We start from the raw sequence: 49,559 nt of genomic DNA on the forward strand, positions 1-49,559 counted from the left end.
GTCGCCGGTCCCGACAACTGGGTCGTCTTCGACAACGGCGACCGGCGGGCCAAGGCCGCGGCCGCCTTCCTGACCTGGCTCACCCGGCCCGAGCAGGACGCCCGCTGGAGCCTCGGGCTCGGCAACCTGCCGCTCCGCAAGGCCACCATGGCGCTGCCCGCCTACAAGAGGTTCACCGAGGAGTTCCCCGAGGTGAACGTCTTCACCGACAACCTGGACAACGCCAAGCAGGCACGTCCCGCCGTACAGGCCTATCCGGAGCTGTCGGAGAAGGTCGGCGACGCGGTCGCGAGCGTGCTCGTCGGCGGGACCCCGGCGGCCGAGGCGCTGGCGACGGCGGCCGGGGAGAGCGACCGGATCCTGGAGAAGTCCCGGTGAGCCCGGCCGGGGCGGGGCTCACGGTTCCAAGGGCGCGGGGTTCGAGGTGGTCGTGCCGGTCCTCCGCCGCGACGGGGCGGGCCGATGCGTGACGCCCGCGCCGGGACGGTGGCGATGGCCCGGGTGGGCGCGCGGGCGCGGGGCGGCCGTCGCCTACGGCCTGTTCGTGGTCACGCTGGCCGCGTCCGCCGTGGCCCTCTGGTACACCCGCCGCGCGGAGGCCTGATGAAACGCCCCTGGCTCGCCCACCTGATCCTCGCGCCCACCGCGCTCGTCTTCGTGGCGCCCCTGCTGTGGATGACGCTGACCGCGTTCATGCCGGACGCCGAGATCAACCGGTATCCCCCCACGCTGTGGCCCTCGGAGTTCAGCCTCGACGGGTTCGCCCGGATCTTCACCGAGGACGACTATCCGCGCTGGCTGCTCAACACCGTCGTCGTCTCGGCGGTCGCGGTCGCCGGGCACGTGGTCCTGTGCTCCCTGGCCGGGTACGGCTTCGCCCGGCTCAAGTTCCCCGGGCGCGCGATCGGCTTCACCGCGATCATGGCGACGATCATGATCCCGGCGCAGGTGCTGATGATCCCGACGTTCATGATGTTCCGCAGCCTAGGCCTGATCGACACCCTGGGCGCGGCCTTCGTGCCCTGGCTCGCCTCGGCGTTCGGCGTCTTCCTGATGCGCCAGTTCTTCCTGTCGCTGCCGCGCGAGCTGGAGGAGGCGGCCAGGATCGACGGCTGCTCGCAGCTGGGGGTGTTCTTCAGGATCGTGCTCCCGCTGGCCAGGCCCGCCCTGGCCGCGCTGGTCGTCTTCACCCTGCTCGGCGCGTGGAACGACCTGATCTGGCCGCTCATCTCGATCAGCTCGGAGGAGACGTACACGCTGCAGATGGGCCTGTCCACGTTCGCGGGCGCCCGGCACACCGAGTGGTCGGCGCTGATGGCGGGCAACGTCGTCGCGGTCTTCCCGCTCATCGCCGCCTTCGTCCTGGCCCAGCGGCACTTCATCGCCACCATGTCGTTCAGCGGCCTCAAGGGGTGAGTTTTTGGAGTACCCGGAGCCCCGAAGCCCTCCGGGTGTTCCGGAGCACCTGGAGGTCCTCCGGCGGCATCACGGGGTGACCCCGGAGGCCTCGGCCGGGCCGGAAGACCTCGGCGAAAGACCCCTCTGGCCCGGACGACCCCGGCACCCGGCGAGGGCCGGCCGCCACGGGAGCCTCAGGCCTGGACGACCTCGACCCCGGCGTCCGTGAAGCGCCGGACCGTCACGGCGGGGGCGTCGCCGTCGGTGACGAGGACGTCGATGTCGTCGCAGGGGCAGATCCTGGCGAACGCCCGCATGCCGAGCTTGGAGGAGTCGGCCACGACGACCACCCGGCCGGCGCGGGAGGCCATCAGCCGGTTGATCCCGGCCTCGCCCTCGTGGTGGGCGAAGGCGCCCCGCTCCGGGTCGAGCGCGTCCACGCCGAGGATCGCGATGTCGAGCGAGACCTCCCGCAGCACGCCGTCCGCGAGCGGCCCGATCAGCTCGTACGACGCGGGCATGGCGACGCCGCCGACGACCACCAGCTTGACGTGCCTGCGCACGACGAGCTCGTTGGCGATGTTGAGCGCGTTGGTGACCAGGGTGAGGCTCGGCTCGCCGCCCTGCCGGTGCAGGTCGGCGCTCGTCGCCAGAGAGCGGGCGACCTCGGTGGTCGTGGTGCCGCCGTTCAGCCCGACGACCGCGCCCGCCGACACCAGCGCCGCCGCGGCCGTGGCGATCCGGTGCTTCTCCGGCGCGTGCCGCGCGGCCTTGTACTGCAGCGGCAGGTCGTAGGAGATCGCGTTGACGACCGCGCCGCCACGGGTCCTGGTCAGCATCTGCTGGCGGTCGAGGTGGTCGAGGTCGCGGCGGATGGTGGCCGCCGACACCCCCAGCTCACCGGCCACGGCGTCCACCTCGACCTTGCCGTCCCTCGCCAGGATCGCGAGCAGCGCGTTCCACCGGTCGTGGCTCGTCATGAGAGCTTCCTCCTCGCCGTCCCCGTGCGTTCCCGCCTGGTCCCGCCTGGTCCCGCCTGTCCTGCCCGTGTCGCTCCGCGAAGCGTATCGAGCATTGAAACAATTGCTATTGCTCATACATGCTCAAATATGGCATGTTGCAAGCATAAATAAGCATTCACGAGGAGGCGCACGTGACGTACGTCCTGCGGGAGATCGCCGGCCAGCCCGCGTGCTGGCGGCAGGCGCTGGATCTCGGCGCGGCGAACCCGGCGGGCCTGCCGGAGGCGGGGGAGCGCGTCGCGGTGATCGGCTGTGGCACCTCGCTCTACATGGCGCAGGCCTACGCGGTCCTGCGCGAGCGGTCGGGGCAGGGGGAGACCGACGCGTTCCCCGCCTCCGAGCTGCCCGCGCGCCGCTACGACCGGCTGGTGGCGATCACCAGGTCCGGGACCACGACGGAGGTGCTGCACGCCCTCGAAGCGGCCGGAGACGTCCCGACGGTCGCCGTCACCGCCGACCCCGCGACCCCGGTGACCGGCCTGGCCGGGACGGTGATCGCGCTGGAGTTCGCCGAAGAGCGCTCCGTGGTGCAGACCCGGTTCGCCACCAGCGGGCTCGCCCTGCTCCGCGCGCACCTCGGGGAGGCCCCGGCCGACCTCGCGGCCCAGGCCGAGGCCGCGCTCAGCGCGCCGCTCCCCGAGGGGGCGCTCTCGCGGAGGCAGTTCACCTTCCTGGGCAGCGGCTGGACCAACGGCCTGGCCCAGGAGGCGGCCCTGAAGCTCAGGGAGGCCGCGCTGGCCTGGTCGGAGGCGTACCCCGCGATGGAGTACCGGCACGGGCCGATCAGTATCGCCGACGAGAACAGCCTGGTGTGGTTCTTCGGCGGCGAGGAGGAGCTGCTCGACGACGTCGCCCGCACCGGGGCCCTGACCACGGCCACCGCCCTCGACCCGCTCGCCGACCTGATCCGGGCCCAGCGGCTCGCGGTGGAGCTGGCCCGCTCGCGCGGCCTCGACCCGGACAGCCCGCGCAACCTGACCCGCTCGGTGATCCTCCAGTAGTCATGGGCGAGATCGTCACCGTCACCCTCAACGCCGCGCTGGACGTCACCTACGAGGTGGAGGCGCTGGTGCCGAACGCCACGCACCGCGTCACCGCCGTCCACCGCCGCGCCGGGGGCAAGGGCGTCAACGTCGCCCGCGTTCTCACGACCCTTGGCACGCTTGGCGATCTCGGAGCCGGGATCGTCGCCACCGGGTTCGCGGGCGGGAGCACCGGTGCGGAGATCACCGCGGACCTCGCGGCGGCGGGCGTCCCGGCCCGCTTCGCGCCGGTGGCGGGCGACTCCCGCCGGACCGTGACCGTGGTCGCGGACGGCGACGCCACGATCTTCAACGAGCCGGGACCGGCCGTCACTTCGGGGGAGTGGCGGGAGTTCCGCGCCCTGTTCCTGGAGCTGTGCCGGGACGCCCGGGTCGCCGTGCTGTCGGGGAGCCTGCCGCCCGGCCTCGCCCCCGGCGCGTACGCCGAGCTGGTGACGGACGCCCGCGCGCTCGGCGTACGCGTGCTGCTGGACGCCGACGGCGAGGCCCTCGGGCTCGGGGTGGCGGCGGGGCCCGACATCGTCAAGCCGAACGCCGCCGAACTCGAACGGGCCGCGGGCCCCGGCCCGGAGGAGGAGGCGGCGTCGCGGCTGCTCGGCGCGGGCGCGGGCGCGGTGGTCGTCTCCCGGGGAGCGGACGGCCTGCTGGCCGTCACCCCGGGCGGCAGCTGGTCCGCCCGCCCGTCCCGGCGGCTGCCGGGCAACCCCACCGGCGCCGGGGACGCCGCCGCGGCCGCGCTGGCCAGGGCGCTGCTCCGTCCCGGCCCGACCGACTGGCCCGCCGTCCTCGCGGACGCGGTCGCGCTGTCGGCCGCCGCCGTGCTCTCCCCCGTCGCCGGAACCGTCGACCCCGCCGCCTACCTCGCCCTGTCCCAGGAGACGTAATGCCGCTCGCCACGACAGCCTCGATCGTCGCCTCCGCCCACGGCGGGGCGTGCGCCTTCAACATCGTCACCCTGGAGCACGCCGAGGCCGTCGTGGTCGCCGCCGGGCGGGAGGGGCTTCCGGTGATCCTCCAGATCAGCGAGAACGCCGTGCGGTTCCGCCTCGGCCGCCCGCACCCCCTCGCCGCCGCCGCGCGCGCCCTCGCGGAGGCCGCCCCGGTGCCGGTCGCCCTCCACCTCGACCACGTCACCGGCGACGCGCTCCTGTACGAGGCCGCCGAGGCGGGGTTCGGCTCGGTCATGTACGACGCGTCGCGGGACCCGTACGAGACCAACCTCGCCAGGACGGAGGCCGCGGCGCGCTGGGCGCACGAGAACGGGCTGTGGCTGGAGGCCGAGCTGGGCGAGGTGGGCGGGAAGGACGGGGCGCACGCGCCCGGCGCGCGCACCGATCCCGCCGAGGCCGCCGCGTTCGTCGCCGCGACCGGCGTCGACGCCCTCGCGGTGGCGGTGGGCAGCTCCCACGCGATGACCTCGCGCAGCGCCAGGCTCGACCACGGCCTGATCGCGGCGCTGCGCGCGGCGCTTCCGGCCTCCGTCCCGCTGGTCCTGCACGGCTCCTCCGGCGTGCCCGACGACGAGCTTCGCCGGGCCGTCGCCGCCGGGATCAAGAAGATCAACATCGGGACCGCGCTGAACGTCGCGTTCAGCGGGACGCTCCGCGACTCCTTCGCCGCCGAACCCTCCGGCGCCGATCCCCGGGCTCGCCTGGAGGCCGCGAGGGAGGCCATGGCCGCCGAGGCCGCCCACCTGCTCCGCGTCGTCTCCGGCCGGGACTGACCTCCCGGCACCGCCGGACGCGGTCGGACGCCCCGCTGTCCAGCTGCCCCGCTCCGTGCCCGCTCTGTGCCGGCCGGGTGGCGTGGCCGATTCGCCGGGGGCGTGGTCAGTGTCGCCGGACGGTGTTCAGGAGCCAGCGGCGGAGCACGGCGAGGGCCAGTGGCGCAGGCACCGTGCCCGCGCCGAGTCCCACGTCGACCAGCAGGTCGAACACCTCCTTGCGGCGGGCGGCGGTGTCGATCGCGGCGTCGATGAAGCCGGGTGACTGGGAGGCGAGGGCGAGCACGTCGGTGGTGCGCAGGTGCCGCCCGAGGGCCTTTCCCAGCCCGCGCCGGTACGCGGGCAGCGGGTCGCCCGCCGCCTGGACGGCGGCCTCCCCGGCGAGCCGGCCGGAGACCAGCGCGTAGAAGATGCCCTCGCCCGTGAGCGGGTTGATGAGACCGGCGGCGTCACCGGCGAGCATCACCCGCCCGGAGCCCGGCCTCGGACGGCCGGGGGACAGCGGCAGGTGGTGGGCGCGCAGGTCGCGGGCGCTCACGTGGGGCAGCAGCTCGGCGAGCCGTCCGTGCAGCACCTCCTTCCCCGGCAGGCCGGTGGCGTGCAGCCGGGGCAGGAGCATGCCGTAGCCGACGTTGGCGGTGCCGTCACCGATCGGGAACGACCACGCGTACGCGGGCCACCCGTCCCGCTGCATGAAGATCGACTGGACGTCGTCGTCGGCGTCCACGTCGGCGTAGCCGCGCACGGCGATCGCGGTGTGCCTCTCGGGGGAGGGGGAGATGCCGATGAGGCGCCGTACGGTCGAGTTGGCCCCGTCCGCGGCGACGACGGCGCGGGCGGTGACGGTGCCGTCGAGAACCACGCGATCGCCGAGGACGGCGAGCGCGCGGACCTGGTGGCGCCGGACCTCGACGCCCCGGGCGCGGGCGGCGTCGACTAGGCGGGCGTCGAAGACCTTGCGGGGGACGACGTGGTTGGGCCGGGCGGAGGTGGCCGAGACGCGCGCGCCACCGGGGGAGACCACCGCCAGGCGCTGTGTCGGCCGGTAGTCGGCGATGAGGTCGGGGACGCCGAGCAGGGCGAGCTCGTCGCGCCCGTGGGCGGCGATGCCGTCGCCACAGGCCTTGTCACGGGGGAAGTCGGCCCTGTCGAGCAGCAGGACCCGCGCCTCGGGCCTGAGCTGTCTCGCGCGCAGGGCCGCCGCCGCCCCCGCGGGCCCGCCGCCGACGACCACCAGATCCCACACGTCATCCACCCCGGTGAGCCTTCCCCCGTGAGTCCGGGGGAACCGCCGCCGCGGTGGATCTCGTGGGCGGCGGGTGAGGTCCGCCGTCCCGGGTGTGTGTCGTGTTCCCGGTCCTCCCGTGACTCGTCCCGGACGTGCCTGTGACTTGTCCCGGACGGGCATGTGACTCACCTCGGGCGCGTGACCCGCGCCGGGCGGTGGCTAGAGGTTGCTCAGGGCGGGGAGCAGTTCCTTCTCCGACCAGTCGAAGAAGGAGTCCTGGTGCTCGTGGCCGATCTGGACCAGGGCGACGTGGGTGAAACCGGCGTCGGTGTAGGCGCGTACCGCCTCCACCACGGCGTCCACGTCGGGGCCGCACGGCACCTTGGCCGCGACGTCCTCGGGCCGCACGGTCTGGGCGGAGGCGGCGAAGTTGACGGGTCCGGGAAGCTCGGCCATCACCTTCCACCCGGCCAGCGACCAGCGCCACAGCCGGTGTGCCCGCTCCCTGGCGGCCTCCACGTCGGTGTCGTAGCAGATGGCGAGCTGGCCGTAGACGGGCTTGCCCGTGCCGCCCTCCCCGGCGAACAGGCGTACCAGGTCCGAGTCGGGGTCGACCGCGACCAGCGCGTCGCCGTGCTCGGCGGCGATCCTCCCCGACTGGCCGCCCGAGGCGGCGATCGCCAGCGGGACGGGCTCGTCGGGCAGGTCGAACAGCTTGGCCGAGTCGACGTCGAAGAACTCGCCGCGATAGGTGACGTACCCGCCCTCGAACAGTTCCCTGATGATCTGCACGGCCTCGCGGAACATCCCGTGCCGGGTGTCGGCCGAGGGCCAGCCCTGGCCTGTCACGTGCTCGTTGAGGTTCTCCCCGGCGCCCAGCCCCAGCGTGAAGCGGCCCTCGCTCAGCACGCCCATGGTCGCCGCCTTCTGCGCCACCACGGCCGGGTGGTATCGCATGATCGGGCACGTCACGTACGTCATCAGGGGGAGTCGCCGGGTGGCCTGCGCCGCCGCGCCGAGCACCGACCAGGCGTACGGGGAGTGGCCCATCTCCTCCAGCCAGGGGAAGTAGTGGTCGGAGATGACCGCGTAGTCGAAACCGACCCGCTCGGCGGTGGTGACGTCCTTGACCAGCTGCCTGGCGGGCGTCTGCTCGCACATCATCGTGTAACCGATCTTTGCTGCCATACCCCGCCCCCTACCCGGCTCCCCGGAAGCATCGCCGGAAGAGCCGAAAATATCGCCGTACTTTACGATTCACGGTCTTTTTGCGAATCGTCCGCCTTTGACGAGTTGCCCGCCTTCGACGAGGCCCCAGCTCTCGACGAGGCTCCCGCCTTCGACGCCACGCCCGCCTTCCGCGAGGCGTTCTTCTTCGGCGGATCCTCTCCCGGGCCGTGGGGGTGCTCGGGGGTGGCGTGGGTGAGCGGGACCGCAGGGCCGCGGACCAGGTTCAGCTGGACGGTCTGGCGGGGCACGACGAGGTCCAGCAACCAGCTTCCCGCGATGCGTGCCCGGTTACGGGGGATGGCCAGCAGGTGGTAGCCCCGGGTGACCGCCTTGGCGAGCATGCCCGACAGCGGCACGCCCAGCGGGTTCGCGGCGGCGCCGGTCCCGCCCAGGTCGACGACGAACCCCAGGTCGTGGTGCTTGTACGGCTGGAGCTCCCCGTGACCGTAGGAGGCGGCGATGTTGCGGGCTGCGCGCTTGCCCTGGCGGCTGGCGTGCTGGGCGGTCATCGCCGTGTACTCACCCGGCCGGGTGAGGTCGGGAACGGCGGCCGCGTCGCCGCAGGCGAAGATCTCCGGATGGCCGGGCACCCTCAGGTACTCGTCGACGAGCAGGCGCCCCTTCTCGGTCGGCAGCCCCAGGGACTCCACCATCGGGTCGGGACGCACCCCGACGCACCAGATCAGGGACCTGGTCGCCACGAACTCCCCGTCGGAGAGCTTGACCCCCTCCGCCGTCGCCTCGGCCACGCTCGTACCGGTGCGGATCTCCACACCGCGCTCGGACAGCGTCCGGTGCGCGGTCCGGGACAGGCGCTCGTCCAGCTCGGGGAGGATGCGCGGCGCGACGTCGGCGAGGATCCAGCGCACCGGCTGGCCGCGCAGCCCCGGCCGCCGTCCGCGGATGTCGCGGGTGAACAGCTGGCCCTGCGCCGCCACCTCGGTCCCGGTGTACCCGGCGCCCACGACCACGAACGTGCACCGGGCCCTGCGCTCCTCGGGGTCGTCGGACGCGTCGGCGAGCTCGACCTGGCGGATCAGGTGGTCGCGCAGGTAGAGGGCCTCGGCGATGCTGCGGAAGCCGTGGGCGTACTCGGCGACGCCCGGGACGGGGAGCAGCTTGTTGACGCTGCCGACCGCGACCACCAGGCGGTCGTAGCCCAGCTCGCGGTGGTTGCCCTCGGTGTCGGTGCACTTCACGCGGCGCGCCTCGGTGTCGACGGTGTCCACCGTGGCGAGCAGGTGCCGTACGCCGGGATGGTCGCCCGCCAGCGAGACCGCCACCTTGCGCGGGTCGAGGATGCCCGACGCGACCTCCGGCAGCAGCGGCAGGTAGAGGAAGTAGTCGGTCGGATTGATCAGGACGATCTCGATCGCGCCCTTCGCGATCCGGGAGAGGGTGCGGACCACGGTGAAGCCCGCGAACCCTCCTCCGATCACGACGACCCGTTGTCGCTGGACCATGACGTCGCTCCTTTCCGTACTCTCCGTACTCCGTTTCCCTACTCCGTTTCCAGCGGCGTGCCCTGTCTGCCCCCGGGTCAAGCACGACGGGCCGTCCGATGTTGCCCATATGACGCGTACGGTCCGGACCGGACCCGTGCTGCCGGCCGGTGGGGCGAGGATCGCCAGAAGGCGGACAAGAGGGATTAATCGCCAGGTCATCGAGCGGGCAAGATGACGGCGCGGGCGAGTGGGAGCCCCTTTTGGCGGGGATGGCCGGGGGAAGGCGGTGGGAATCGGATGCCGCGCCGGTTCGGGAACGGTCCGGTTCGTGGACGGCCCGGATTCACGGACGGGCCGGTTCGTGGATGGTCCGGTTCGAGAACGGCCCGGATTCGTGGACGGTCTGGATTCGTGGACGGGCCGGGTGCGGGAACGGGCCGGTTCGCGGGAACGGGCCGGTTCGGGGGCGAGCCGGTTCGAAGGGGGTGGGTCGTGACGACCTTCGAGAAGTCGCGCGAGGAGCCGCTGACCTCACCGCTGGCACCGCGCGGGAAGGCGCCGGGCTCGATCGTCGTACGCTGGCTCACGAGCACGGACCACAAGGTCATCGGCTACATGTACCTGATCACCTCGTTCGTCTTCTTCATGGTCGCCGGGCTGATGGCCATGGTCATCCGGGCGGAGCTCGCCCACCCCCAGCTGCAGGTGGTGACCCAGGAGCAGTACAACCAGCTGTTCACCATGCACGGCACCCTCATGCTGCTGCTGTTCGCGACGCCGCTGTTCGCCGGGTTCGCCAACGTGGTCATGCCGCTGCAGATCGGGTCGCCCGACGTGGCGTTCCCCCGGCTCAACATGGTGAGCTTCTGGCTCTTCCTGTTCGGCGGCGTCATGGTGACCTTCGGCCTCTTCACCGAGGGGGGCGCCGCGGACTTCGGCTGGACGGGATACCCGCCGCTCTCCAGCGCGACCTACTCCCCGCAACTCGGCGGCGACCTGTGGATCGTGGGCCTGACGATGTCCGGGCTCGGCACGATCCTGGGGTCGGTGAACTTCATCACCACGATCATCTGCATGCGGGCCCCCGGGATGACGATGTTCCGCATGCCGATCTTCACCTGGAACACGCTGCTCACCGCCGTCCTGGTGCTGATGGCCTTCCCGGTGCTGGCCGCCGCGCTGCTCGTCCTGCTGGCCGACCGCCGGTTCGACGCCCGCGTCTTCGACGCGCAGACCGGGGGAGCGCTGCTCTGGCAGCACCTGTTCTGGTTCTTCGGCCATCCGGAGGTCTACATCATCGCGCTGCCGTTCTTCGGCATCATCACCGAGGTGATCCCCGTCTTCAGCCGCAAGCCGATCTTCGGCTACATCGGCCTGGTCGGCGCGACGATCGCCATCGCGGGCCTGTCGATGACGGTGTGGGCGCACCACATGTTCGCCACCGGCCAGGTGCTGCTGCCGTTCTTCTCCTTCATGTCCTTCCTGATCGCGATACCGACAGGGGTGAAGTTCTTCAACTGGGTCGGCACCATGTGGCGCGGGCACCTGTCGTTCCACACGCCGATGCTGTTCGCGCTCGGGTTCCTGGTGACGTTCCTGTTCGGCGGGCTGACCGGGGTGATCATGGCCTCCCCGCCGCTGGACTTCCACGTGACCGACTCGTACTTCGTGGTCGCGCACTTCCACTACGTGGTCTTCGGCACCGTGGTGTTCGCGATGTTCGCGGGCTTCTACTTCTGGTGGCCGAAGATGACCGGCAAGATGCTGAACGAGAAGCTGGGCAAGTGGCACTTCTGGACGCTGTTCATCGGCTTCCACACCACCTTCTTCGTCCAGCACCTGCTGGGCGCGCACGGCATGCCGCGCCGCTACGCCGACTACAGCGCGTACGACGGGTTCACCGGCCTCAACCTGATCTCCTCGGTCGGGGCCTTCCTGCTGGGCGCCTCCACGCTGCCGTTCATCTACAACCTCTGGTACACGGCGCGCCACGCTCCGCGCGTGACGGTGGACGACCCGTGGGGGTTCGGCAACTCGCTGGAGTGGGCCACCTCCTGCCCGCCGCCCCGGCACAACTTCACCTCGATCCCGAACATCCGCTCGGAGCGGCCGGCCTTCGACCTGCACCACCCGAGGGCGGCGATGCAGCCACGCCAGCTCGACCCGGCGGCCGGGCTCAAGGAGGAGATCTGACGGCCGGCTCCCTGCGGCGGGCCGCCACCTCCGGATGCGGGCGCGGGTGGGGGTGTGGGGGCGAGTGCGGGTGCGGGCGGTGGCGGGGGTCAGCGGGGTGGCAGGTCAGCGGGGTAGCGAGGTAGCGGGGTAGCGGGTCAGCTGGTCAGTTGGTCAGCCGAAGAGGCCGGTCTCGCGGCCGTCCTCGCCGGGCGGGCCCGGCTCCCCCGCCAGCAGGGTGTAGTACTCCATGCCCAGCGCGGGCTGCCCCACGTTGTCGGAGAGCGCGAAGAACGAGCCGTCCACGCTCAGCTGGGTGCGGTGCGCGCGCAGTGCGGTGATCTTGGCACCCAGGTGCGCCCTCGCGTCGACCCGCGTCGTCACCCGTTCGCCGGGGACGCCGAAGCCGAACTCCTCGACGGAACCGACCCGCTTGAACGGCCCGGTGCCCACCGCGCGCTCCAGCTCGTCCAGCGGCATGGCGGTGACGTAGAACCGGGAGGGCCGCCACGGCTCGCCCTCGCCGAAGGACGGGTCGGAGGCCTTCTCGAACGCCCGCCAGGCCACCCGGTGGGCCTGGATGTGGTCGGGATGGCCGTAGTAGCCGTTGTCGTCGTAGGTGACGATGACATGGGGCCTGATCTCCCTGACGACGCGGACCAGCTCCGCGGCGGCCTCGTCGAGGTCGGCGCGGTGGAAGCAGTCCGGGTGGTCGTTGGACGGCGAGCCCATCATGCCGGAGTCGCGCCAGCGTCCGGGCCCGCCGAGGAAGCGGTGGTCGGCGACGCCGAGGGCCGCGCACGCCACCGCCAGCTCGCCCTCGCGGTACGGGCCCAGCCGGTTCTCCCGCCCGGCGGCGAGGTGGCCCAGCTCGGGAGGGACCACGTCGCCCTCCTCACCCAGGGTGCACGTCACCAGGCAGACGTGCGCGCCCTCGGCGACGTACCTCGCCATCGTGGCGCCCGTCCCGATGGACTCGTCGTCGGGATGGGCGTGGACGAGGAGAATGCGACGGTCGTACGGCATGGCTCCGCTCGGCCCTCTCTGTTTCCGTGGTGATGGCCCGCTGGGGTTTCCGTGGTGATGGCCTCGCCGGGTTTCCGCGGTGGGGCCTCGCCCGGTTCTCGTAGTGGTCGCCTTGCCGGGTTTCGGTGGTGAGGCCCCGCTGGGTTCGGTGGCGGTGGCCCCGCCGGGTTTTGTGGGGGGTCGCCCCGCCGGGGCCCGTGACCGGGCCTCCGGCGGGGGTCACCGCGCGTCGACGTACCCGCTCGCGGCGGCCCGGATCCCGGCCTGGAACCGGCTCACCGCGCTCAGGTTCTGCAGCAGCGCGCCGATGTGGCGGCGGCAGGTGCGCACGGACATCCCCAGCCTGCGGGCGACGGCCTCGTCGGTGAAGCCCTGGGCCAGCAAGGTGACGATGGCGTGCTGTATCTCGTCCGTCGCGCCCTGGTAGCCCAGGTCGGAGGCGGAGTAGGGGGTCGCGGAGTTCCACAGGTGCTCGAAGACCTCCGACAGGAACCCGACGACGGACAGGTCGCGTGCGGCGACCGCCCCCGGCGCCGCACCCTCCTCGCCCGGCCGGGACATGAAGGCGATCTCCCCATCGAAGATCACGAGATGGTTCGGCAGCTGGGGCGTGGTGCGTACGCTGGCACCGGCCGCGATGAGCTTCTTGATGTGCCCCCTGGTGGGCAGGTCGGCGCGGGCGCTGTGCTGGTAGAGCATCCGCAGCCGCACCCCCCGCTCCAGCATGGCGAGGTTGCGCGTCAGCGTGTCGTCGAGGTCGGCCCAGGAGGGCGCGTTCGGCTCGACGCTCAGCATCTCGCGCTCGCACGCCGCCGCCGCCATGTGCAGCGATCCGCGTACGGCCGCGCCGTCGGGCAGCGACTCCACCGGGTTCGCCGGTTTCCTGGTGCGCTGCACCTCGTCGTATCCGTGCATCAGGGAGTGCATCTGCGTACGGATACCGGTGATCAGGTCGCGCCGGTGGTGGATCTCCGTCTCCATCGGAGATATCAGCGAGGCGGCGGCGATCTCCGGGTTCACCGGTACGAGGTTGGTCAGATGTCCCGGCTCCGGGCGGAGCAGGTGCAGGCGGGTCAGCCGTTCTATCGCGTCCTCGACGGTGCGGGGGTCGAGGCCGAGTTCTTCGGCGACGTCGCGGGCCGTACCGATATGGCCCCTGTGAAGCGCCCTGAAGTAGACGGAGGCGGTGTCCTCGTCCAGGGCACGTAGTTGGTCAGATAGTCCACCCACAAGCCTTATCCCCCTTGCGGCTATTCTTGCCAGAGTGTGCCAGAAAATTGCACAACATTGCTAGATAGTTGTGAAGAACTGTCTGGATCGCTTTCCGCATCGCTGCCAGGGGGCCGACGAGCAGGGAAAGCCGGTGGAACTCGGGGGCAGGGGAGAGCGGGAGGAGCCGGGAAAGCGACCGCCGGGCCTCTCCCGAGGGCCGCGAACGTAACCGCACACCAGGGCGCTGGCACCATCGGGGTGGCCAATTGTTGCCAATGCCCCGCGCCGTGACGTCGGCGTCAACCGGTTGACGACGCCGCGGGCGAGAGTGTCTGATCATTCACAGTTCGCGACCGGCGCGTCCCGCCGGATCGTGACGACCACACCCGGCCCCACGTGATCCCACGACGGCCGGGCCGACTTCCGGATTCCGTCCCGGGAGAACGGCGGGGGCGCCGTGTGCGGCAGCCGTACCTCGCCGGGCTTCTCCACGCCTCCGCCGAGATCCTGTACGGCGCGGTCGCCCGGGAGGCGGGACGGGCGGGACGGCTCGCGCCGCGCCGCCCGAGAACCCGGCACCGGTGCCGGGGGTCCGGTCACCGGAGATTCCCGGCCGCGGGAGCGGAGAACGACGCGCCCCGGGCGAATGCTCAAGCGGAGGTGAATGCCTGTGCCGCGACGCCTTCCACCTCCCCGGAGGATCGCGACCGTCAGCGTCCTTACTTCCCCGTTCGCCCAGCCGGGCGGGGGTGACGCCGGGGGACTCAACGTCTACATCGTCGAGGTCGCCCGGCGGATGGCGGCGCTGGGCGTCGAGGTGGACATCTTCACGCGCGCCGACGCCCCGGGCGCTCCGCCGCTGGCCGAACTCTTCCCCGGCGTGCTGGTCAGGCACCTGGCCGCGGGGCCGCCCAGGGAGCTCGACAAGAACGACCTCCCCGGCACCCTCGGCCCGTTCACCGCCGAGATGCTGCGCGCGGGGGCCGGACGGGGGCCGGACGGCGGGTACGACCTCGTACACGCCCACCACTGGCTGGCCGGGCGGGTGGGGACTGTCGTCAAGGCACACTGGGGCGTTCCCCTCGTGCAGTCCATGCACTCGCTCGGCGCGGTGAAGAACGCGTCGCTCGCGGCGGGCGACGCGCCCGAGCCCGCCGGGCGCATCGCGGGGGAGACGGAGGTGGTGGCCGCCGCCGACCGGCTCGTCGCCAACACCGTGCAGGAGGCCGACCAACTGGTCACGCTGTACGGGGCCGACCCGGCCAGGGTGCGGACCGTCAATCCCGGCGTCGACCTGTCCCTGTTCCGGCCCGGCTCGCGGGCCGAGGCCCGGCGCGCGCTCGGCCTCCCCCCGGACGCGGTCGTGCTGCTGTTCGCCGGGAGGGTGCAGCCGCTCAAGGCGCCGGACGTCCTGCTGCACGCCGCGGCCAGGATGATCCGGCACGACCCCGGTCTCGCCGGGCGCCTCGTCGTGGCGGTCGTGGGCGGGCCCAGCGGGGCCGGTTGGGGCCGCCCCGACCACCTGGGCAAGCTCGCCGCCACCCTCGGCATCACCGGCCAGGTACGGCTGGAGCCGCCCTGCCCGCAGCCCAGGCTCGCCGACTGGTACCGGGCGGCGACCGCCGTCGTGGTGCCCTCCCACGCCGAGACGTTCGGCCTGGTGGCCGTCGAGGCCCAGGCGTGCGGCACCCCCGTGGTCGCCGCGGCCGTCGGCGGCCTCCGCACCGCGGTGCGCGACGGGGTCTCCGGCGTGCTCGTGGACGGGCACGACCCGGCCGCGTACGCCCGCGTGCTCGGCGACCTCGTGGCCGCGCCCCGGCTGCTGCGGGAACTCGGCGCGGGCGCGCTCGCCCACGCGTCCCGGTTCGGCTGGGACCAGGCCGTCGACAGGCTGACGGAGGTGTACGCCGACGCCGCCCGGCTGACGGCACCGTCCAGGTGACGGGTACGGCGGGTGGCGCGGCTCGGGTGGGGCTGATGAGCCGGTGATGAGCGCGGCGGGTCGTGTCGTCCGGGGGCAGGCACGGCGGGTGGCGCGGCTCAGCCGACGGGACCGATGAGCCGGTGATGGGCGCGGCGGGTCGTGTCGTCCGGGTGGACGACGCCGCTCAGTCGGCGGGGCCGACGAGACGGGCGCGGGCGGCGGCCAGATCGGCCTCGCCGAGCCCGGCACCGCGCAGGTAGGACTCGACGTCGAGCGACTCCACCGTGGCCACGACGACCTCGCGGGCCGTGGTGTTCGCGCGGGCGAGCGCCGCCTCGATCCTGGGGCTCTCGTCGGCCTCGCCGAGCTTGACGAAAAGAGGCCGCAGTCGCCCGGCGCTCAGCTCGTAGTCGGCGGCGATGTCGGCGGCCGGTACGCCCGCGAGGGCGAGCATCAGCAGGGTGACGAGCCCGGTGCGGTCGCGGCCCGCCATGCAGTGCACGACGACCCCGCCGGGCTCGGCGCGGGCGATCGCCGATATCGCGGCGGCGCACCGCTCCGCCTTCCGCTCCAGGAAGGGCCGGTAGTACAGGGGAGTGCCGTACAGGCCCTCGGCGAGCCCGGACCAGAACTCGGTGTCCGCCCGGTCGTCCAGCGGCACGCGCACGGTGGTCAGACCGGCTGGACGGCGCACCTCCTCGCCCCGCCAGTCGCCGTCGTTGCGCAGGTCGACGACCGTGCGGACGCCGTGGTCCGCGAGTGCCCGCCACCCGGCCGGGCTGAGGCGTTCGGGGGCGTCGGAGCGGATGAGGGCGCCCCAGCGCGTCTCGCGGCCGTCGGCGGTGCGCATGCCGCCCAGGTCGCGGACGTTGTGGCAGCCGTCCCAGTCGAGGTGCCGGTCTCGCGGGACGACGGCGTCCCCGGAGACGGCCGGACCTCCGCTACCTCGGTCGTCACGTCGAGCGTCCATGCGCGGGCCTCCCGGTGTCTCGTCGTGCCGCCGCGATGTTCACGGCGATCATGCCACCGCCGTTTTCGCGATGTCCGTGCCGGTGCTGGTTTCTTGGTGTCCGTGCCACTGTCGTGTGCGCGACGGTCACGCCGTCATCGTTTTCGCGGCGGTCGTCCCGCGTCAGGTCGCCGGGCCCGCGCCGCCGAGCACGGGAGGGCTCCCCGCGCACTCCGACGCGGCCCAGACCATCAGGTCCTCGATGTACAGGAGCATGTCCTCCGCGGTCTCCCCCCAGCCGGTCGCGTCACCCCACTGGAGGCTGAACACGGCGCCCGCGGGGCGGTGCAGGACGGTCATCATGTAGCGGGCGCCCAGAGGGCGGGGCGGTGAGAAGGTGACGACCCGGTCGTCCTCGTCGCCGGGGAACCCGTCGTCTCCCGCCGGCCACAGCGTGTTGAGGTCGTCCGCGACCCCCTCGTCCATGTAGCTGAACCGGGGATAGGCCACCCCGGTCTTGTACAGGTCGCCGAGGACCTCCTCGCACATCCGTTCCGTGGCGTACGGGTCGGCGTTGGCGAACCGGTGGCCGGACAGCTGCTGGGCTGCGCAGTCCGTCAGCGCCCTGCGGTACGCGGCCCCCGGCGAGTCGGCGGACGCAGCGGATACGGCGGGCAGGAGCATGGGCATCGTCATGGTGGCCTTGCGCACCGACCGTCCCGCCCCGGCGGAGAAGCGGTTCGCCGAGATCGCGAAGATCCCGGCCCGCGACGACCGCTCCACCGCGCAGACGGCGGCGCCGAAGGCGAGGAGGAAGGCGGCGGAGGGGGAGACGCCCGTCGCCCGCGCTATGGCGCCAGCCGCCCGTCCCGCGCGGCGGGACGCCAGCCAGCAGGAGCGGAACTCCCCCTGCTCGGCCTCTCCGGACTGTGACCCGCCGAGCCGCGATCCATCGGGTTGTGACTCACCGGACCGTGACTCACCGGGCCGTCCGAGGAGGGCCCGCGAGGGCGCGAAGGGCACGTGGCCGTCGAGCGCCTTGCCGATCTCGCCCAGCCGGCGCTCCCAGTAGCCCAGGGCCCGCCGCTGGTAGGCCAGCCCAGTTGGAGAGGCCTCGGCGAGCGCGGCGTCGATCGGCTGCTCGACGGCGGGGCCGCCGGAGCCGAACGGCTCGCGACCCGCGGCCCGCGCGCGGAGCGCGTGGTTCAGGTCGTCGCAGAGGACCCGCATCCCCCACGGGTCGATCGCGACGTGGTCGACGACGAGGTCGATCCGGCGCACGCGCCCACCGGCCGTGTCCAGGACGGCCCTGACGGGCCACCGCTCGCCGATCCTGAAGCAGGTGCGCCGCCACGGGGTGTCGAACCGCCGCCTGAAGGACGCCTCGTCCTCCATCACCCGGATCACCTCGTCCAGCCGGTCGTCGACCGGGCAGACGTACTGGCGGCTGTCCTCGCGGCCCGCGCGGTGTACCAGCGACCGCAGCCCCTCGTGTCGGGCGAGGACGTCGCGTACCGCCGCGACGACCTGGCCGGTGGGCAGGTCCCGCCCCGGTACGGCGGCGCAGATGTTGTCCTCGTAGGAGGTGTCCGTGTCGGTGGGGATCCACTGGACCCACTCGTGCTGGGCCCAGGTGAGCGGCCCGTCACGCACCACCCTCGCGTCCGGAGACCAGCCGGGTCCGGTCAACAAAAGCCCCCGCCTTCGAATATCGGAAATCTCTCCCCGGGCCGGAGGCCGACAATGATTCGGACGGAACGCCGGGCGGAGGGAGAGAACGTCCTGGGCTAACCCCCGGACCAGGTCCGGCGCGATTTCGCGAGCCGCGCAATCCGCCCGTGAAGCCGTTCGCCGACAATGAATCAGACACTCCCGGCGGCGGCGCGGTCAACCTCCCACCCCCGGCCTCCGCGGCGTGCGCGTCGGCAACTAGTGTCAGGCAACATGATGTCAACGGCACGCCCGGCGGCGTCCCGGGCGGCCCGGAACGAAGTCAGCGCCTCCCCCGAAGGCGGTATCCATATCCGGGGGTAAATGTCTACTCCTTGCGGATTTATGTTTTTATCTGACAGTCTTTTGTCGTGATTATGAGGAATCTCCTTTCGGGCTCGCGATCTGCCAGTGGGGAGGCCGTCATGAGAACGGCTCCCGCGCCTCTCCGGCGGGAGGTTTAGGCATGGACATGCTCGCGCGGGGGGACGCGCGGGACGGGATCGCTCCCCGGCCCGATGGCATCCGCGAGCTGCCGCTCTCGTTCGGCCAGGAGCGCATGTGGTTCCTCGACCGGCTGGAAAGGACCGGCGGTGGCGGCGCCCACAACGTCTTCATCGCCGAACGGCTCCGGGGACCGCTCGACCCGGACGCCCTGGAGTGGGCGCTCGCCGAGATCGTGGCGAGGCACGAGATCCTGCGGACCCGCTTTCCGAGCAGGGACGGCGCTCCCGTCCAGGTCGTCGACGAGCCGCGCCCGACCGGCGCCCGGCCTTACACCGGCGGGGCCGGGACCTGGGACGAGGCCGGAGCGCGGAACGCGGCGGGGACACGAGGCGAGACCGGGGTATGGGGGAAGATCGGGGCACGGGGTGGGTCCGGAGCGCGGGACAAGGCCGGTTCGTTAACCGAGGTAACCGAGGTAACCGAGGTAACCAAAGGAACCGAAGGGGACCAAGGAACCGAGGGAACCGAAGGGGACCGAGGGAACGAGGGGTACGACCGGCCGTACCTGAAGCTGCTGGACCTGTCGGATCTTCCCGAGGCGGATCGTGAGGCGCGTATCGTGCGGCTCGTCCGGGAGCAGATCGAGCGGCGGTTCGACCTGGCGGGCGAGCCGCCGCTCAGGGCAGGCCTGTTGCGCCTGTCCGAGCGGGAGCACGCGATCTACATCGTGTTCCACCACATCGCCGTGGACGGCTGGTCGGTCGGCGTGTTCGCCCGCGAGCTGGTCACGCTGTACGAGGCGTTCCTCGCCGGTGACCGGCCGTCGTGGGCGCCGCTGCCGATCCAGTACGCGGACTTCGCGCTGTGGCAGCGCGGGCGACCGGACGACACGGCGGACGAGCAGCTCGGCCACTGGCGGCGAAGGCTGGCCGACCCGCCGACGCTGGAGCTCCCGACGGACCGGCCGCGTCCCGCGGTCAGGACCTCCGAGGGCGGCTGCGCCCTGCTCCGGCTCCCCGCCGAGCTGGCCGCGGGCGTCGACGGGCTCGCCCGGCGCACCCGCACCACGCCGTTCATGGTGCTGCTCGCCGTGTACCTGGTCCTGCTGTCACGCCGCTCCGGCCAGGAGGACATCTGCGTCGGTACGCCGATCGCCGGGCGGGACAGGGACGAGCTGGAGCCGCTCATCGGGCTCTTCCTCAACACGCTGGTGATCCGCGGGGACCTGTCGGGCGACCCGACCTTCGGGGAACTGCTCGTCAGGGTCCGTCGCGCGGCCCTGCAGGCGTACACCAACGCGACCCTGCCCTTCGACCGGCTGGTGAGCGAGCTGAACGTCCCCAGGGACCTCAGCCGCACGCCCCTCTTCCAGGCCCAGCTCGTCCTGCACGACTACCAGGGCACCGCCCTCACCCTGCCCGGCGTCACCGCGGAGGCGGTCGACCTGGGCGACGCGCGGTCGGCGAAGTTCGACCTGTCGCTGGAGTTCGGGCGGCGGGACGGCGACCTCGAACTCTCCCTCGTCTACAGCACCGCCCTGTTCGACCACGCCACGGCCGAGCGGATGGCGGCGCACGTCGCGGCCATGCTGCGCAGGGCCGTCGCGGACCCCGGCACACGGCTGTCGGAGCTCGGCCTCCCCCCGGAGGCCGAACGCGAGCTGGCCCTCACCACCTGGAACGACACCGCCGTCCCGCGTCCGGAGACCACCCTCCACGACCTGGTGGCGGGCGAGCCCGGCGCGGTCGCGGCCACGTGCGGGGGGCGGAGCCTGACGTACGCGGAACTGGAGACGAGCGTCAACCGGCTCGCCAACCGGCTGCGGCGCGAGGGCGTGCGGCCCGGCGCCGTGGTGGCCGTGTGCGCCACCCGCTCGCTGGAGACGCTGGTCGCGCTGCTGGCCGTGATGCGGGCGGGCGGCGCCTACCTGCCCCTCGACCCGGACTATCCCGCCGAGCGCCTCGCCTTCGTCCTGCGCGACTCGGGCGCGGAACTGCTCCTCACCGAGGAGAGCGTGCGCGGACGGCTTCCCGAGGCCGCCGCAGGCTCTGGGAACACCGGGAACACCGGGAACACCCCGCGGGTGCTGCTCATCGAGGACCCCCTGGCGTTCGCCGGTGAACCCGGCACGCCTCCCGCGCCGCTCGCGACGCCGGACGACCTCGCGTACGTGATCTACACGTCGGGCTCGACGGGCCGCCCCAAGGGCGTCGCGATCGAGCACCGCGCCGTGGTCAACCTGCTGCTCGCCATGAAGGGCCTGCTCGGCGCCGGACCCGGCCACGTCTGGCTCGCGCTCACCTCCCTGTCGTTCGACATCTCCGTACTGGAGTTCTTCCTCCCGCTGGTCAGCGGCGGCCGGGTGGTCGTCGCGGGCAGCAAGGAGGCGCCGGACGCGCTCGCGCTGGTGAGGCTCGCCGCCGCGCACGATGTGACGCACGTCCAGGCCACGCCGTCGGGCTGGCGGGCGCTCCTCGACGCGGGATTCGACGGGCCGAGGGTGACCGCCCTCGCCGGAGGCGAGGCACTGCCGCCCGCCCTCGCCCGCGCGCTGCGAGGGCGCGTACGGACGATGTGGAACGTGTACGGGCCCACCGAGACGACGATCTGGTCCACCCACGAGCCGGTACCCACCGAGCCCGGGGCGGTGGCGATCGGCAGGCCGCTGGACAACACCCGTGTCCACGTGCTCGACGAGCGCTTCGACCCGGTACCCGTCGGGGTGGTCGGCGAGCTGTTCATCGCGGGGACGGGGCTGGCCCGGGGTTACCTGAACCGGCCGGGCCTGACCGCCGAACGTTTCCTGCCCGACCCGTTCGGCCCCCCGGGGTCGCGCCTGTACCGGACCGGCGACCGGGTGAGATGGCTGGCGGACGGGCGGCTGGAGTTCCTCGGCCGGGCCGACGGCCAGGTGAAGCTGCGGGGCCACCGCATCGAGCTGGGCGAGATCGAGGCCGCCCTGGAGACCCACCCGGGAGTCTCCCGCGCGGTCACCGCGATCGTCGACGACATCCTGGTGGCGTACGTGGTCGGGGTCCCGCCCGCCGCCGGTGAAACGGGCCTCGCCGGGGAAGCGGACCTCGCCGGGGAAGCGGACCTCGCCGGGGAAGCGGACCTCGTGGGGGAAGCGGGGCTCCGGGAGCACGTCGCGCGGTCGTTGCCCGCGATCATGGTGCCCGCGGTCGTGGTACCGCTGCCCGCGCTGCCCCTCACCCCGAACGGCAAGGTCGACCGCAAGGCGCTCCCCGCGCCCGGCAGGCCGTCCGCCGGGCACGGCCGCCCGCCGGAGAGCGACCTGGAACGCCGGGTGGCCGGAATCTTCGCCGAGGTGCTGGGCGTGGACGCCGGTCTGCTCGGCGCCGACGACGACTTCTTCGGCCTGGGCGGGCACTCGCTGCTCGCGGTCAAGGTCACCGCGCGGATCGCGGCGCTGCTCGGCGTGGAGGTACCCGTCAGGGAGCTGTTCGGCCGGCCGACGATCGCCGGGTTCGCCGAGGCCGTCGGCACCGCCGCGTCCGGCCCCGCGGACGACGGCGACGGCCGTGCCGGTCCGCTGCACCCGCGTCCCGCCGGTGCGCCGCCCACGCTCTCGCCCGCGCAGGAGCGGCTCTGGCTCATGCACCGGCTCGATCCGGACGACGCGGCGTACAACATGTTCACCGTCTGGCGCCTGCGCGGCGATCTCGACACCGCCGCGCTGGAACACGCTCTCCGGGACCTGGCGGCGCGGCACGAGACCCTGCGCACCCGCTACCCGGAGGTGGACGGCGGGCCGGTCGCGATCACCGACCCCGCGACCGGTCCGCTGATCGAGTACATCGACCTCAGCGGCGAGGAACCGGCGGGCGACGTGCCGGGGGAGCGGTTCACGGAGCGGGAGAGGGAGGCGCGGAGGCTGGTCGCGGAGCGGACCAACGCCCCCTTCGACCTCACGGGCCCGCCCCCGTTCCGGGTCAGCCTGCTGCGCCTGGCCGAGCGCGACCACGTGTTCTGCCTCACCCTCCACCACATCGCGGGCGACGGCTGGTCGCTCAACGTCCTCGCCGACGACCTGACCGCCCTGTACGTAGCGCGCAGGGACGGGACCGACCCCGGTCTCGCCGAGCCGCCGATCACGTACGGGGACATCGCGTTCTGGCAGCGGGGCCACGACGACGCGGCGGCGCTCGGCTACTGGCGCGAGCGGCTCGCCGACCCTCCCGTGCTGGAGCTGCCGCTCGACCGTCCCCGCCCGCTGGTCTCCGCGCACGCCGGGGGGTTCCACCCCTTCCGCCTGCCCGCCGACCTCGCCGCGCGGCTGGAGGAGGTGGCCCAGGAGTGCGGGGCGACCCTCTTCATGGTGCTGCTAGCCGCGTACCAGGTGCTGCTGACCCGCCACACCGGCCAGGACGACGTCCTGGTCGGCTCCTCCTACGCGGGGCGGGACCGCGTCGAGCTGGAGCCGGTCGTCGGCTATCTCGCCAGCACCCTGGTCCTCCGGGGCGACCTGTCGGGAGACCCCTCCTTCACCGACCTCGTGGGCCGCACGCGGAAGATCCTGCTGGAGGCGATGGCGTACCAGGAGGTGCCGTTCGAGAAGCTCGCGACGGAGCTGGAGGTGGAGCGCGGCCTGAGCCGCACGCCGCTCTTCCGGACCATGGCCATCCTGCACAGCCAGGACGACGGCACCAGGGACTCCTTCGCCGACCTGGATCTGGAGTTCTTCGACGCCGGGTACCGGCAGGCCAAGTTCGACCTCATGCTGGAGATGTGGCGGGACGACGACGGGCTCCTCCTGGTGCTCGGCTACGACGCCGAGCTGTTCGAGGCCGAGACCGCCGCCCGCCTCGCCGACCGGTTCGCCGTCCTGTGCGGCGCGGTCGGCGCCGACCCCCGCCGGGCCCTCTCCGCGCTGCCGCTGCGCACCGAGGAGGACGACGCCCGGCTGCGCGTCCACGAGGAGGCGACGGCCCACGTCCCGGGTCCCCTCGTGCCGGACCTCGTCGCGGAGGCGACCGCCGCGCACGCGGACGCGACCGCGGTGGGCTGCGGCGACGAGACGCTGACCTACGCGGGCCTGGAACTCCGCGTCGCCTCGCTGGCCGCGGTGCTCCGGCGCCGGGGTGTCGTACGGGAGACGGTCGTCGCGGTCCTCGCTGACCGGTCTATCGACGTCGTCGCGGCACTGCTCGCGGTGTGGCGCGCCGGTGGCGCCTACCTGCCCGTCGACCCCGAACTCCCGGCGGAACGGGTAGGGACGCTCCTGTCCGGCAGCGGAGCCGCCCTCCTGGTGACGGCCCGCCACCCCGAGGGGCCGCCGCCGGTGGACGTCCCGGTGCTGTTCCTGGACGACCTGGAGATCGGGGAGCCCGGGGCGCCCGAAGGGACCGCGCATCCCACCGGCGGGGACGACGCCGCGTACGTGATCTACACCTCGGGATCCACCGGACAGCCCAAGGGCGTGGTGGTGGAGCACCGGGCCCTGGCCGACCGGGTGGCCTGGATGAGGGAGGCGTACGGGCTGGGGCCGGGAGACCGCGTCGTCCAGTTCGCGGCGCTAGGCTTCGACGCGCACGCCGAGGAGATCTATCCCGCGCTGGCCTCGGGGGCGGCCCTCGAACTCCTGCCGGGCGGCGCGGTCACCCTTCCCGAGGTGCTCGCCGGGCCCCGGGGGCGCGAGGTGACCGTGCTGGACCTGCCGACCGCCTACTGGCACCGGCTGGTCGACCAGATCGACGAGGTGGCCTGGCCGGAACGGCTGCGGCTGGTCATACTCGGCGGCGAGCAGGCGCACGCGGAGGCCGTGGCCCGCTGGCGGGAGCGGTTCGGCGACCGGGTCCGGCTGGTCAACACCTACGGGCCGACCGAGGCCACGATCATCGCCACCGCGGCCGAGCTCGGCCCCGCCGACACCGAGGGACGCCCGCCGATCGGACGGCCCGTCGGCGGCACCCTGGCGGTCGTCGCCGACCCCCGCGGCCACCACGCGTCACACGGAGCCCCGGGAGAGCGTCTCCGCCGCGTGCCGCCCGGTGTCCCCGGGGAGCTGCTCCTCGGCGGCGCGGGGCTCGCCAGGGGCTATCTCGGCCGTCCGGACCTGACCGCCGAGCGCTTCCTCGACGATCCGGAGGCGGGACGGCTCTACCGCACCGGGGACCTGGTCCGGTGGCGCGCGGACGGCCTGCTGGAGTTCCTGGGCCGCGTCGACGACCAGATGAAGGTCCGCGGGTTCAGGATCGAGCCCGCCGAGATCGAGGGACGCCTCCTCGCCCACCCGGGCGTGCGGCAGGCGGCGGTTACCGCCCGCGAGGACAGGCTGGTCGCCTACGTCGCGGGTTCCGCCGACCCGGCGGAGCTCCGGCTCGACCTCGCCGTGGCGCTCCCGCCGTACATGGTCCCTGACGTCTGGGTGACCCTGGACGAGCTGCCGGTGACCACCGGAGGGAAGATCGACCGCCGCGCGCTCCCCGCGCCCGGCCTCGACCCCGCCGGGGACCGGCCCTTCGTGGAGCCGAGGAACGACGCCGAGTTCCTCGTGGCGGGCGTCTGGCAGGAGGTGCTGGAGGTCGGCAAGGTCGGCGCGTTCGACGACTTCTTCGCGCTGGGCGGCCACTCGCTGCTCGCCGTGCGCGTCGGCTCCCGCCTGCGCAAGGCCGCCGGGATCGACGTTCCCGTCCGAGAGCTCTTCAGGAACCGTACGGTGGCCGATCTCGCGGTCGTGGTGGAACGGATCCTGATGGAGGAGCTGTCCGCGCTGTCGGACGAGGAGGTCGCCCGAATGCTCGGCACGGACGGTTCCTGACCACCTCACCCCCGCTCACCTCGGCCCGTCCTCTCATGAGGAGCGGCGGGCCGGGGGAGAACCCGACGCCCTCCCGGGACCGGAACCCGGGGGTCTCCCACTGGAGGTACCGAATGAGTCACCCGGACGTCGCCGGTCCGGCGGGTCAGGCCGACCCGGTGGAGCCCGCCGTCACCGCCGTTCCATTGGGGAAGACCGTGCTGGCCGAGCGGCCGGAAGGGACGTCCGGGGACTCCCTCCGGCTGTGGCTGGCCGGGGCCCTGTCCACGGCGTGCGACGGGGAGATCTCCGCCCAGGAGATCCTCGACTCCGACAGCTCGTTCGTCGCCCTGGGGATCACCTCGATCGCCACGATCCGCCTGGTCGACGCCATCGAGGCGGAGCTGGACATCATGATCGATTTTGGCGGTGACACCTGGTTCCTCCAGGACCTGGACGCCCTGACCACCTACCTGACCGACCTCACCCGCCCCTGAGCGCCCCCGGGTCTTGAGGAACCACCGCCGGACACGAGCCCGGCACCCCACCGGGCGCCCTGAGCGACCGGCTCGGTCTCCCCGCTCGCGCGCTGCCCGGGGTTCTGACGGGGTCGGCCCCTGTCAGGAGTGACCCGCGCGGCCGAGGGCGATCCTGGTGGTCTCCTCGGGGTACGGCGACAGGCGTACGGCGTCGGCGGCGGACAGGAGACCCGCGATCACCCGCTCGCAGAGGCGGGCCAGGGCGGAGATCTCCGCGTGCTGGGCGACCACGAACGCGCGGCCGACCGGGTCGCCGTGACCGGGAACGACGACCGCGCCGCCACGGCCGGGGGCGGAGGCGACAGCGTCACCGTGACCGTGCCCGAGGCCGGCCGCGCCCCCGAGGGTGGAGCGGTCGACGGCCGGATCACCGAGGCCGTGCCCGAGGGCGGTCGCGCCGCCGTGACCGGAGAGGGGCGCGTTGTCGGGTCCGCCGTCGAGCAGGGCGAGCAGTCCGGCGACCGTGGCGGGCCATTCGAGGGGGTAGGCGTCCTCGTAGGCGGGTGGCGCGCCGTTCTCCACCAGGTCCCCGGCGAAGGTCACCCCGGCGTCCGGCACGTGGACGACCAGGTCGTTGCCGGAGTGGCCGCGGCCGAGGTGGGCCAGGACGATCGGGCGGCCCCCGACGACCAGCCGTGCCCGGTCGGTGACGAGGTGGTCCGGTGGCACGATCTCGGTCCTCGCGATGTCGTCGGCGATGTCCGCGCGCCCCAGGTCCCGGTAGTAGCGTGCCCACTCGTCCCTGGCACGGTCGCCGTTCTCCACCAGGTCGGCACGGCAGTCCTCGTGCGCCCAGACGGGACGGCCGAGGAACGGCCGGGTGCCGAAGCTGTGGTCGAAGTGCGAGTGGGTGATCGCCACCGTCCACGGGTCACGGGTGACGCGCCTGACCTCCACGAGCAGCTCCGCGCCCTGCCGCTCGTCCCCCCGCGTGTCGACCACCAGGCAGCCGCCGTCGCCCATGACGAGCCCCACCGACAGGTCCAGCTCGGCGTACCGCCGCACCAGCACCCGGTCCGCCACCTCGATCCACCGACCCTCCACGAGCCGTATTCTCCCCGATGCCGATGCCGATGCCGATGCCGATGCCGATGCCGATGCCGATGCCGAGCCGGTCCCGGTCCGCCCCCCGCCTTCCGGGGGCCGTTCAGCCTCGCAGGTACGTCACCACCGCCAGCACCCGGCGATGGTCGTCCTCGGCCGGTGGCAGGTCGAGTTTGGTCAGGATGTTGCCGATGTGCTTGCCGACCGCGGCCTCCGACGCCACCAGGGCTCTGGCGATCGCCGCGTTGGACCGGCCCTCGGCCATCAGGGCGAGCACCTCCCGCTCGCGGGGGGACAGCCGCTCCAGCGGGTCGCGGCGGCGGCGCAGCAGTTGCCTGACCACCTCGGGGTCCACGATCGTCCCGCCTCCGGCCACGTCGCGCAGCGCGTCGACGAACTCCTCCACGTCGCCGACCCGGTCCTTGAGCAGGTAGCCGACTCCGGTGCCGTCACCGGAGTCCAGCAGCTCGGCCGCGTAGGTCTGCTCGACGTACTGGCTCAGCACCAGCACGGGCAGGCGCGAGTCCGCCGCGCGGAGCGCGACCGCGGCCCTGAGGCCCTCGTCGGTGAAGCCGGGCGGCATCCGCACGTCGCGGCCTCGAAGGCCGAGACCAGCCGGGACCTGGACCGGGTGAGCTCGACGACCCGCCTGGCCTCGTCGCTCTGCCGGGGACCGAGCAGCGCGCGGGCCACCAGCCCGTGCGGCACCGCGAGCGCCGTCAGCGGGTACGAGAACAGCACGAGCAGGACGACCCCGAGCAGCGCCGCGAGGAACGCCTCGGGATAACCGCTGATCAGCCAGAACTTGAGCAGCCTCACCTCCCCGTTCTCCTGGACGGCGATGGGCGCGTACACGGCCGGCACCGGACCGGCGATCCCGTAGATCAGGGCGACCAGTTCCGTCGGCCAGAGGACGGTGACCAGCGGGCCGGTGTAGGCCAGTTCCCGCCAGGTGGCCTGCTCGCCGAAGCGCGTCCGCGCCCACGCGCGCAGGCCCGGCCGGTCGGGCTCGCGGTGTGGCGACTCCACCGGCTCCGAGTCGATGATCCGCAGGCGGCGGCGCTCCAGCGCGGCCACCGGTATCCCGCCGAACCCCAGCGCCACCATGAACAGGATGCCCACCACCACCAGCGTCAGCACCGCGCCGACGGCCAGGCAGACCAGGACCACCACGAGTGTGACCGCGCCGACGAGGACGCTCGTCAGCAGGTACGCCACCGAGCGCCACGGCCACCATGTGGCGAGCAGGTTCCACCGGGTGAGCGCCTGCCAGGCCGCCCGCGATCGCGTCAACCGACAGTACGGCCCGTGCGGGCATGCCCTCCACCTGGCCAGACCTACTCCGGAGGTATGGCCAGGCATACCTGGAAGATTGGGCTCCGGCGCCCTGCGGGCCGTACCCCCGTGGCGGTCTGATGGGGGTACGAACAAGACGGCGGTACCCGCGGACCTGCGGACATTCCTGACGGCGGCGGTGCGCAGGCAGCGCGTGGTGGGCGCGATCGCCCCGAGTTCCCCGGCACTGGGCAGGGCGCTCAGCGCGGTGGTCCCCGCGCTGGGCCCGTCGGTGGTCGTGGAACTGGGGGCCGGTACCGGTCCGGTCAGCGAGGCCATCCGGGCGCGGCTGGCCCCGGGATCCCGCCAGCTGGCCGTGGAGATCGACCCCGGCATGGCCGCGCACCCGCGCCGGACGAAACCCTGGATGGAGACGATCGAGGGTGACGCCGCGGACCTCGGCGAGCTCCCGGCCGGTGCCGGGGTCGACCGGGTGGACGCGGTCGTCAGCACGCTGCCCTGGTCGCTGTTCCCCGGGGAGCGGCAGGAGCGGATCCTGGCGGGCGTCGGCCGGGCGCTCGCGCCGTCCGGGGCGTTCACGACCTCACCTACCTGTCCGCCCTGCCGCTCGCCGGGGCCAGGGCCCCGCGCCTGCGGTTGCGGTCGGCCTTCGACGAGGTGCTGACCACCGGGCCCGTCTGGCGGAACCTGCCTCCCGGGGTGGCGTACGTGTGCCGCAGGCCGATAGTCCGCTAGCCTCCGCCCGGTCCGCCCGGTCCGCCCGGTCCGCCCGGTCCGCCCGGTCCGCCCGGTCCGCCCGGTCCGCCCGGTCCGCCCGGTCCGCCCGGTCCGCCCGGTCCGCCCAGTCCGCCCGTCCGGCCACTGGCGGACGGGCCGCTCGCGAGATCGAGCGCCGTCACCTCCGCGGCGGCCAAGCGGGCGAAGCGGCCGGCCTCCGGCTCACCGCTTGGGGTGGACGGTCTCCTGGACGACCTCGGCCAGGGCGGTGATCAAGGGGGAGTGCCGGGCGGTCTCCCAGGCCAGCACGACCGTGCTCGGCGGGGCGTCGGCGACCGGGACGTAGACGACGTCGGACCGCGGGAACAGGAAGTTGATCGAGGGCGGGAGGAACGCCACACCGCGTCTCACCCGGACGTACTCCACGATCTCCTCGATGTCGTGCACGGCGGGCCCGGAGCGGGGCCGGGTCCCGTCGGGGCGCGGGTCGATCCTCCAGAAGGCGTTCCACGCCGGGTCGGCGTCGGCGTAGTGCAGGAGGGGCTCGTCGGCGATGTCATCGAGACTCAGCGAGGACTTGGCCGCCAGAGGGTGGTCGGCCGACAGCAGGACGGTGAACGGCTCGGTGTACAGGAACATCGTGCTCAGTCCCTCGGAGATCAGGGGGAGCCGGACGAGGCCGGCGTCGACGCGGCCGTCGAGCAGGGCCTCGCTGCGGTCCTTCGAGTGCAGGCGTTTGAGGTGGACGATCACGTCGGGGTGGCGCTCGGCGAGGCGTCGCAGGGCCGGAGCGGTGTCAATGCCGAGCATGAACCCGACGGTCAGGTGGTGCCCGTCCTCACCGGCGCGGCGCGCTCTGTCCCGGACCGCGTGGCTGGCGGCGAGCAGCCGCCCCGCGTCACGCAGCAGCTGTTCGCCCGCGGGAGTGAGGGCGACCTCTCGGCTGGTACGGACGAAGAGTTCGACGCCCACGTCGTGTTCGAGTTGCCTGATCTGCCGGGAGAGCGCGGGCTGCGTGATGTGCAGCGCCTCGGCCGCCTGGCCGAAATGCAGCCGCTCCGCCACCGCGACGAAGTAGCGCAGCTTGCGCAGATCGAGATCCATTCGAGCACCACTCCCGCCTGATCGCGTTCATCGATGTCCGGAGGGCATCGATGACGTCAGAACAGGCCTTGGACGTACGGCGAAACTTGATGAAAGCTTGGTCCAGACGGTCGTACGAGGCCCGATGACCAGCCAGAAGCCGCATCAAGCCCGACCTGTGCCACCCCGTTCTCCTGAGTTCTCCCGAAGCCTCCTGAGTTCTCCCGGGGTCTCCTGAGTTCTCCTGTTGTCTCCCGAGGTTCTCCCCGGGCCCGTCGCGCGCCGGCGCCGCCGTGGTGAACGCCCCGCCGCCGATCGAGCCCGACGCTCCCCGGGCCGGCCCGGTCGAGGTCATCGGAGTCGTCGCGGGTGGAGCCCGGTTCTCCGGCCTCGGCTCACTGTCCGGCCCTTACCCCTCCGCCCGCCGCCCAACCTGTTCCCGGCCGCGAGACCACGCGGCAGAAATCATCCACATCAAGTACAGAAAGGAATATTCGTGGAGAAGGGCAATCTCGCGCGGGTGATCGCGCTCGCGGGTGCGAGCGTCGTGCTGTCGTTCGGCCTGAGCGTGCTGGGCGCGCCAGGGTGCGCGGCCGTGATGGGCGGCGGCGCCGCGCGGGAATCGGCGTCGGCCGTGTCCAACAACTGTGACTTCCCGACTTCCGTACGCCCCGGCAGCACGTACGTCACGAGCCGGAGCAGTTGCTACAGCTGCCTGTACGAAGAGGTCAGCGCGCACGCCAGATACCCCTGGCGCGACTACTACTGCACCTACAACCCCTACAGCGACCTGAGCGACCTGCATTACATACCGAAAATGCCGATAAATGGGGCCAGAGATGTCGGGACAGCACCATGGGAGCCCGGCGCCCTCGGCGGGAAGCCGCGCCCGGCCCGGCCGGTGGCCGGGTGACGCCCAGGTGACCGCGAACCCGTCAGCCCAGGACCCGGCCGACCATCCGCGCGTACATCCGTCCCGGGCTCGGCACCGACGCCGGGTGCAGGAAGCCGGGAAGCATCGGCAGGTCCACCGCGAAGGGCTGCAGCCGCTCGTAGAGGACGTCGGCGCCCGAGGGACGGTCGTCGGGGTCCTTCTCCAGCAGCTCGGCGACGAGGCGGTTCAGCTCGTCGGGGACCCCGGGCACCTCCCGAGGGCGTTCCTTCACCTGGCGCTCGAACACGGCGTACTCCGTGGGGCCGGTGAACAGCTGGCGGCCCGTCAGCATCTCGTGGATCACGCACCCGAGGGCGTAGAGGTCGCTGCGGGGGCCGGACAGGCCGCGCTGGATCTGCTCGGGCGCCATGTACGACGGGGTGCCGAGGATCTGGCCCACCCGGGTGAACTGCGTCGAGCCGGACTCGCGGAGCACGGCCAGGCCGAAGTCGAGGACCTTCACGCTCCCGTCGGGGCAGAGCATCAGGTTGGTCGGCTTCAGGTCGCGATGGTAGATGGACAGCGTGTGGGCGGCCGTCAGCACCGCGCAGGCCTGGGCGGCGATCGCCGCGGCCCAGGGCACCGGGAGCGGGCCGTGCTCGCTGACCACGTCGGCCACGGTGACGCCCTCGATGAACTGCATCACCTGGAACAGCCGCTGGTCGAAGGTGCCGAAGTCGTACAGCACCGGGGCGCCGGGGTGCTCCAGCCTGGCCAGGATGCGGGCCTCGCGCAGGAAGCGCCGCTTCAGCTCCTCGTCGGGGCCGGTGAGGAACTTCAGGAACTTGACGGCCACCCTGCGATCGAGGTGCTTGTCGTGGCCGCCGTAGACGGCTCCCATGCCTCCCTGGCCGAGAGGAAGGTCGTCGAGCACGTATCGGTCGCCGATGACCATCGACCCTCCCATGGACCTGCGGGCGTCACGCCCCTTGGTCGCACGGCCGGAGATGACCGTCGACCAGTCCGTCAAAGCCTAGCCGGAGCAGCGTTTCCCCCAGCGTCCGCGTTTCGCGCAGTCTGTCCTCCAGGGCGAACAGCTCACGGAAGGCCGTACCGTACATCCGCTGGTCGGACAGGGGAAGCATGGGCACCCGCGCCCGCCGCACGTCGAGGCGGCTGGAGCTGGGATGGATCCTCGCCGCGTCGGCCGAGCGCAGGAACCCGGCCAGGAACCCGGAGTCGAGCCGCTGCGGGTCGACCCGGTAGAGCGTGAGCTGCGGGCCGAGCGCCGCGCCGCTGTGGGTGATCACCCTGACCGCGCCCAGCGCGGTGGTCACCACGTCACCCGGCCTGATCATGACCAGGGCCGGGTCGAGGGTCGTGCGGCCCGAGGGCGGCGCGCCCGCCGCGGTGTCGTCGGCGGTCAGCACCGGGAGCGGGCCCTCGTCCGCGGACATCCTGGCCGGCGCCTGCAGGATCGTGATCAGGCCCGCCTTGGCCAGCTCGCCGACCGTGGTGGTCGGCAGGTCCTGCCGCTCGGCGAGCGGCTGCAGGGCGGGCGTGGCGTCCGGCAGCAGGGCCGAGGTCTCCTGGAACCTGGCCAGGGCGTCGGTGAAGTCGCGCAGGAAGTCGAGGCCGCCGTGCTGGGGGCGGTGCCTGGACGGGGTGAGGTCGACCTCGTCGTCGAGCAGGTCGATGATCCGCACCGTCCTGCTCTCGCCGGACAGCTCGGCCTCGGGGTCCGCCACGTACGCGCGCCAGGCGGGCTCCACGATCGACAGGTCCTCGGCGGCGTCCACCACCAGCAGCTGGGACGGCGGGCGCCCGCCGTCGGGCCTGCGGAGCATCCACAGGTCGGGGCCGCCGGGCGCCAGCGTCACCACGGCCCGCAGCGCCCCGGCCCGGAGCAGGTTGCCGCGGATCCGCTTGCCGGGACGGCGTCCGGCGGCGGCGGTGGGCATCAGGATCGCCACCAGGCCGCCCGGCCGCACCCGGGCCAGGCAGTGCTGCACCCAGGCCAGCTCCGACTCCCCGCGCGGTGGCAATCCGTACTCCCAGCGCGGGTCGCCGGCGAGCTCCTCGTGTCCCCAGACCCGCTCGTTGAACGGCGGGTCGCAGACGACGGCGTCGGCGGGCTCACCGGCCAGGCCGTCCTCGCGCAGGGAGTCACCGGCGACGATCCGCGCCTCGGCGCCGCGCAGCAGCACGCGTACGGCGGTGAGCAGCGCGTTCGTCTCGTTGATCTCCTGCCCCATCAGGGCGGTTCTCCGCGTGTCCTTCGAAGCGTCTCGCCGAGCGTTCTTCGGAACGTCTTTCCCGGCGTCCTCCGGAGCGCCCGCGCCTGCCCGGGAGGCCGCGCCTGCCCGGGAGGCCGCGCCAAGCAGCAGGGTCCCGATGCCGCACGCGGGATCGAGGACGACGCCCCCGTCCCCGGCCGCGAGCCGGACCATGAGCGCGGCCACGTCGTCCCTGGTCGCAGGGAGCTGGCGGGAGTGGGCCTCGGCGTAGCGCCCGAACAGGAACTCGAAGACCTCCAGGGGGCCGTGCTCGGCGGCCAGCTCGGCGACCAGCCGGACGAGGGCCATGTCGTCCAGGCGGAGATCGGCGGAGCCGGGCAGATCCGTCGTCACCTCGGCCACGCGGGTGAGAGACTTCGTACCATGATCACGCCAGGCGGTGGGTTCGCGGCGCAGGAACAGCAGGAACGCGCCGACCCTGGCCACCAGCTCGCCCAGTCTGAGGTCGTCGACCGAGGTGCGCATCCGCTGCCAGACCAGGTCGCCGAGCGAGACCTCGAAGGACTTGCCGTTCGCGCGCAACCACACGGCGATCTCGGGCAGGGAGAACAGCGGGCTGGAGGCCGTGCCGCCCACGGGCTGGGGAAAGTCCTCGTGGCGGCGGCGCCAGTTGCTCACCGCTGCCCTGCCGACCCCGGCGAGCCGGGCGATGTCGCCCGCGTTCACGGTGATCTCCTGACTCTCCTCCATGATGGGCCACAGTAGTTGACTGTGCCGCAACGGTCTACAACGACTTTGCTTGTGAAGTGCTTCAACCAATGATTTACTGCCCTCATGGCACTGAACCAACCACTTGCACTGCGCTACGCGGCCCGCTCCGACGTGGGGGTCCGCCGTGAGGCCAACGAGGACTCGGGCTACGCGAGCGCGCGCCTGCTCGCCATAGCCGACGGCATGGGTGGTCACGCGGGTGGAGAGGTCGCCAGCTCACTTGCCGTCACCGCGATGGCGAAGCTGGACGACACCCTGCCCGCCGGCGGTGTCGACCTGCTCGCCGCGCTCAAGGACGCCGCCAGGGACGTGAACCACACGCTGCGCGACATGAGCGAGCAGGACCCCACGCTCCGCGGGATGGGCACCACCCTGACCGCGATGCTCTGGGACGGCGCCACCTTCGCGTTGGCCCACGTCGGGGACTCCCGGGCCTACATGCTGCGCGACGGCGCCCTCTACCAGATCACCCACGACCACACCCTGGTCCAGTCACTGGTGGACGAGGGGCGGATCACCCCGGAGCAGGCCGCCGAGCACCCGCGCCGGTCGATGGTGCTGCGGGTCCTCGAAGGCACCGGCGACGGCGAGCTGGACCTGTCGCTGCGCGAGGCCTACCCGGAGGACCGCTACCTGCTCTGCTCCGACGGCCTGACCGCCGTGGTCGGCCCCGAGACCCTGTTCAACACGCTGACCGAGATCTCCGACCCCGACGAGGCCGCCCGCTGGCTCATCGACCTGGCCAACCGGGGCGGCGGCCCCGACAACATCACCTGCGTCGTGGCCGACTTCGTGGCGCCCATGGACGCGGCCCAGGCAGGCCCGACCGTCGTGGGCGCCGCGGTCGAGCGGAGACTCTCCCTCTGACCCGCGGCCCCGCGGGCCCGGCCCCCGGGCCTCTGACCCGCGGCCCTGCGGGCCCGGCCCCCGGGTCCCGGGGGCTCCGGCTCTCCCGGTCTTGCGGGACCCGACAGCGGGCCCTCACCGGCGGACGTCCTCACCGGCTGACACCCGTCGGCGGACACCCGTTGGCGGACATCCTCACCGGGCGGGCTCCTGGCCTCGGGAACTCACCGGGTCACTCCCAGGTGCCGCCGGTGATGCGCTCGTACGCCTCGACGTAGCGCGCCCGGGTGACCTCCACGACCTCGGCGGGCACCTCCGGGGCGGGCTCCTTCTTGTCCCAGCCCGTGCCGGTGGCCCAGTCGCGCACGTACTGCTTGTCGAAGGAGAACTGCGCGTGGCCCGGCTCCCACCGGTCGGCCGGCCAGAAGCGGGAGGAGTCGGAGGTCAGCACCTCGTCGCCGAGCACGAGCGTGCCGTCGGCGGCCCGGCCCAGCTCGATCTTGGTGTCGGCGATGATGACGCCCCGCTCCGCGGCGAGCTCGGAGCCGCGCCGGTAGACCTCCAGCGTGATGCGCCTGAACTCCTCGGCGGCCTCCGCGCCCTCCTGGGAGACGACGTCCTCGAAGGAGATGGGCTCGTCGTGCTGCCCGAGCGGCGCCTTGGTGCTCGGGGTGAAGATCGGCTCGGGGAGTCTGGAGCCGTCGACCAGTCCGGGCGGCAGCGGCACGCCCGAGACCGACCCGTGCGTCTGGTACTCCTTCAGCCCGCTGCCGGTCAGGTAGCCGCGCGCGATGCACTCGACCTGCACCATCTCCAGCCTCCGGCACCGCACCGCGCGCCCCTCGAACTCGGCGGGCACGTCGGTCGCCGAGATCACGTGGTTGGGCACGATGTCGGCGAGCTGCTCGAACCACCACAGCGACAGCCGCGTGAGGATCTTCCCCTTGTCGGGGATCGGGGTGGGCAGGATCACGTCGTACACCGACACCCGGTCGGACGCCACGAGGACGATGTCCCCGCGATCCTCGTAGACGTCGCGGACCTTCCCGGAATGAAGAAGCTTCACTGCGTTCCTTGCTCTCGCTCGACCCGGCGGCCGCCTGCGGGCCCCCGGTCGCTGGCCGACACCTGCTCACCGTATTCGACCTCACCGTATTCGGTACCCGGCGGCGCCCCGCGCCCGCCCTGCCGGACGACCGCCTCCCGCCGGGGGGACGACCCCGGCGGGAGCCGGTCCAGGTGTCGCCAGGCCCGAGTGTCTCCAGGCCCGGGTGGCGGCCGCGCCGCCGGGTGCGTGCGTGAACCCGCTTCGCGACGGTGCGGACCAGCCTTGCGACGGTACGGGCCCGCCGATGCCGGAGGGCACGCCTACCCGGCGCTGCGGCCCTCCGTGCCGGCGATGCCGATCGTGCCGGTCGAGCCGCGCAGGCCGAAGCCGTACCGGTACTCCTGCCGTCCCTTCGGGGTCGTGAGCACGTCGCCGATGTCGGCGGTGACCAGCCGGTGCCACACCCCGCCGGTCTCGGCGTAGGAGGTGATCCTGTCGCCGGACAGCAGCAGCGCGAAGCGGTTCCCGGGTTCGGGGGAGAGCGAGGACTGGCCGGGGGTGTCGAGGTGGACGCCGTTCACCCGGACGTCGATCCCCGTGTCCTTGCGCGCGTTGTTGTACCAGGCGGTCACGTAGTCGTTCCCGCCCTTCACCCAGCCCACGAAGACGCTGTCCTCCGGCTGCCCGGTCCCGGCGAACGTGCCGGTCGTCAGCACGCTGACCGCTTGGTCGGAGGACGGTGTCCCGGTCCCGGCGACCAGGCCGAAGAAGGGCGTCGGGCCGGTCCCGGCGAACTTCCCCGATCCGGCGGTGGTCACCGGCAGGATCTCGTTGCCGTTCTCCCGGTACGCGGCGTACTGCCCGGAGGTGTCTTCGGCGAACCGGTCGACGACGTCGACCGGGGGGAACGCCGCGAGGTCGAGGGACGCCCCCGCCTTCGGCGCGCTCGCCGCCTTCTCCTCACCGAACAACGGCGGCACGAGCAGCACTCCGGCCGCCACGGCCAGTGCCGTGAACGTCGCCGCCACCGCGATCACCGCTGCACGTACTCGCTGACGATGTACGGCCGCCCGTCCGCCAGCCCGGTCGCGATGACCCTGGCCGTGCAGAACGCGGCCACGCTCGCCGCGACCTCCGCCTCGCGCAGGAACCGCCGCCGGATCACCGGGTCGGCCGCCGGCCTGGCGTGCAGCACCTTGATCGCCACCCGCGCCCCGCCGGGCGACTCTCCCAGGTAGACCGCGCCCTGCCCGCCCTCGCCGAGCAGTCGCGAGACCCGGTGGTCACCGATCCGCTCCGGCGTTCCGGACCCCGGCCCGCGAGGACCCGTCACCGCTCACCATCGGCTGATCTTCCTGTGTCGCGCACACGCTACTCCGGCACTCCCCGCGCCGCTGGAAAACACCGACATCTCGTATAGGCCTCCAACTAAAACGTCACGACTCGGGGGACAGGCGTTCCGCGGCGTGTTCGATGGCGGTGCTCACCCGGTCGGCCAGCAGGCCGACCGCGCCGACCGCGCGGGTCATCGGGTCGTCCTCGGCGCCGCCGAGGGCCTGGGACCGCAGGTAGGCGGCCTTCACCTCGGCCCACCGCGCGGCCTGTACGGGGGTCATGGTGCCGCGCAGCTCGGCCAGCTTGAGCAGGTTGGCCTCCGCGCCCGAGGTGAGGGTCTGGGCCTCGCCGAGGTAGTGGTCGTCGATCACGGCCTCCAGTTCGGCGTCGTTCATCACCGGGACGACCCGGGCCGCGAGCTTGTTCATGTTCCGGTACGAGCCCTGGAGCTGGAACGGCGGCTCGGTCCGCGACGCGTCCGCCTGGGCGGCCGAGGCGATGTACGCCCGGTTGTTGGCCAGCACCACCCGCTGGATCCGCAGCAGCCCGCGCAGCACCGCGAGAACCTGTTCCAGCTCCACCGAGGAGTACGGGTGGGAGAGCTGGTCGGCCCGGACCCCCGAGTCGCCGCGCGCCAGCCGTACCAGGAGGCGGATGTCGCCCCGGTCGCGGGTGGAGAGCGGCGACAGGACCGGGTTGGAGGTGAGCGCGTTGTCGATGTAGCTCAGCGCGAACAGCTCGTCCCGCCCCGACAGGACGTCGCCCAGGTTCCACACGTCGGCGCGGTTGGCGAGCATGTCGGGGATGCGGAAGCGCTTGCCCGCCTCGGTGTACGGGTTGCCCGCCATGCAGACCGCGAAGCGCTTGCCCCGCAGGTCGTAGGTGCGGGTCCTCCCCTCCCAGACGCCCTCCATCCGGCGCTGGCCGTCGCACAGGGAGACGAACTTCTGCAGCAGCTCCGGGGAGGTGTGCTGGATGTCGTCCAGGTAGAGCAGGACGTTGTTGCCCATCTCCAGCGCGAAGGAGATCTTCTCGATCTCCTGCCTGGCCGTCGCGTCGGGCGCCCGCGCCGGGTCCACCGAGGTGACCAGGTGCCCCAGGGCCGGGCCGTTGACCTTGACGAAGATCAGCCCGAGCCGGTTGGCCACGTACTCCATGAGGGTGGTCTTGCCGTATCCCGGCGGGGAGATGAGCAGCAGCATGCCCATCTGGTCGGTCCGCTTGGCGTCTCCCGCCGCGCCGAGCTGCTTGGCCAGGTTGTCGCCGATCAGCGGCAGGTAGACCTCGTCGAGCAGCTGGTTGCGGACGAAGGCGGTCATCACCTTCGGCCGGAACTCCTCCAGCCTCAGCCGCTCACGCTCGGCCGCGACCAGCTCGTTGCGCCGCCGCTGGTAGGCGCGGTACGCGGGGACGCGGTGGTCGCGGAAGTGCCGGGTCCTGGCGAGGAACTCGTCCAGGCGCAGCTCCATCGCGCGCCCGGAGATCCGGGGGTGCGCGCCGAGCAGCCCCTCGACCGTGACGGCCGGAGCCGCCGAGGAGTCGTGCCGGGGCACCTCGCACAGCAGTACGGCCACCGCCTCCACCAGCTCCGCCGACCCGGTCCTCGAAGCCGACCCGGTCCTCGAAGCCGACCCGGTCCTCGAAGCCGATCCGGTCCTCGAAGCCGACCCGGCGTCCGAAGCCCGTCCCGTGCCCGGGGTTCCCGGTTCCGGCCCGGAACCCGTACCCGCTGCCTCCCAGCCTGAGCCCGGAATCAACCCTGGGGCCGATCCCAGGACCGACGCCGACGCCGACCCCGATCCCGAGGTGTCGAAGGCGGAGAGCCACGCCTCGGCCAGGCGGTGGCGTGCGGCGAGGTCGTCGCCGAGCGCCCGCAGGTCGTCCTCGAACTCCCCGCGCGCGGGCCCCAGCGCCCGGTCGAACCGGTCGAGCAGCGACCGCGCCCCCGCGCTCGTCACGAACCCGAACGGCCTGCCGGGCAGCTCCTCGAAGAGATACTCCCCGGCCAGCTCGAAAAGGCTCCCGTCCCCCGCGTCGCCGTGCAGATCGCGGCTGAAGGAGGCGATCGCGGAGCCGAGGGCGGCGCGGGTCTCCTCCACCGCCTCCACCCCGCCGAACAGGGCCCGTGCCCGCGCGAGCGACGTCGCCCGGGTGGTCCACGCCACCCGGGCGGCCTCGTCGGTGCCGAAGGCCCAGAAGAGCTGGGCGGCGGCCCTCGCGGCGGGCGGGTAGCGGAGCAGGCCCGCGCCCGCGCGCAGGCGGAGCGCGGCCTGGAGGATCGCGGCGGCGTCGTGGTCGTGGACGCCGCGCTCGTAGCCCTCGTCGTACCGGGTCTCCGCCACCCGGCGGACGATCCCCAGCAGCTCCCCGTCGCTCACCGCGGCCTCGTGCAGCGCCTCCAGGGAGACAGGCGCTCCGGCCTCGGCGGCGGCGAGGATCGAGGCGGCCAGGTGCTCGCCCCGGTAGACCTCGGGCGACTCCGAGACCGTCAGCTGGTTCCAGAACGGCCGGGTGTCCTCGAAGGCCGCGTCGCGCACCGGGGAGCGGTAGTCGGTCCCGGTGACGGCGAACGCCATCCGGTCCTCGTGCGGGACCAGGGTGAGGTCGGCCGGCTGGGTGTTGACCGCGAACAGGTGACGGCCGAGCCGGATCGTCTCCCCGCCGTCGGTGTAGAGGTCGAGCCGGTCGCGCAGGGCGCGGCCCGCCTCCTGGCGGGCGGCCTTGATCCGGCCTTCGAGCTCCTCCGCGCGCACCTGGTCGCCCAGCGCGCGCAGCTCCCCGGCCACGCCCTTGAGCTTGAGCACCATCGGGTCGGACCCGAAGTAGGTGTTGACCTCGTCCAGCGACGCCAGCCCGGCCACCCGCCGCCGTACGCTCGACAGGACGCGGGTCGCGGAGTCGGCCAGCCGGTCGGCGCGGCGGGCCCGCTCGTCGAGCAGCGCCTGGCGGCGCGAGGAGAACGCCTCGTAGACGTCCTCCCGCTTGGCGGCCAGCTGCCCCAGGAAGTCGTCGAACTCGGCGAAGCGCGACTCCAGGTTCTCCAGCTGGAGCATCAGGCGGCCCAGCTGCTCGTCGCAGCGCTCGGGGGTGTCGGACATCGCCAGCGCCCCGGTGACCGCCTGCCCCAGCAGGGCGTACTCGGCCGCGAAGGCCGCCCGGCCCTCACCGGCGAGCAGCTCCCCGCGCCGGGCCTCCAGCGTGGCGCGGGCGCGGTTGACCCCGCCGAGCACCTCGCCGACCCGTTCCAGGATCGCGGTCCGCACGGTGGCGTCGGCGATGTCGAGCGTGCCGACGACCTCGACCACGATCTCCAGGCCCCGGGCCCGCCGCTCCAGCCGCTCGCCGATCGGCCCGGCCTCGGCCACGGTCGCGATGGCGCCCGCGTCGGAGACCAGCCGCTCGACCTCCGCGTGGTACCCGGCGAAGGCGTCGTCGCCCCGCAGGAATCCGGCCGCGCGCTGCGCGGTGCTGTCCAGCTCGGCCGCGAGCTCCGCGTCGAGCGCGTCGATCCCGGCGGTGTCGACGTGGCGCAGCTCGCGCAGCGTCACCAGGTGCCCCTGCGACCGCCGCAGCTCCGCCAGCCGGTCGACCCAGCCCTGCGCGGACCCGGGAGCCTCGCCACGCGCGTGCCGTACGAGCGTGGCGACCTCGGCGGCGGCGGTCTCCAGCGCCTCGGCGGCCTGCCGGGTGAGCGACTGGACCTTCTCGAACTCGTCCAGCACCTGCTCGGCGGTGGCCCGCAGGTCGGCGAGCGGGCCGCGCAGCCGGTGCTCGCCCAGCCAGTGGTAGTGGTCGAAGACCCGGGCGCAGGAGGCGATCAGCGCCTCGAAGACCGGGACGGACGGCGCCATCTCCTCGACCATCCGCGCCACCGACAGGCAGTCGGAGATGCCTCGTACCAGCTCCGCGTTGCCGATCCGCTCCAGCGGCCCGGTGCCGGCCGGGCGCCCGGCGGCGTAGACGTCCGACTGGTACGCCGTCTGCCAGACCTGCATCGGGTGCACGCGGGTGGGCTCGTCGGAGGTCGCTCTGAAGACGACCAGCGTGCCGTCGTCGAACAGCGAGTACCCGTGGCAGGACAGCGGTGTCTCCACCCGCTTGCGGATCACGTTGTACGGCAGCAGCAGCGACCGCCCCTCGGCGCGGGCGTGGAAGACGTACAGCACGTCCTCGCCGTTGGGGGAGCGGATGACCCGCTCGAACTCCAGCTCGGACACGTCGGTGTCGAACGTCTTGCTCACCCCGGTGGACAGGTAGTAGCCGCCCGGGAAGATGATCCCCTGGTCCTCGGGCAGGCGCTGGCAGGCCTGCCCGATGCCGTCGAGGCGGACCACGCCCTTGGTCCTGGTGTTGAACACCAGGTGCCGCCACTCCGGCTCCTTGTACGGCCGTACCCGCAGCAGGATCAGCGGGCCGATCCTGGCGTGGTGCACCTCCGCGTCGGCGAGGCTCTGCAGCGGCTCCGCGACGGGCTCGCGGTAGACGCCCTCCCCGGTCTCGGTGTTGTTCTCGATCTTGATGGTGAGGTCGCCGCCGACGGTCTCGACGAACACCTCGCCCTCGATCGAGATGTGCGGGTGGCGGCCCGTCACGTGGTCGTCGCGGGTGGCCGGGACCCACTCGAAGTCGTGCGAGGGCGGGAACGTGTGGTCGCGTTCCCCCCGGTCGTCGATGTACGAGAGCGTGCCGTCCGTCCCGACCTGCCAGCGCAGCACGCGGGTGTCCTGCGGGCCGGTCCGGAAGACGGCCAGCATCTTGCCCTCGACGCGGCGGAGCTGGAGCAGCCTGGTCTCCCGGTAGTACCGGTAGAGCTCGGCGAAGTCCCGCTCGAAGCGCGGGTCGCGGAACATCGGCGCGGGGTCGAACCGGAACGCGTTCCCGGTCTCCCCGCCGCTGCCGCCGTCCCTCGCCACGTCCCGGACGAACGTGTGCACGGAGAAGACGTCCCCGACGGTCGTCTCCGGTTTCATCCCGATGAACACGTTGTAGCCGAAGAGCATGAGCCCGCCGACCGACACGATGTCGCGCGGCACGCAGTTGTTCTCGGTGCGTATCCGCTCGGTGCCGACCAGGCGCAGCTCGGCCCCGCCGAACACCGCCAGGCGCTCGGCGTTGAGCGCGTCGGACTGCCGGGCCAGCTCGGCGGCCTGCTCGGCCAGCCGGGCGCGGAGCACCTCGTAGGTGCCCGCGTCCAGCCCCGCCCCCTCGCCGGGGGCGCCGGTGACGGCCTCCGCCGTGGAGGACGTCACCGCTTGGCGGAACCGGTGGAGTTACCGGTGGCGTTGCCCGCGGAGTTGCCGGTGGAGTTGCCGGTGGAGTTGCCCGCGCCGGCGTTGGCACTGGCGAGCGCGGCGACGGGGACCTCGGTCGTGGTGGCCGCCTGGGCCTCGCCCAGCAGGCCGCGCAACCTGTCCGCGTCGGGGCCGCCATCCTTGATCATTTTCATCAGCAGCGCGGACAGCGAGAGGTTCCGCACGTCGGCGGTGTCGATCGAGCCGAGGGCCCTGCCCAGGTCGGCGGGGAGGCTCGCCGAGCCGTCCAGGTAGGGGCCGGCCAGCGTGCGGGCGACGTCGGAGTTCTCCACGAAGCCGTCCACGGCCTTGCCCATGGTGATCGAGCTCATCAGCCGGTCGAAGAACACGGTGTCGCCGCCGACGATGTCGATGTTGGCCTTGGACAGCCCGGCCGACACCACGGAGGCCTGCGCCTCGGCGATCTTGAGCTGGACGTTCACCCCGGCGAGGCGGATCTCCTTCTCGGCCTCCAGCCGCAGGCGGTACTCCTCGTGGGCGCGGGTCGCGTCGGTGAGCGCGGCCATCGCCGCGGCCTTCTCGGTGAGCCCCTCCGCCTCGGCCTTCAGCTTCTCGCCGACCGACGCGGCGGCGGCCAGCGCCATCGCCTGCTCGCCCTCCGCCTCGGCCTTCAGCCTCTCGCGCACCGCGGTGGCCGCGGCGTGAGCCCTGGCCTGCTCGCCCTCGGCGACCGCCAGCGCCTTCTCCCGCTCGATGGCGGCCTCGGCGCGGCCGACCTTCTCGATCGCCGCGGCGTCCCGCTCGCGTACCTGCACCTCGGCCAGGCCGACGGCGGCCATCTCGGCCTGGACGCCCTCGGCGAGACGGATCTGGGCGCGGGCGTCGAGCTCGGCCGCCTGCTGCCGCGACTCGGCCAGCACCAGCGCCTCGCGCGCCCGGTGCTTGGACGCGGCCTCGGAGGCCTCGGCCGCCTTGATGTCCTTGACCAGGCTCTCCTGCGCCTCGGCCTCGGCCTGGATGATCACGGCCTGGCGGTTCCGCTCGGCCTCCTCGACCACGCGCAGGCGCTTGATGCTCTCCTCCTGCTCGGCGACCGTCTTCTCCACCACGATCCGCTCGCGGATCACCTCGGCGATGGAGCGCTTCTCGCCCTCCAGCTCCTTGTCCTTGGAGATGCGCGACAGCTCGGTCTCGCGCTCGCGGGCGATGACCTCAAGCAGGCGGTCCTTCTCGATCCGCTCGGTCTCGATGGCGAGGACCCGCTCACGGTTCTTCGCCGCCACCGCGATCTCGCGGGCCTGGTTCTCCTGCTGGACGCCGAGCTGCTCGTCGGTACGCAGGTGCGCGGCGTTCGCCTTGAGCCGCTCCTCGGCCTGGACCTTGGCGGTCTCCGCCTCCTCACGGGCGCGCATGGTCTCGACCTCGCGCTTCTGCTTGGTCTCCGCGTCGGCCTGGCGGCGCTCCAGCTCCAGGATCGCCTCCCGCGCGTCCACGTTCTGGCGGGTGATCTCCTTCTCCTCGCGCCGCTGGAACTCGTTGGTCCGTACGTGCTCGATGGCGGTCAGCTCGGTGATCTTCCTGATGCCCTGCGCGTCGAGGATGTTGTTCCTGTCCAGGGAGAGCAGCGAGGTCTGCTCCAGGTAGTCGATGGCCGCGTCCTCAAGGCTGTAGCCGTTGAGGTCGGTGCCGATGACCTGGATGATCTGGTCACGGAACTGGTCGCGCTGGGTGTAGAGGTCCACGAAGTCGAGCTGCTTGCCGACCGTCTTGAGCGCCTCGGAGAACTTGGCGTTGAACAGCTCCTGCAGCGTCTCCTGGTCGCTCGCCCGCGCGGTGCCGATGGCCTGGGCGACCTTCACCACGTCCTCGACGGTCTTGTTGACGCGGACGAAGAAGGTGATGCGGATGTCGGCGCGGATGTTGTCGCGGCAGATCAGGCCCTCACGGCCGGTACGCGCGATCTCGATGGTCTTCACCGAGATGTCCATCAGCTCGGCCTTGTTGAAGACGGGCAGCACGACGGCCCCGGTGAAGGTGACGTCGACCTTGTTGATCTTCGAGATGATCAGGGCCTTGCCCTGCTCCACCTTGTGGAACAGCCTGCTGATCATGAAGAGCGCCGCGATGACGACGAGGAGGGCGACGGCGAGGAGGATGCCGAGCCCGGTGGAGATGACGTCCAATGTGGTCCCTCGGTTAAATAGGACGATCAGGGTCGAGTTCCGCGTCGTACGGCATCACCCAGAAGAACTCGCCGGGGGAGTCATAGGCGAATATCAGGGCGACGCTGCCGGCGGCGAAAACCTCATCGCCGGTCTGCCGTACTTGAACGAGAGCGGAGGAGCCGTCGGCGGAGGTGACCTCGGCCTGGCCGAAGGCGCGACCGACGCGGCTCGTGCGGACGACGCACACGCGGCCCACGAAGTCGGCGCGGGAGGGGACGCGCTCCTTCGGGACGAGACGCCGCAGTGACAGGACGACGAGGCGCGTACACGCCCAGGCGCAGACCAGTGCCGCGACCAGTACGGCGACCAGGGCGGGGGTGCTCGTGAACAGCGTGCCGCCCACGAGGCTCGCGAACCACGCGACGGCGACCAGCAGCGAGACGGCCACCGCGGCCGGGACCCCGCCGAGTCCCAGACCGCTCAGGAGGCCGGTGGCCCCCGTCGCCTCGGACCCGTCACCGTCGCCACCGCCGTCGAACCCGAACACCCCGGACACGACGAGCACCCAGTACGCGATGATCACCACGAGCAGGAACGTGAACAGGACGGTCGGAAAAGACAACGCGGCATCGACGAACTGGCCCATCGGCGTGTGAAATCCCCCTGCTGGCATACCGGAACGCGCTCCCCCGAGCACGTGTGGGTGACTATATACAGATAAAGTTCAGTTAAAGGGAATAGTTCCCAAAACGGAAAAACATTCGCATGGATTTCTCGTCCGAGAGGGGCGTCGGCGCGCGGAGGCAGAGAAGCGCGCGGGGCACGGAGGCCGTGGCGCTGGGAGCGCGGGGCACGGGGAGAGCGGGGCCCGGGGAGGTCAGGGCATGGGAAAGCGGAGGAACGGGAGCGGGGCTCCGCGTCCTCGGCTCCGTCCCGGATAGGCGTCCCGGGAGGTCAGGCGGGGCGAGTGATCATGTAGGCGAGACCGACGAGGATCACGACGGGAATGAGCCACACGATCGCCTCGATGGCGAACTCCTTGTACATGAGGAACGTCCCTCCGGAGCGGTGATCGGCGAGGAGCGCGGATTTCCGACGATAGCCGCTGTCCCCGATGACGACCAGAACCCGCCGCGTACCGGATCCTCCACGTTCCCATGAGCGGCCGGTTCCCTGTGAGCGGCCGGTTCCCGCGAGGGGCCGCGAAGGACTACGAAGAACAGGGAGGGGCTACGAGGGACTACGAGGGACTACGAGGGATTGGCCGAGCCGACCACCACCGGGGTGTCCGAGAGATCCCCCTCGACCACGTCGGCGACCACGCAGGTGATGTTGTCGGGCCCCCCGGCGTCGCAGGCGAGCGCGATCAGCTGACGTGTCACCTCGTCGAGGTCGTCGACCTCGGCGAGCACCTGGCGGAGCCGTTCGGCGTCGACCACCCCGGACAGCCCGTCGGAGCAGAGCAGGTAGCGGTCGCCGAGCTCGGCGTCCCGCAGGGAGAGGTCGAGCTCCAGGTTGTCGCCGCCGTCGAGGACCTGCAGCAGGATCGACCGGTGCGGGTGACGGGCGGCCTCCTCGGCGGTGATCCGGCCGTCGTCCATCAGCGTCTGGACCAGGGTGTGGTCGTAGGTGATCTGGTACAGGTCGCCGTTGCGCAGAAGATAGGCGCGGGAGTCGCCGATGTGGGCGAGGGCGACGCGGGAGCCGTTCCAGAGCATCAGGGTCAGGGTGGTGCCCATGCCGGTGAGCGACGGGTCTTCCTCGACCAGCTCGCGCAGGCGCTGGTTGGCCTTGCGGACCCCGGCCTCGGCGGCGGCGGCGAGGTCGCCGGGGCACTCCTGGTCCAGGGACGCGACGGTGGCGATCGCCGCCGAGCTGGCGACCTCCCCGCCCACGTGGCCGCCCATCCCGTCGGCGACGGCGAGAAGCCGGGCGCCCGCGTAGGCGGCGTCCTCGTTGCCTTGCCGGATCCGGCCGACGTCGGAACCTGCCGTATAGCGCAGCGTGATCATCTGCACATCACTAGATCGTCGAGTTGCACGAGCTGAGCCGCTTTCGGACAGTTGGGATGGGCATAGGGCGAACCGAGATGTTCCACGATCCACTTAACACCATGGTGGCGCAAGCGGCCTGGGGAAGTGTTGCCACATCTGTTGACACCTGTGGTGGCGCGTAAGCTTGTTTCAGGACACCCAACCGCCCTTCGGTGCCCCCGCACTGTGCCCGGAGTACCCCACTTTACGCATCGCTAGGAGATCATTAATGGCCGCGATCATTCAGGAGGCGGCTCGTCGCCGCACGTTCGCGGTGATCAGCCACCCTGACGCGGGCAAGTCGACCATGACCGAGGCGCTGGCGCTGCACGCGTCCGCGATCAGCCAGGCGGGCGCGGTGCACGGCAAGTCCGGGCGGCGCGGGGTCACCTCCGACTGGATGGAGATGGAGAAGGCCCGAGGCATCTCCATCACCTCCGCCGCGCTCCGGTTCGAGTACCGCGGCCACATGTTCAACCTGGTCGACACCCCCGGCCACGCCGACTTCTCCGAGGACACCTACCGGGTGCTGGCCGCCGTCGACTGCGCGGTCATGCTGCTCGACGCGGCCAAGGGCATGGAGCCGCAGACCCTGAAGCTGTTCGAGGTCTGCCGGCACCGCCGCATCCCGGTGATCACGTTCGTCAACAAGTGGGACCGGCCGGGGCGCGAGGCGCTGGAGCTGCTGGACGAGATCGAGGAGCGCACCGGGCTGAAGCCCACCCCGATCACCTGGCCGATCGGCACCGGCGGCTTCTTCCACGGCGTGGCCGACCGCGCCGCCGACCGGATCGTCCGCTACACCCGCACCCCCGGTGGCGCCACCAAGGCCATCGAGACCGACCTGAGCGCGGAGCAGGCCCTGGCGGAGCTGGGCGGCGACTGGGAGCGGGCCAAGGACGAGATCGACCTGCTCTCCGCGATCGGCGCCGATCACGACCAGAAGACCTTCGAGGCGCACGAGTCGACCCCGGTGCTGTTCGGGGCCGCGCTGTCCAACTTCGGCGTCGGCCGCCTGCTGGACGCCATGGTCGACATCGCCCCCGCCCCCGCGCCCCGCCCGGACGTCGCCGACGACCCGCGCCCGCTGGAGGAGCCGTTCTCCGGCCTGGTCTTCAAGGTGCAGGCCAACATGGACCCCTCGCACCGCGACCGCATCGCCTTCGTCCGGGTCTGCTCGGGCAGGTTCGAGCGCGGCATGGTGCTCATCCACGCGGCCACCGCCCGCCCGTTCGCGACCAAGTACGCCCAGTCGGTCTTCGGCCAGGAGCGCGCCACGATCGACGAGGCGTACCCCGGTGACGTCGTCGGCCTGGTCAACGCCAGCGCGCTGCGCCCCGGTGACACGCTCTACGACGGCCCGTCCGTCGAGTTCCCGAGGATCCCGAGCTTCGCCCCCGAGCACTTCTCCACCGCGAGGGTCCGCGACTCCAGCCGTTCCAAGCAGTTCCGCAAGGGGATCGAGCAGCTCGACGCCGAGGGCGTGGTCCAGGTGCTCCGCTCCGACGTCCGCGGCGACCAGTCGCCGGTGCTCGCCGCGGTGGGGCCGATGCAGTTCGACGTGGTCAAGCACCGGATGGGGGCCGAGTTCAACACCGAGATCCTGATGGACCGGCTCGATTTCAGCATCGCCAGGCTCACCGACGCCGAGTCGGCGCCGCTCCTGGCCCGCCAGCGCGGGGTGGAGGTCTTCGTCCGCTCGCTCGACGGCGCCCTGCTGGCGCTGTTCACCGACGAGTGGCGCATGCGCGGCGTGATGCGCGACCACCCCGACCTGGTGCTGAACGCCCTGCTCGCCGACACGCGCGGCTGACGGGGGCGTGGGGCTCGTCTGAGGCTCGTGTGAGGTGGGACGGGTCGTGTTGGGGCTCGTGTGAGGTGTGAGACGGGGAGGTCCGGGTGCCGGGGGGCCTTCCCGTCAGGTGTTCGTGGTGAAATGTGTCGTTATGAGCGCGATTAAGTGGGGAATCCTGGCGACCGGCGGCATCGCCGCGACCTTCACCGAGGACCTGAAGCTCCTGCCGGACGCCGAGGTGGTCGCGGTCGGATCGCGGTCGGAGGAGTCCGCGCGGGCCTTCGCCGACCGCCACGGCATCCCGCGGGCCCACGGGAGCTGGGCCGAGCTGGCCGCCGACCCCGACGTGGACATCGTCTACGTCGCCAACACCCAGAACGCCCACCACGACGCCGTACGGACCTGCCTCGAAGGGGGCAAGGCCGTACTGTGCGAGAAGGCGTTCACCCTCAACCGGGCCGAGGCCGCCGGGCTGGTCGACCTCGCGCGGGAACGCGGCCTGTTCCTGATGGAGGCCATGTGGACGCGCTGCATCCCGGCCGTCCGCAAGATCATGGAGCTGGTCGAGGGCGGCGCCATCGGCCCGGTCCAGACCGTCCACGCCGACTTCGGGTTCTCCGTCTCCGTCCCTCCCGAGCACCGGCTCCGCAACCCGAAACTCGGCGGTGGCGCCCTGCTCGACGTGGGCGTCTACCCGATCTCCTTCGCCCACATGCTGCTCGGCGCCCCCGCCGGGGTGCGATCCTGGGCGCGGCTGACCCCGGAAGGGGTGGACGAGAACACCGGCGTGCTGCTTGGCTACGACAGCGGGGCGGTCGCCCTGCTGTCCTGCGGCATCACCACGCACAGCCCGGTCGCCGCGTCCATCTCCGGCACGCTCGGCCGGATCGAGCTGCCGGCCCCGTTCTTCCGCCCCGACACCTTCACCCTGCACCCGGCGGAGGGCGAACCGGAGACCTTCCACGTCCGCTTCGAGGGGAAGGGCATGCTGCACGAGGCGACCGAGGCCATGCGCTGCCTGCGCGAGGGGCTGCTGGAGAGCCCGCTGATGCCCTGGCAGGCGACCCTCGACGTGATGGGCGTCATGGACGAGGTCCGCTCGCAGGTGGGTGTCCGTTTTCCCGGCGAATGACCGGTCGGGTGTTCACCTTCTCGGGTGTGTAAGACGTTTCCCTTTTCGTATGTCCTGGGCGTCTCCCTTTCGGCGCACCCGGAGTTCTCCTGGTGCCCAGTGT

General features: G+C 72.4%; 35 protein-coding genes and 1 pseudogene (1 of these 36 only partly in view). 15 read left to right on the plus strand and 21 right to left on the minus strand.

The genetic code is table 11. From position 1 onward, the window contains the following. The 3 genes in view from ACSC1Q_RS21710 to ACSC1Q_RS21720 are tightly spaced (at most 52 nt apart) and all read left to right on the plus strand, a layout consistent with a single transcriptional unit that may run on beyond the window. On the plus strand, nucleotides 1-378 hold the end of the coding sequence (locus tag ACSC1Q_RS21710) for an extracellular solute-binding protein (RefSeq protein ID WP_436760520.1). The gene continues 1,797 nt to the left of window position 1, outside the view; 378 of the gene's 2,175 nt are visible here — the last part of the coding sequence; its start codon lies beyond the left edge, outside the window; its stop codon occupies nucleotides 376-378. Nucleotides 379-430: 52 nt separating this feature from the next. Continuing rightward, nucleotides 431-604 carry a hypothetical protein gene (locus ACSC1Q_RS21715; RefSeq protein ID WP_436760521.1) on the plus strand — a complete coding sequence of 58 codons (174 nt, stop codon included), beginning with the start codon at nucleotides 431-433 and terminating at the stop codon, nucleotides 602-604. After that, the gene (locus ACSC1Q_RS21720) at nucleotides 604-1,416 is read left to right on the plus strand and encodes a carbohydrate ABC transporter permease (protein ID WP_436760522.1); all 813 of its coding nucleotides are present in this window, start codon (nucleotides 604-606) and stop codon (nucleotides 1,414-1,416) included. The genes ACSC1Q_RS21715 and ACSC1Q_RS21720 overlap by 1 nt, the downstream gene beginning before the upstream one ends. Nucleotides 1,417-1,592: 176 nt before the next feature. Here the strand turns inward: ACSC1Q_RS21720 and ACSC1Q_RS21725 are convergent, their stop codons facing one another. Further along, entirely contained in the window at nucleotides 1,593-2,378 is a 786-nt protein-coding gene (locus ACSC1Q_RS21725; RefSeq protein ID WP_436760523.1) for a DeoR/GlpR family DNA-binding transcription regulator, read from the minus strand. 173 nt (nucleotides 2,379-2,551) lie between these two features. On the opposite strand from ACSC1Q_RS21725, the gene ACSC1Q_RS21730 reads away from it, so the two are divergent. From ACSC1Q_RS21730 to ACSC1Q_RS21740, 3 genes are read left to right on the plus strand one after another with little or no spacing between them, the layout of a single operon-like run. Beyond that, on the plus strand, nucleotides 2,552-3,421 hold the full coding sequence (locus ACSC1Q_RS21730; RefSeq protein WP_436760524.1) for an SIS domain-containing protein: 870 nt from the start codon (nucleotides 2,552-2,554) through the stop codon (nucleotides 3,419-3,421). 2 nt (nucleotides 3,422-3,423) lie between these two features. Beyond that, nucleotides 3,424-4,347, plus strand: coding sequence for a 1-phosphofructokinase family hexose kinase (locus ACSC1Q_RS21735; RefSeq protein ID WP_436760525.1), 924 nt, complete (start codon nucleotides 3,424-3,426; stop codon nucleotides 4,345-4,347). Then, entirely contained in the window at nucleotides 4,347-5,186 is an 840-nt protein-coding gene (locus tag ACSC1Q_RS21740) for a class II fructose-bisphosphate aldolase (protein ID WP_436760526.1), read from the plus strand. Before ACSC1Q_RS21735 ends, ACSC1Q_RS21740 begins: the two co-directional genes overlap by 1 nt. Before the next feature lie 106 nt (nucleotides 5,187-5,292). Here the strand turns inward: ACSC1Q_RS21740 and ACSC1Q_RS21745 are convergent, their stop codons facing one another. The 3 genes from ACSC1Q_RS21745 to ACSC1Q_RS21755 form a co-directional block, all read right to left on the minus strand. Then, a complete protein-coding gene (locus tag ACSC1Q_RS21745; protein ID WP_436760527.1) occupies nucleotides 5,293-6,441 on the minus strand; it encodes an NAD(P)/FAD-dependent oxidoreductase in 1,149 nt (382 codons plus the stop codon). A gap of 192 nt (nucleotides 6,442-6,633) precedes the next feature. Continuing rightward, nucleotides 6,634-7,602 (minus strand): LLM class F420-dependent oxidoreductase, encoded by a 969-nt coding sequence (locus ACSC1Q_RS21750; RefSeq protein WP_436760528.1) that lies wholly within the window; start codon nucleotides 7,600-7,602, stop codon nucleotides 6,634-6,636. Between the two features lie 62 nt (nucleotides 7,603-7,664). Continuing rightward, nucleotides 7,665-9,107, minus strand: coding sequence for an NAD(P)/FAD-dependent oxidoreductase (locus ACSC1Q_RS21755; protein WP_436760529.1), 1,443 nt, complete (start codon nucleotides 9,105-9,107; stop codon nucleotides 7,665-7,667). 474 nt (nucleotides 9,108-9,581) lie between these two features. Here ACSC1Q_RS21755 and ctaD point away from each other — a divergent pair, with 474 nt between their 5' ends. Continuing rightward, nucleotides 9,582-11,282 carry an aa3-type cytochrome oxidase subunit I gene (gene ctaD, locus ACSC1Q_RS21760; protein ID WP_436760530.1) on the plus strand — a complete coding sequence of 567 codons (1,701 nt, stop codon included), beginning with the start codon at nucleotides 9,582-9,584 and terminating at the stop codon, nucleotides 11,280-11,282. Nucleotides 11,283-11,435: 153 nt separating this feature from the next. Here ctaD and mshB read toward each other — a convergent pair whose 3' ends face one another. Both mshB and ACSC1Q_RS21770 read right to left on the minus strand, forming a co-directional pair. After that, nucleotides 11,436-12,287, minus strand: a complete 852-nt coding sequence (mshB, locus tag ACSC1Q_RS21765) for an N-acetyl-1-D-myo-inositol-2-amino-2-deoxy-alpha-D-glucopyranoside deacetylase (protein WP_436760531.1) — start codon at nucleotides 12,285-12,287, stop codon at nucleotides 11,436-11,438. 219 nt (nucleotides 12,288-12,506) lie between these two features. Continuing rightward, nucleotides 12,507-13,517: a hypothetical protein gene (locus ACSC1Q_RS21770; protein WP_350971160.1), complete on the minus strand. Its 1,011-nt coding sequence runs from the start codon at nucleotides 13,515-13,517 to the stop codon at nucleotides 12,507-12,509. Between the two features lie 646 nt (nucleotides 13,518-14,163). On the opposite strand from ACSC1Q_RS21770, the gene mshA reads away from it, so the two are divergent. Further along, nucleotides 14,164-15,441, plus strand: a complete 1,278-nt coding sequence (gene mshA, locus ACSC1Q_RS21775) for a D-inositol-3-phosphate glycosyltransferase (protein ID WP_436760532.1) — start codon at nucleotides 14,164-14,166, stop codon at nucleotides 15,439-15,441. 166 nt (nucleotides 15,442-15,607) lie between these two features. On the opposite strand, the gene ACSC1Q_RS21780 is transcribed toward mshA, so the two are convergent. Both ACSC1Q_RS21780 and ACSC1Q_RS21785 read right to left on the minus strand, forming a co-directional pair. Then, nucleotides 15,608-16,393 carry a tyrosine-protein phosphatase gene (locus ACSC1Q_RS21780; RefSeq protein WP_436760533.1) on the minus strand — a complete coding sequence of 262 codons (786 nt, stop codon included), beginning with the start codon at nucleotides 16,391-16,393 and terminating at the stop codon, nucleotides 15,608-15,610. Between the two features lie 162 nt (nucleotides 16,394-16,555). After that, nucleotides 16,556-18,064 carry a condensation domain-containing protein gene (locus tag ACSC1Q_RS21785; protein WP_436760534.1) on the minus strand — a complete coding sequence of 503 codons (1,509 nt, stop codon included), beginning with the start codon at nucleotides 18,062-18,064 and terminating at the stop codon, nucleotides 16,556-16,558. A 484-nt stretch (nucleotides 18,065-18,548) separates the two neighbouring features. On the opposite strand from ACSC1Q_RS21785, the gene ACSC1Q_RS21790 reads away from it, so the two are divergent. Both ACSC1Q_RS21790 and ACSC1Q_RS21795 read left to right on the plus strand, forming a co-directional pair. After that, nucleotides 18,549-25,310: a non-ribosomal peptide synthetase gene (locus ACSC1Q_RS21790; protein ID WP_436760535.1), complete on the plus strand. Its 6,762-nt coding sequence runs from the start codon at nucleotides 18,549-18,551 to the stop codon at nucleotides 25,308-25,310. Between the two features lie 113 nt (nucleotides 25,311-25,423). After that, nucleotides 25,424-25,786, plus strand: a complete 363-nt coding sequence (locus ACSC1Q_RS21795) for an acyl carrier protein (RefSeq protein ID WP_436760536.1) — start codon at nucleotides 25,424-25,426, stop codon at nucleotides 25,784-25,786. A gap of 123 nt (nucleotides 25,787-25,909) precedes the next feature. Here the strand turns inward: ACSC1Q_RS21795 and ACSC1Q_RS21800 are convergent, their stop codons facing one another. From ACSC1Q_RS21800 to ACSC1Q_RS21810, 3 genes and pseudogenes are all read right to left on the minus strand, one after another. Next, nucleotides 25,910-26,872: an MBL fold metallo-hydrolase gene (locus tag ACSC1Q_RS21800; protein WP_436760537.1), complete on the minus strand. Its 963-nt coding sequence runs from the start codon at nucleotides 26,870-26,872 to the stop codon at nucleotides 25,910-25,912. A 103-nt stretch (nucleotides 26,873-26,975) separates the two neighbouring features. Then, a pseudogene (locus tag ACSC1Q_RS21805) lies at nucleotides 26,976-27,479 on the minus strand (response regulator transcription factor); the annotation flags it as partial. Continuing rightward, nucleotides 27,371-28,234, minus strand: a complete 864-nt coding sequence (locus ACSC1Q_RS21810) for a sensor domain-containing protein (protein ID WP_436760538.1) — start codon at nucleotides 28,232-28,234, stop codon at nucleotides 27,371-27,373. The gene ACSC1Q_RS21810 and the pseudogene ACSC1Q_RS21805, both read right to left, overlap by 109 nt. Nucleotides 28,235-28,346: 112 nt before the next feature. On the opposite strand from ACSC1Q_RS21810, the gene ACSC1Q_RS21815 reads away from it, so the two are divergent. Further along, nucleotides 28,347-28,832: a class I SAM-dependent methyltransferase gene (locus tag ACSC1Q_RS21815; RefSeq protein WP_436760539.1), complete on the plus strand. Its 486-nt coding sequence runs from the start codon at nucleotides 28,347-28,349 to the stop codon at nucleotides 28,830-28,832. 275 nt (nucleotides 28,833-29,107) lie between these two features. Here the strand turns inward: ACSC1Q_RS21815 and ACSC1Q_RS21820 are convergent, their stop codons facing one another. Further along, on the minus strand, nucleotides 29,108-29,989 hold the full coding sequence (locus tag ACSC1Q_RS21820; RefSeq protein WP_436760540.1) for a LysR family transcriptional regulator: 882 nt from the start codon (nucleotides 29,987-29,989) through the stop codon (nucleotides 29,108-29,110). A 475-nt stretch (nucleotides 29,990-30,464) separates the two neighbouring features. On the opposite strand from ACSC1Q_RS21820, the gene ACSC1Q_RS21825 reads away from it, so the two are divergent. Next, the gene (locus ACSC1Q_RS21825; RefSeq protein ID WP_436760541.1) at nucleotides 30,465-30,881 is read left to right on the plus strand and encodes a hypothetical protein; all 417 of its coding nucleotides are present in this window, start codon (nucleotides 30,465-30,467) and stop codon (nucleotides 30,879-30,881) included. Nucleotides 30,882-30,903: 22 nt separating this feature from the next. Here the strand turns inward: ACSC1Q_RS21825 and ACSC1Q_RS21830 are convergent, their stop codons facing one another. Both ACSC1Q_RS21830 and ACSC1Q_RS21835 read right to left on the minus strand, forming a co-directional pair. After that, nucleotides 30,904-31,797, minus strand: a complete 894-nt coding sequence (locus ACSC1Q_RS21830) for a serine/threonine-protein kinase (protein ID WP_436760542.1) — start codon at nucleotides 31,795-31,797, stop codon at nucleotides 30,904-30,906. 25 nt (nucleotides 31,798-31,822) lie between these two features. After that, a complete protein-coding gene (locus ACSC1Q_RS21835) occupies nucleotides 31,823-33,829 on the minus strand; it encodes an N-6 DNA methylase (protein ID WP_436760543.1) in 2,007 nt (668 codons plus the stop codon). An 84-nt stretch (nucleotides 33,830-33,913) separates the two neighbouring features. Here ACSC1Q_RS21835 and ACSC1Q_RS21840 point away from each other — a divergent pair, with 84 nt between their 5' ends. Then, nucleotides 33,914-34,717, plus strand: coding sequence for a PP2C family protein-serine/threonine phosphatase (locus ACSC1Q_RS21840; protein WP_436760544.1), 804 nt, complete (start codon nucleotides 33,914-33,916; stop codon nucleotides 34,715-34,717). A gap of 211 nt (nucleotides 34,718-34,928) precedes the next feature. On the opposite strand, the gene ACSC1Q_RS21845 is transcribed toward ACSC1Q_RS21840, so the two are convergent. The 7 genes from ACSC1Q_RS21845 to ACSC1Q_RS21875 form a co-directional block, all read right to left on the minus strand. Then, entirely contained in the window at nucleotides 34,929-35,762 is an 834-nt protein-coding gene (locus ACSC1Q_RS21845; RefSeq protein WP_436760545.1) for a phosphoribosylaminoimidazolesuccinocarboxamide synthase, read from the minus strand. 302 nt (nucleotides 35,763-36,064) lie between these two features. Continuing rightward, nucleotides 36,065-36,772, minus strand: coding sequence for a hypothetical protein (locus ACSC1Q_RS21850; protein ID WP_436760546.1), 708 nt, complete (start codon nucleotides 36,770-36,772; stop codon nucleotides 36,065-36,067). 5 nt (nucleotides 36,773-36,777) lie between these two features. Next, nucleotides 36,778-37,077, minus strand: coding sequence for a protein kinase family protein (locus ACSC1Q_RS21855; protein ID WP_436760547.1), 300 nt, complete (start codon nucleotides 37,075-37,077; stop codon nucleotides 36,778-36,780). A 103-nt stretch (nucleotides 37,078-37,180) separates the two neighbouring features. Then, nucleotides 37,181-42,328: a DNA repair ATPase gene (locus ACSC1Q_RS21860; protein WP_436760548.1), complete on the minus strand. Its 5,148-nt coding sequence runs from the start codon at nucleotides 42,326-42,328 to the stop codon at nucleotides 37,181-37,183. Then, on the minus strand, nucleotides 42,325-44,514 hold the full coding sequence (locus ACSC1Q_RS21865) for a flotillin family protein (RefSeq protein ID WP_436760549.1): 2,190 nt from the start codon (nucleotides 44,512-44,514) through the stop codon (nucleotides 42,325-42,327). The genes ACSC1Q_RS21860 and ACSC1Q_RS21865 overlap by 4 nt, the downstream gene beginning before the upstream one ends. Nucleotides 44,515-44,527: 13 nt before the next feature. Then, a complete protein-coding gene (locus ACSC1Q_RS21870; protein WP_436760550.1) occupies nucleotides 44,528-45,118 on the minus strand; it encodes a hypothetical protein in 591 nt (196 codons plus the stop codon). 628 nt (nucleotides 45,119-45,746) lie between these two features. Next, nucleotides 45,747-46,508: a PP2C family protein-serine/threonine phosphatase gene (locus tag ACSC1Q_RS21875; protein ID WP_436760564.1), complete on the minus strand. Its 762-nt coding sequence runs from the start codon at nucleotides 46,506-46,508 to the stop codon at nucleotides 45,747-45,749. Between the two features lie 250 nt (nucleotides 46,509-46,758). Here ACSC1Q_RS21875 and ACSC1Q_RS21880 point away from each other — a divergent pair, with 250 nt between their 5' ends. Both ACSC1Q_RS21880 and ACSC1Q_RS21885 read left to right on the plus strand, forming a co-directional pair. Continuing rightward, nucleotides 46,759-48,342, plus strand: a complete 1,584-nt coding sequence (locus tag ACSC1Q_RS21880; protein WP_436760551.1) for a peptide chain release factor 3 — start codon at nucleotides 46,759-46,761, stop codon at nucleotides 48,340-48,342. Between the two features lie 133 nt (nucleotides 48,343-48,475). Beyond that, entirely contained in the window at nucleotides 48,476-49,456 is a 981-nt protein-coding gene (locus ACSC1Q_RS21885; RefSeq protein ID WP_436760552.1) for a Gfo/Idh/MocA family protein, read from the plus strand. The last annotated feature ends 103 nt before the right edge of the window (nucleotides 49,457-49,559 follow it).

Source organism: Streptosporangium heterodermiicola (genome assembly GCF_051390675.1).
Taxonomy (GTDB): Bacteria; Actinomycetota; Actinomycetes; order Streptosporangiales; family Streptosporangiaceae; genus Streptosporangium.

Bases quoted from the DNA above. Each gene is read 5' to 3' on its own strand.
- ACSC1Q_RS21755 (WP_436760529.1), bottom strand. From the start codon at position 9,107: ATGGTCCAGCGACAACGGGTCGTCGTGATCGGAGGAGGGTTCGCGGGC.
- ACSC1Q_RS21750 (WP_436760528.1), bottom strand. From the start codon at position 7,602: ATGGCAGCAAAGATCGGTTACACGATGATGTGCGAGCAGACGCCCGCC.
- ACSC1Q_RS21720 (WP_436760522.1), top strand. From the start codon at position 604: ATGAAACGCCCCTGGCTCGCCCACCTGATCCTCGCGCCCACCGCGCTC.
- ACSC1Q_RS21875 (WP_436760564.1), bottom strand. From the start codon at position 46,508: ATGATCACGCTGCGCTATACGGCAGGTTCCGACGTCGGCCGGATCCGG.
- mshA (WP_436760532.1), top strand. From the start codon at position 14,164: ATGCCTGTGCCGCGACGCCTTCCACCTCCCCGGAGGATCGCGACCGTC.
- ACSC1Q_RS21810 (WP_436760538.1), bottom strand. From the start codon at position 28,234: ATGCCTGGCCATACCTCCGGAGTAGGTCTGGCCAGGTGGAGGGCATGC.
- ACSC1Q_RS21740 (WP_436760526.1), top strand. From the start codon at position 4,347: ATGCCGCTCGCCACGACAGCCTCGATCGTCGCCTCCGCCCACGGCGGG.
- ACSC1Q_RS21725 (WP_436760523.1), bottom strand. From the start codon at position 2,378: ATGACGAGCCACGACCGGTGGAACGCGCTGCTCGCGATCCTGGCGAGG.
- ACSC1Q_RS21795 (WP_436760536.1), top strand. From the start codon at position 25,424: ATGAGTCACCCGGACGTCGCCGGTCCGGCGGGTCAGGCCGACCCGGTG.
- ACSC1Q_RS21880 (WP_436760551.1), top strand. From the start codon at position 46,759: ATGGCCGCGATCATTCAGGAGGCGGCTCGTCGCCGCACGTTCGCGGTG.
- ACSC1Q_RS21885 (WP_436760552.1), top strand. From the start codon at position 48,476: ATGAGCGCGATTAAGTGGGGAATCCTGGCGACCGGCGGCATCGCCGCG.
- mshB (WP_436760531.1), bottom strand. From the start codon at position 12,287: ATGCCGTACGACCGTCGCATTCTCCTCGTCCACGCCCATCCCGACGAC.
- ACSC1Q_RS21835 (WP_436760543.1), bottom strand. From the start codon at position 33,829: ATGGAGGAGAGTCAGGAGATCACCGTGAACGCGGGCGACATCGCCCGG.
- ACSC1Q_RS21780 (WP_436760533.1), bottom strand. From the start codon at position 16,393: ATGGACGCTCGACGTGACGACCGAGGTAGCGGAGGTCCGGCCGTCTCC.
- ACSC1Q_RS21830 (WP_436760542.1), bottom strand. From the start codon at position 31,797: ATGGTCATCGGCGACCGATACGTGCTCGACGACCTTCCTCTCGGCCAG.
- ACSC1Q_RS21840 (WP_436760544.1), top strand. From the start codon at position 33,914: ATGGCACTGAACCAACCACTTGCACTGCGCTACGCGGCCCGCTCCGAC.
- ACSC1Q_RS21735 (WP_436760525.1), top strand. From the start codon at position 3,424: ATGGGCGAGATCGTCACCGTCACCCTCAACGCCGCGCTGGACGTCACC.
- ACSC1Q_RS21820 (WP_436760540.1), bottom strand. From the start codon at position 29,989: ATGGATCTCGATCTGCGCAAGCTGCGCTACTTCGTCGCGGTGGCGGAG.
- ACSC1Q_RS21790 (WP_436760535.1), top strand. From the start codon at position 18,549: ATGGACATGCTCGCGCGGGGGGACGCGCGGGACGGGATCGCTCCCCGG.